The sequence below is a fragment of the Halarsenatibacter silvermanii genome, assembly GCF_900103135.1.
GTDB classification, from domain to species: domain Bacteria; phylum Bacillota; class Halanaerobiia; order Halanaerobiales; family Halarsenatibacteraceae; genus Halarsenatibacter; species Halarsenatibacter silvermanii.
In genome coordinates this window covers 1-57,671 of sequence record NZ_FNGO01000006.1, presented here as the reverse complement: position 1 = coordinate 57,671, position 57,671 = coordinate 1, and the positions used below count along the sequence as shown (strand labels likewise).

Here is a 57,671-nt window from a genome sequence, read left to right as displayed (position 1 = left end):
GCTTTCTTCCAGTTCAAAATCAGCAGTGGCCCGCTCGACATTGGCTGCATATTCGCATTCGGTGCAGAAGGCCAGATCATCCTCGCCGGAATCGGCCAGCACCATAAATTCATGTGAATCTTTGCCGCCCATGGCGCCGGTGTCAGCCTCTACAACCCGGGTATCGAGCCCGCAGCGTTCAAAAACGCGCGAGTAAGCTTCATACATATCCTGATAGCTTTCGTCCAGCCCTTCAAAATCGAGATCGAGACTGTAGGCATCCTTCATGATAAATTCACGGGCCCTCATGAGCCCAAATCGGGGCCTTATCTCGTCTCTGACCTTGGTCTGGATCTGATAGAGGTTATAGGGCAGCTTCTTATAGGATTTTATCTCATCTCTTATCAGGTCGGCAACCACCTCTTCGTGGGTGGGGCCCAGACAGTATTCTCTCTCCTGACGATCCTCAAATCTGATCATCAGGGGACCAAAATCCTCCCAGCGTTCGGATTCTTTCCAGATTTCAGACGTCTGCATGGCCGGCATCAAAAGCTCCTGACAGCCCTTGCGGTCCATTTCCTCTCTTACTATACTCTGAATTTTCTTGATAACCCTGTAACCCAGCGGCAGATAGCTATATACTCCGGCGGAAAGCTTGCGGATCATACCCGACCTGAGCATCAATCTGTGGCTGGGTATATGAGCATCAGCCGGTTCTTCCTTGAGCGTGGGAAGATAATATTCCGAAAGTTTCATCGATTTAATCACACTCCATTTGCTTTATTTCCTGGAGAAGAGCTTTGATCATCTCCTCCTCGGGAACTTTTTTGATTACCTCGCCTTCTTTAAAAATCAAACCTGTGCCGCGGCCGCCGGCCAGACCTATGTCAGCCTGAGAAGCTTCGCCGGGACCGTTGACCGAACAGCCCATGACAGCGACCTTCAGTTCGCTGGAAAAATTCTGCAGCGCTTTTTTTATCTCAGCGGCTATTTTTTCGATGTCTATCTCGGTCCTGCCGCAGGTAGGGCAGGATATAACCTCCGGCCCAAAACTGCGTTCACCCAGACTGGCAAGAATCTTGCGACCAACCTCGATCTCCCGCACCGGATCGCCGGTCAGGGAGATCCTCATCGTATCTCCAACACCGCGGCTTAAAAGACTGGCCATCCCCACCGCCGATTTGATCTCTCCGCTGCGGCCAAAACCGGCTTCGGTGATCCCTATATGGAGGGGGCAGTCGTATTTTTGGGCGAAAATAAGATTGGCAGCCGTGTTGGTGTTGACATCGGTGGATTTGAGGGAGACAAGATAGTCCTCAAATCCCAGCTCTTGCAAAAAATCCACCTGCCGGGCAGCGCTTTCAGCCATAGCTTCAGCCGTGGGGCCTCCGTGTTTTTCCCTGATCTCATCCTCCAGAGAACCGCTGTTGACGCCCACTCTGATCGGCGCCCCGCGATTTTGACAGGCCCTCACCACTTCCCTTACTTCCGATCTTCCCCCGATGTTGCCGGGGTTTATTCTGAGCCCGTCGATGCCGGCCTCAAGGGACTTTAAAGCCAGCCGATGGTTAAAATGAATATCGGCCATCAGCGGAACATCGACAGCCGAAGAGATAGAACTTAAAGCCCGGGCGGCCTCGCTGCTGGGAACGGCCAGTCTGATCAGTTCACAGCCCGCCTCATCCAGCTTTTTGATCTGGGCCAGAGTTTTTTCCACATCAGCGGTGCTGGTGGTGGTCATGGACTGGATAGAAACCGGATGATCACCACCAATTTTGAGATCACCTATTTCAACCGTTCTCACCCTGCGCTCTATTTTGAACTTTTCGGGTAATTTTTCGGATGAACTGAAGGGCATCCTTCCTCCTCCTATCGTTTATCGCAGTTCCAGCAGCGCTCATCACACCTATTTAGGTGTATATCGATGTTTTCATCCAGCTCCTCCATCCTGTCGATAGCCTCTTTTAGAGGAATCTCGGTGAGATGATGTCTGCCGCTTTCCTGTTCATCCAGGTCATCTGCTTCCATAACCAGCTTCTGCAGGGGGGTCAGCTCCAGGTTGGTATTTATGGGGCTGGAACCGCTGTGAAATAAAATAGCCAGAGCTATTTCTCTGGCCTTGCCGAGATGTTCTCCTTTGAGAGTGAGGAGCTCATGCGCCCTCTCAGCTCCCTTTATGGGATGTATATCGAAATAATCATAGGATTCAAAATCCCATTCCCCCTGCTTTTCCCAGTCAGTATGACCTATATCATGCAGCAGCGCTGCTTTGGTGGAGAGATCGGGACAGATATTGCGCTCCTTAGCCAGCTGAAAAGCATTTTCAGCCGCCACCACAGCATGATGAAAACCGGCCACACGCATATGCTTTAAAGTTACGCTGTCGGTTAGAAGAGATACCAGGGTGATGCGGGGCAGTTTCACTGATAAGTCCTCCCGACCATCAAGTATTTTTGGATCTTCTTGTTATCAGTTGCTGGATATCGTATAAGAAGGAGATCCATATTTTTCAACAATCCATCATTTAGAAAAAGGTTGTTATGATATCCTGATAGATGATGAAGATCATCAGCAGAATCAGCAGCACAAAACCAACCATGTGGACCCAGCCCTCTTTTTCCTGAGGAATTTTTTTGCCGCTGATCAACTCTGCCAGCACGAAGATGACTCTGCCGCCGTCGAGAGCCGGAAAGGGTATTAGATTAATGATAGCAAGGTTTATGCTTATGATTCCCAGCCAGTTGAGCACATTTTCCGGTCCGGTGCGGGCAGCCTGCCCCACTATCGAGGCTATCATTACCGGTCCGCCCAGCTCATCAGTGCTGGCCTGGCTTATTATATGAATGAAGCCGCGCACCGTCAGGACAACGACCTGGCCTGTCTGGGCCACCCCCCTGTGCACAGCGGTTATCGGGCCCACCCGCTCGCGGACAACCCGGGGCAGCACCCCGATCATTCCATATCCGGTTTCCTCGTCCAGCTCCGGGGTTACCTGTATCTCCTTGATTTCTTCATCCCGCTGCAGAGTAATATTTAATTCTTCGCCAGGGTTTTCTCGTATCATGTTGGTCATTTCCTGCCAGCTGCTCACCTCCTCGCCTTCGATGGCGAGGATCTCATCTCCGCCGCGGATACCGGACCTGGCCGCCGGTTCGCCGGGAAACATCTCACCCACCACGGCATCATGAGCATGTTCTACAGGAACTCCGTAAATTCCGAAGATGAGCACAAAGGCTAAAATGGCCAGGGCAACATTCATGAGCGGGCCGGCTACCAGCACCGCCAGCCTTTTAAGAGGAGATTTCTGAAAAAAGCAGCGCTCATTCTCTCTCGCTTCCTCATATATCTCCCGCTCTTCCTGATCGAGATCTTCCTTATCCACCGGCATCTCACCGGTCATACTGCAAAATCCGCCCAGAGGTATAATCCTGATAGAATAGCGGGTCTCTCCTTTTTTGCGGGATAAAAGCTTGGGTCCAAAACCGAGGGCGAATTCTTCGACCCGAATATCCATCCTGCGGGCCATTAAAAAATGGCCGAGCTCATGGACAAATATTAAAATTCCCAGAAATATAATAAAAGCGATGACAGTCGTTAACAATTTGCGATTACCTCCCTTGCTTCCTGACGAACCTGTCGGTCCAGCTCGAGAATTTCCCCGGCGGTTTTGAGATCAACCGGATCATGTTCTGCCAGCATAGTTTCTATCACTGCGGGTATCCTCATAAAATTGAGATTTTCATCCAAAAAGGCTGCTACCGCCATCTCGTTGGCAGCATTCAAAACGACGGGATATCCCTTCTCCCTGCGGCCGCTCTCATAGGCCAGATCAAGACAGGGAAAAGTGCTGCGGTCAGGCTTTTTAAAACTCAGTTCGCGGCCGAAAAGATCGAAATCAGATGAACTTTCACTTCTGTCAGGATAACTGATCACATATTCTATAGGTTTTTTCATATCCGGAGCGCCCAGCTCAGCCTGAAAAGTATTATCTGTCAGCTCGATCAAAGAGTGGACAATGCTTTCAGGATGAACCATTACGTCTATTTTATCATAGTTAAAATCAAATAACCAGCGGGCTTCAATGACCTCAAGCCCCTTGTTCATAAGGGTAGCTGAGTCAATGGTTATTTTGCTGCCCATATCCCAGTTGGGGTGATCTAAAGCTTCGGCAACATCGACGTCTGCCAGTTGAGATCGGGAATACCCGTGAAAGGGCCCGCCCGAGGCTGTGAGGACCAGCCGGCGCACCTCTCCGCTATTTTTTCCTTCCAGCAGCTGAAAAATAGCGTTGTGTTCGCTGTCTACCGGCAGAAGTTCAGCATCTTTTTTATCTGCAGCCTGAGAGATCAAGCTGCCGCCCGTGACCAGGCTCTCCTTATTTGCCAGGCCCAGCCTCTGTCCCGATCTCAAAGCTTTCAGAGTCGGTTTGAGCCCGGCAGCTCCCATGATAGCATTTATGACCAGATCGGCCTCAGCCAGCCCGGCCAGCCTGTTGTATCCCGGCTCGCCGGCCAGCACCTCGAGATTATCTATTTTTGCTCTCTTCTCCAGTGAGTGAGCTTTTTCTTCGCTGATTGCGGCAGCGTATTTCGGCTGAAAACGATTAATTATTTCCAGCAAACCCTCTATATCGCTGCAGCAGCTGGCAGCCAGAAGCGACCAATCATCTTTTTTAGCTAAAATTTCCAGAGTCTGTTCACCGATTGAACCGGTAGCACCCAGCAGAACGAGTTTTTTCAATATTCTTCTGCCTCCCAGAAAGGAATTAAGCCGGCACGGGCTGAAGTTTTTACCAGTACCAGCAGTACCGGACCGGCCAATAAACCTATAACCCCCAGCAGTCTAAAACCGGCAAAAAGCGACATCAGAGTGGCCAGCGGGTGAATCCCGATATTCCCTCCGATAATCTGTCCTTCAGCGGCTGAACGCACTCCGGTCAGTGTCAGATGAATGGCTATCAACCCGACGGCGGTGCCGATACTCCCGGTTAAAACACTGAAAACAGCCCAGGGGTAGAAGATTAGTGCCGGACCTATAATAGGGATCAGATCGAGCACAGCAGCCATAACCGCCAGCGACAGGGCATACTCGCTGTCCATGATAAATAAGCCTATGCCGGTAATAGTTCCCGAAATAGATATCAGGATCAGCTGAGCCTTGATATAACCGAGAGCTGACTCCGAGAGTTCCTGTTTAAATCTCGTCACTCTCTCCTCCCATTCATCGGGAAACAGCTTATAAACCATGCGGTCGATTCTATCTTTATCCTTGCTGAGATAAAAGGTTGCCACTATGCTCAAAAACAGAATTACAAGCACCATCGGCAGTCTGCTGATAGCATTCAGAGTATAATTGGCAATCTCCAGCACTCCAGAACGAACGGTGGAGAAAATTATCTGTATATTATCCTCTATAGCATCTAGGATGGTATCGGAGATCTCAAAACTTTCCAGCAGCTCCCTCCAGTCGCCCTCAAACTGCAGCTGTTCAACCAGTGTCTCATATTCGGGCAGAGTGACTATTATCTGATTGACCTCGACATAAAGCCGCGAAACTCCTAACACCAAAAGAAGCACCAGCACTCCCACCAAAACGGCCAGCACCAGCAGTGTGGCCGCCGTTCTGCCTCCGGGAATTTTCGCCTCCAGGCCGGTGACGGCGGGATCGATAAGTTTGGCCAGAATCAGAGCGATAATAAAGGGGGCAAAAAGCATAAAAAGAAAACGGATTACGAACAGTCCGGCCAGCAGTATGAGTACAGTTATGAGCATCTGACGAATCGTTCTATCCATAATAATTACCTCGCTTATTTCGTTCTAAAAACGTTCTATCCGGCACTTTTTTGGCCGGCAGAAACTCATAATAAAAATAAGAACAAAAAATAGGCGCTGGGTGCGGAAAAAAGCAGGCTGTCGAATCTATCCAGCACGCCCCCGTGGCCGGGGATTATTTCGCCGGTATCATCAGCCCCCGCATCTCTTTTCAGGCAGGAGGCAAAAAGATCTCCCAGAATAGACACCGCTGCCAGCAGAAAAGCCAGCGGAATCCAGAGCGGCCTGAAAATGCCTAAAATCAGGGTATAAATCGAAACCAGAAGCAGGGAGAGCATAAGTCCGCCCAGCGCTCCTGCGATCGTCTTGTTGGGTGAAATTTTCGGAGCCAGCTTTTTTCTGCCCAGAGCTCTTCCTACAAAATAAGCCCCGGTGTCACTGGCCCAGGTAGCTATCAGCACAAACCAGAGAGCTCGGGCCTGCGCCAGGGGGGCTGCAGAAAAGTCCCGCAGCAGGCTGAGAAAGAAAAATCCTCCCCCCAGATAAATCAGCCCGAAAAATCGGACGGGAAGTTTCAAAAGAATGCCCTCATAGCTAAAATTTATTATCTGCAGTATATAGAGCAGAAAAAAGGAGAGAAATAAGACCAGCGCTGCCAGAATCAACCCTGATGAGAGCCGTGCGGAAAAATAAAGGGCAAAGATGAAAGTAAGGCTCAAAGCCGGCAGCAGCAGCTGGTTATCATCCTCTTTTGAGGGCAGCAGACGATGATATTCAACTGCTCCCACCACCGTCAACAGGGCGGAAAGCAGAAAAAAAGGCAGCGATCCTGCATAAACTATCGCTATCAAAAAAGAAATCCCGGCGATTCCGCTTCCAACCCGCTTGATAAGCATCTCTGCATCAGCTCCCTTCGTCAGGAACCCGGCCAAAACGGCGGGAACGCTCGTTGAAATCGGCAACGGCTTTCTCAAGATCTTCACTATCGAAATCAGGCCAGAGTGTCGGGGTGAAATAAAGCTCGGCATAGATCAGCTGCCAGAGCAAAAAGTTGGAAATTCTTTTCTCGCCTCCGGTGCGGATAAGAAGGTCGACATCAGGCATCCCGGGATCGTAAAAACTTTCGGCAAAGGTATTTTCATCAAGGGCTGCGGCGGCTTTTTGGATATCATCGAAATTTTTCATATGGTTTTTGGCCGCATCTATTATCTCTTTTCTGCCGCCGTAATTGAAGGCCACTGTCAGGCGGAGGCCATCATTATCCTTCGATACTTCTTCAATCCTCTCGATAGCCTGTTTCAAATCCCGGGAAAGCTCTTCCCTGCGGCCGATAAATTTGATGATAAAATCCTCTTCTTCCTGCAGTTTATCGAGTTCCTCATTGACAGTCTCCTGGAGAAGTTCAAATAAAAACTCCACCTCGGAGCTGGGTCGAGCCCAGTTCTCCGTGGAAAAGGCAAAAACAGTTAAATATTCCACCCCCAGGTCTGCAGCAGCTCTGGCTGTCCTTTCCAGCGCCTTAACCCCCTGATCGTGTCCAAAGGTGCGGGGACGGCTGCGGCTTCGGGCCCAGCGGCCGTTTCCATCCATTATTATAGCAATATGTCCAGGCGGCTTCATAGCTTTCCTCCTAAAAATAATCATCCCCTCCGGAGAGGGGTGATCTGCAGAATTTAAGGATAATTTTCAATGCAGTAATAAATCTGTAAAACCTTGCTCTCCTGCTCCCGGGAATATTTTATATTGAGGACCCGGGCAGGTCCCTTTCCTGCATTTTTGTCGGGAGGTTTTACCTCTATCAGCCTGTAAAGTATGTCCTCTTCCAGCCGGGGAAGAAAATCGGCCAGCCTGCCGCCCTGATATTTATGTTTATATTCTCTCAGGGTTTTTTCATCTAAAGGCTGCATGCAGCAGTTAAACCTCCATTATTCTTTCTTTTTTCTCCTCCAGCATCTCATCTATCCTATCTATATATTGATCGTGAAGTTCCTGCATGTTCTCCTCGCCACGATAATAATTATCCTCGGATATCTCGCTTTCATCCTCTAAAAGTTCGAGTTCCTCGATACCTTCCCTGCGAATTTCCCTGATTGAGACGCGGGCTTCTTCAGCTTTTTCGCTGGCAAGTTTGGAAAGCTGATTTCTTCTCTCCTCGGTCAATTTGGGAATATTGATCCTGATGACATTGCCGTCATTGTTGGGGTTAAAACCTAAGTCTTCTTTCATAATGGCCTTCTCAATATTTTCAATCACGCTTTTATCCCAGGGCTCGATCACCAGAAGTCTGGCTTCAGGTGCGGAAATTTTGGCCATCTGGTTGAGCGGTGTTTTTTCTCCGTAATAATTAACCACGATATCCTCGACCAGCGAGGGTCGAGCTCTGCCGGTCTGAATATTTTTGAACTCATTTTCCAGATCCTCGATGACCTCCTGCATTTTTTCTTCCGCTTCGGCTTCAACCTGTCCAATCATTGAATTAAACCCCCTTTGAAGATATTCACCTGACGTATGTTCCTATCTCATCCCCTTTTACCGCTCTGACAATATTCCCATCTTCTTTTACTCCAAATACTATCAGAGGAATTTCATTATCCATGCAGAGCGAAATCGCGGTAGAATCCATAACTTCCAGAGATCGGTTAAGAACGTCTATATAGGCCAGCTCCTCAAATTTGATGGCATCAGGATTGACGACGGGATCGGAGTCATAGACGCCGTCAACATTTTTGGCCATCAATATTGCCTCAGCGGAAATCTCAGCTGCTCTCAAAGCCGCGGTGGTATCTGTAGAAAAATAGGGATTTCCGGTTCCGGCGGCAAAAATTACCACTCTGCCCTTCTCTAAGTGTCTTATTGCTCTTCTTCTGATGTAAGGTTCGGCCACCTGCCGCATCTCGATTGCCGATTGAACCCTTACTTCCAGACCCAGCGACTCGATAGCATCCTGCAGGGCTAAAGCATTGATAACTGTGGCCAGCATCCCCATATAATCAGCAGTTCCCCTGTCCATGCCGCGGGCGCTGCCGGCTACACCCCTAAAAATATTTCCGCCACCAACAACTATAGCCAGCTCTACGTTTGTCTTATCGACAACATTGTAGATTTCCCGGGCCAGTCTCTGAATCGTGTTCGGTTCGATTCCAAAACCGCTCTCAGCCACCAGAGCTTCTCCGCTGATTTTGAGCAGAACCCGGGAGTAAGCAGACGAACCTCCCCTGTCGCTGCTGGTCTCTTCCTCTTTTTGTTCCAGCTCGTTCTCTTCAGCCATCTGTAAACCTCCGTGAACTTAGATATTTTTATAAAAAACTGCAGTTATACAAAAGAGAACACAGGGAGCTGTGTTCTCTTTTGTATCACCGTTTATTTATCCTCAACCTGTGCTTTTACTTCTTCGGCAAAATCCTCATCATCTGTATCGAGCCCTTCGCCCACCTCGTAGCGGACAAAGTTTTCGACCTCCAGTCCTGCCTCTTCCAGATATTCGGCCACGTTCATATCGGGATCACGAACATACTCCTGCTCCAGAAGGCAAATCTGCGTATAGAATTTATCGATCTTTCCCTCTACTATATCATCGATGATATGTTCAGGCTTGCCCTCATTTATCATCTGTTCTCGATAAACCTTCTTTTCCCTTTCAATATCCTCCTCGGCGACTTCGTCTCTATCGATATATTTAGGAGCCGAGGCGGCTATATGCATGGCTATATTTTTGGCAGCCTGCAGATCTTCTTCGCCGGAGACCTCGACCAGCGTGCCGATCTGGCCTCCCTGGTGCAGATATCCTACCAAAAATCCATCTGTTTCAATGCGCTCAAAGCGTCTGAGCCTGATATTTTCACCCATGCTGGCTGCTACTTCCCGGATTTTTTCATCGACTGTAAGCTCTTCATCCCAGTCCTCTTCCAGAAAATCAGCGACTTCACAGGCCGAACTCTCGAAAAGCTGACCGGAAAGTTCTTCTACCAGCTCGACGAATTCGTCGTTGCGGGCGACAAAATCGGTCTCGCTGTTAACCTCACAAACAAGACCGGTCTTTTTATCTTCGGCAACTTCGACCTCGACCAGACCCTCTGCAGCTACCTTATCGCGGCTGGCTGCTTCGGCCATGCCTTTTTCTCGCAGGTAATCTATAGCTGCTTCTATCTCTCCATCTTTCTCCTGAAGAGCTTCCTTGCAGTCCATGACTCCTGCTCCGGTCCGTTCTCGCAGTTTTTTAATTTCATCCATGCCAAAATCTGCCATCTTGATTACCTCCCTGACTTTATTCACGTTTAAAAGCCCGGCTGCAGGAGCAGATGCAGCCGGAACTTTTTACGTTATTCTGATATTATTTATTCTGCTTCGGCCTTCTCTTTTTCAGCTTCATCGCTCTCTTCCCGGTCCTCAGCCTGCTCTTCCCGGGCTGATTCCGGCTGGGGCTCATCTGAATTGCGCCCCTGTTTACCGGCCAAAACTGCATCGGCAATCCGACTGGTCAAAAGTTTGACGGCTCTGATAGCGTCATCATTGCCGGGAATGACATAATCGACCAGATCGGGATCGGAATTGCTGTCGACTATGGCCACTAAGGGAATGTTGAGCTTATTGGCCTCATCAACTGCTATCGATTCCTTGCGGCAATCAGTTATAAAGACTACATCGGGAAGACCATCCATATGACGGATGCCACCCAGATTGCGCTCAAGTTTTTCGTGCTCGCGCTCGAGCTCTATAACCTCTTTGTTGGGAAGCACCTCAAAAAGACCGTCCTCTTCCATCTGTTCGATCTCTTCTAAACGGTCGATTCTTTTCTTGATGGTCTCGTAATTGGTGAGCATACCTCCCAGCCAGCGCTGATTCACATAGGGCATGCCGCACCTTTCAGCTTCGGTTCTGACAGTTTCCTGAGCCTGCCGCTTGGTGCCCACAAAGAGTATGGTTTTACCCTTACTGGCCTCTTTTCTGACGAACTCATAAGCCTCATCCATCAGGGATACCGTCTGCTGGAGATCGATGATGTATATCCCGTTCCGTTCGGTGAACAGATAGGATTCCATCTTGGGATTCCAGCGTCGGGTCTGATGGCCGAAGTGAACACCCGATTCAAGCAGCTCTTTCATGTTGACTACTGACATATAATTGCTGCACCTCCTTCCCTGGTTAAACCTCCGCCCGCTTCCTATCCTGAATTATCCCTCAATATCTTGAGGGCTGCAACCAGCTATAGGCTGGCACCCGCAGCAGGATCCACGAGCGTGTGTGCTGTAGATTTTTGCAACTTTTTTTTGCCTAATTCGAAGTATAACATAAAGATTTAGCTATATCAATAAAAAAAACGGAGGCAAAAAGATTGAGAAATGATCAAAAGGTTGCATAAAATCAGACGTATTATTAAACCGGGATTTTCTTGTATCCAGTTGGTTAATAGTTGTGTAAAACCTCATTATCTATCAACTGATAACAAGAAGATCCTTAAACCGTTTTAAAGCGAGAGTTCATCCCGCTGGTGTGAGGTGATGATGACCTCGCCGGTGCTGGTATAAAACTCCATGGTTCGGCCGAAATTTTCACCGACATCTTTTCCCAGAATATCGATATTCAAATCATCGAGAACCGACTCCACCTTTTTGATATTGCGCCGACCTACATCCAGAGAGGAATTCTCCGAAACAGAAAACATGGAAGCCCCCCCGGCTATTTTAGCCTCGAAACGCCGGCGGGAAGCGCCTTTTTTCTCCATCTCCTCGACCAGCAGGGGAAGCCCGGTATCGGCATATTTTGCCGGTTTTAAATTCTTCTTGTTCTCGGGCAGCATTATATGGACCATACCGCCCAGTTTTTTCCGGGGATCGAAAAGGGTAATCCCCAGACAGGATCCCAGGCCTATGGTCACGATTTTGTCCGGGCTGCTGCCTATTCCATATTCGGCCATTCTCACCTTTATGTTTTCTCCATCCATCAGAAATCAAATCCCAGTGAAGAAAGAATTTTCCTTAAAGAATCACCGTGAGGTATCAGCATAAGATAGCTATCTATCTCCTCTCCTCCCTCGACAAACTGAGTTTCTATAACCATGGTGTAATCGCTGGTCTTGCCCACGGGAACTAAAGTGGTGCTGATAATTGCTCCCGCCATATCCACGGCAAACTCAGGTACGGACTGCACGAGATTGAAACCGGTCATTTTGTTGAGAGAGTTGAGGTAAGAACCGCTTAAAATATTCACGAGCTCCTTGAGGGCAGAGGAGTCTATCTCATCGAGATCCTCGAAGTCGACATCCTTGTCAGCCACCATGGAGACAAGCCTTTCCACGCTTTCGCCTCCGGCCATAAACAAAATGGTGGCAGGAGCATCGCCCATGACCTTCAACCTGATCCCGGCAACCCTCTCAGCACTGTCACCGGTCAGTTCGTGTGCTTCAGAGAGGGGAATTATGTTGACAGAAGGAACGGTCATGTCAACTCTTCTATCGAGAAACTGGGCGAAGGCGGTAGCGGCATTGCCGGCCCCGATATTACCTATTTCTTTCAGCGCATCTAGTTCCTGTTCTTCCAGGTTTTTCAGCAGATCGTCAGCCAATGCTTATTCCTCCTATTCTGTGTCCAGCTCTTCGATCTGTTCTACTTCTTCAGCGGTCAGTACGTTGACCAGATCCAGTATTATCAAAAGTCTTTCTTCCAGTTTGCCGACTCCTTTTATAAAATTGCTCCTCACACTGGTGGTGATGTCCGGAGCCTGACCTATCTTCGAAGTATCAAGCCGGATGATCCCCTCCACCTGGTTTACCTGCATGCCCACCAGGTTTTCGTTGATGGATACGACGATAATTCGCCCTTCATCGGCGGAGAGCGAAGTGTCGTTTTTCATCAACCTTTTCTCCAGATCGACTATAGGCACTATCTCGCCGCGCAGATTTACAATTCCCTTGATAAAATCAGGTGAGTTCGGCATATCGGTGAGCTCGGACATATTGATGATCTCTCTGGTCTGCATGATCTCGACGCCAAAATCCTGATTGCCAGCGCTGAAAACTATATACTGTTTTTCCTCAAAATCAGTCGAGCTGTCCTCCATGCTGCCGCTGTTAGTTTTAACCATATTAAATCCCCCGCTTAAATAAATCCTTTTTGATACAGATTGGAAAGAAGCCGTCAAAAATTGGACCCGGCCGCTATAATTTATAGTTCTTCATAATAAAATTAATTCCTGCCGCTTATTCAAAGAAGAAAAACAAAACCTGCACGGCTTATAACAAACCATGCAGGAATGATTGGCAGATAAATACAGCTTGCAGCTTACAGATTTAGACATCTGGGAAATGTCGGCCAACTATTGAGATTTCCCGTCTTTTATATCATCATCTTGTCGAGCTCATCCAGCAGATACTCGTTGAGAATCTTGATATAGGTTCCCTTCATACCCAGAGAGCGCGATTCGATCACACCGGCGCTTTCGAACTTGCGCAGAGCATTGACTATGACCGAGCGGGTGATGCCCACGCGATCGGCAACTTTGCTGGCCACCAGCAGACCCTCTTCACCTTCCAGCTCTTCGAATATGTGTTCGATAGCTTCAAGCTCAGAATAAGAAAGGGTATCTATGGCTATCTGCACAGCAGCTTTCTTTCTGGCTTCCTCTTCGACTTTTTCGCTGCGGGAACGGAGTATCTCCATGCCCACCACGGCTGCCCCGTATTCACCCAGCACCAGGTCTTCATTGACGAATTCATCATCATAACGGGCTAAAACAAGAGTGCCCAGCCTTTCGCCGCCGCCGACAACGGGAACTATAGTGGTTAATTTATCCTCGAAAAGACAGTCTTCACCTTCTTTGAAGACGCAGTCATTGTCTTTTTGATCGATGTTGTCTCTGGTTTCATAGGTATTCAGCATGAAACTGTTGTAATCCTCGGGGAAATAACCGGAATCGATTACCTCTTCTTCCATAATGTCGCATTCGAAATCATCGAGCAGACTGTGACCCAAAATCTTGCCCTTTCGGCTTACCACATACACATTGCATCTTATGGCGCTTTTTAAAGCTTTGGCCATCTCATCGAAGTCAACCGGCTTTCCTCCTGTCTGCTGCAGCAGTCGATTGATTTTTCGGCTCTTATCTAACAGGTCAGTCATTTTTAACAACCTCCATTTAAATAATAAGCTTTTTTAATATAGGATCCTGCTTATCTCATTCCATCTGCTAAAAGAGTTAATATTTTGCAGAAGAAAAAATAAATTTTTCACTTAATCTGAATAACAAAAGTCCTATCTTACGCGTCGAACATTTGCGGATAAGATCCTGCTGTTTCAGACCGCTTTAAAGAATATATCTGCTCAGATCACGGTCTTCAACGATGGACTCAAGGCTCTCTCGAACGTACTCATCATCTATTTCTATCTTTCCTGCCTCCATCTCTGGAGCCTGAAAAGAGATCTCCTCGACAACTTTTTCCATAATAGTATGAAGTCTTCTGGCACCGATATTTTCGGTCTGATCATTGATCTCGGCCGCATAGCTGGCAATCTGCTCTATTGCGGATTTTTCAAAAATCAGCTCCTGATCTTCTACAGCCAGAAGCTCCCGGTACTGTTTGGTGAGAGCATTTTGCGGCTGTTCTAAAATCTCCACAAAATCTTCCTCGGTCAAACTATCCAGCTCCACCCTCAGGGGAAATCGGCCCTGAAGTTCTGGTATTAGATCGCTGGGATCGGCGACATGAAAGGCTCCGGCAGCCATGAATAAAATGTGGTCGGTGGCCACGCTTCCGTGTTTTGTGTTCACTGTAGACCCCTCGACGATGGGCAGTATATCGCGCTGGACACCCTCGCGAGAAACCTCCGGACCGCTGTCGCTTTCCCGGCCGGCAATTTTATCTATCTCATCAAGAAACAATATGCCTTCCTGCTCAACTCTATTTATCGCCTCTGTTGAGACTTCTTCGGTATCTATGAGCTTGCTGGCTTCCTGCTCGGTGAGAATTTTTAAAGCCTTTTCGACCGTAACCCGGCGGTTTTTGCTGCGTGAGGGCAGCATGCTGCCGAACATGTCCTCCATATTTATCCCCATCTCTTCCATACCGGCTCCGGAAAAGATCTCAAACATCTGCTTGCCGTCCTCTTTTACCTCGATTTCGATCATCTGATCATCAAAATAACCGCTGCGCAGATGTCTGCGGAAGCGATCTCTGCGGCGCTTTTTCCTCTCATCTACCTCCTTTTTCTTGATAGGACTGTCCTCATCATCCGAATCTTCAAAATAAAGCGATTCGAGATTGTCCTTTTTTTCGCCGGCCTCTGAGCCGGGCAGCAGTTTGTCGAGAATTCTTTCTTCGGCCAGCTCTCTGGCCTTATCTCTCACCTTTTTTCTTCTTTCTTCCTCCACCATTCTTATAGAAGTCTCGACCAGATCTCTTACCATCGATTCCACATCTCTGCCCATATAACCGACCTCGGTAAATTTGCTGACCTCCACCTTTAAAAAGGGTGAACCGGCCAGGTTGGCCAGTCGGCGAGCTATCTCGGTTTTGCCGACGCCGGTTGGACCTATCATAAGAATATTTTTAGGAATGATCTCATCTTTGAGCTCTGAATCTATCTGCTGTCTGCGATATCTGTTGCGCAGCGCTATCGCTACAGATCTTTTGGCATCATCCTGTCCGATAATATATTTATCGAGCTCCTCGACAATCTGCCGAGGTGTCAATTCCTCCATCCTATTCCTCCTCGTTCAGAGTATCAATTACTATCCTATCATTGGTATATACACATATATCAGCTGCAATGTTCATCGATTTTCGGGCTATCTCCTCAGCAGCTAGGTCGGTATCATTCTCCAGAAGCGCTCTCGCGGCGGCCCTGGCATAATCTCCGCCGGATCCGATAGCGAGCAGCCTGTCGTCCGGCTCGATTACATCTCCGGTTCCGGATATGAGCAGCATTTTCTCGCTGCTGGCCACGATCAAAAGCGCCTCCAGACGGCGAAGCATTTTATCAGTGCGCCATTCTTTGGCCAGCTCGACAGCAGATCTTTCCAGCTGACCATGAAATTCCTTCAATTTATTTTCAAATTTTTCAAACAATGTAAAGGCATCTGCGGAAGTGCCGGCGAATCCGGCGAGTATTTCCTCTTCATAAAGCCTTCTGATCTTACGGGCGCCTGACTTCATGATAGTCTCTCCCAGGCTCACCTGACCATCACCGGCGATAGCAGTCTGTCCCCGGTGTTTAACTGCTAGAATGGTTGTGCTGTCAAAACTATTATCAGCCACTTCATCACCTCGTAAGTTTTCAAATGATTCAAAATTGTATTTCTTTCACTTCATTTTAACATGATTATATCATTTTTGTCAAGAAAATTTTAAAATTTATTTTTTTTCAACCGGTATCGGACGGCCTCGACAAAAACTTTAAAAAACCTTTCAAATCCCCTTCTGCTCGATGAAGTCTTCCAGCTCTTTTAGAGCCTGTTCAGACCTCCGTCTTCTGCGCTTCTGCCTTTCATCTATATCCACTTTTAGAGGAGGCAGAAGGCCGAAATTTATGTTCATCGGCTGCAAATTTTCGTGAGAAGGGTCGGATATATAGGCCGCCAAAGCCCCTGTGGCTGTGGATTCAGGAAAAGCCAGATGATTTTCCCCGTCCAGAAGTCGGGCACAGTTTATCCCTGCCACCAGCCCGGAGGAGGTCGATTCCACATAACCTTCAACTCCGGTGAGCTGGCCGGCAAAAAAGATCGGCCTCTCCCCCCTGAGCCGATAAGAGGAAGTCAAAAGCCCGGGTGAGTCGATATAGGTGTTGCGATGCATCACCCCGTAGCGCACTATGCGGGCGGATTCCAGCCCGGGAATAAACTCCAGCATTCTGTCCTGTTCCGGCCATTTCAACCTGGTCTGGAAACCGACCAGGTTGAAAAGCGTTTCCTGCCTGTTATCGCGCCTGAGCTGGACCACCGCATGGGGAGTTTCGCCGGTCTCAGAATTTTCCAGACCAACGGGTTTTAGCGGACCGAATAGCAGCGATTTTCTGCCCCGGCGGGCAAGAACCTCTATGGGCAGGCAGGATTCGAAATAATTTTCGTCCTCAAAATCATGGGGTAGATTGCATTCAGCTCCCAGCAGAAACTCCCAAAAATCCATAAACTGCTCTCCATCCATGGGACAGTTGAGATAATCATCGCTCTCCCTATCATAGCGGGAGGCAAAGAAAGTCTTTTCGTAATCTATGCTCTCAGCCTCTATTATCGGAGCGGCTGCATCGTAAAAATAAAGATAATCCTCGCCGGTAAACTCTTTGATGGATTCGGCCAGAGGATCGGATGTCAGAGGTCCGGTAGCTATTATCAGCGGGTCGGTATCGGGAATATCCTTTATCTCCCTGCGGACCAGTCTGATCAAATCATGATTTTTCAGTCTTTCCAGCACTTTTTCAGGGAATTTTTCCCGGTCCACCGCCAGGGCATTACCGGCCGGCACCCTGGTCTTTTCCGCGGCCGAAATGATCAAAGAATCCAGACGTCTAAGCTCTTCTTTGAGCAGTCCGGCGGCATTGGTGAGACTGTCTGAGCGCAGTGAGTTGCTGCAGACAAGTTCGGCCGGCTTATCGGTATGATGAGCGGGTGTCAGCGATTCAGGCCGCATTTCATAAAGATCGACTGCGAACCCGCGCTGAGCCAGCTGCCAGGCAGCCTCGCTGCCGGCCAGGCCGGCTCCTATGACAGTTGCCCGATCGGACATAGTTATTCCTCCTTAGCTGGCCTCGCTGCTCTGCCCGGTTGTGACCTCCTCGGGTCTGTCGCCTTTGTATCCGCAGTCCACACATTTTACGTATTCACCGTATTTACGGCTGTATTTTTCGACCAGCTGACCATCACATTCAGGGCAGGGATGCGAAATCGGCTTATCCCAGAGCATATACTCACAATCAGGGTAGGTGCTGCAGCCGAAAAACTTCTTGCCCTTTTTTTTGCTCTTGCGCTTGACCAGCTCTCCCTCACCGCATTCGGGACATTCGACCCCGGTGCTGTCCAGGTAAGGTTTGGTATTTTTGCAGTCCGGATAATTGGAACAGGCCACAAACTTGCCGTAACGTCCGTACTTTACCACCATGTCTCCTCCGCATTTCTCGCAGGTCTCTCCGGTTTCTTCCACGTATTCGATCTTTTCCATATTTTTCTTGGCATTTTCCAGCTTCTCCTGGAAGGGAGAATAAAAGTCATCTAAAAGAGTTCGCCATTTTATCTCGCCTTCCTCGATCAGATCGAGTTTCTGTTCGATTCTGGCCGTAAATTCCACGTCAGTCACATCGGGAAAGTATTCGACAAGAAGATCGTTGACAGTAAACCCGAGATCGGTCGGCACCAGCTTGTTACCCTCTTTTTCCACATATTCTCTATCGACGATGGTGGAAATGGTGGGAGCATAGGTGCTCGGTCGGCCGATCCCCTCTTTTTCCAGGGTTTTGACCAAACTTGCCTCCGTGTAGCGGGCGGGAGGAGAGGTGAAATGCTGTTCTGGATCGAGCTCGCTCAACTCCAGTTTTTCTCCCTCCTCTACCTCCGGTATCTCGGTCAGATTGCTTTTGCTGAAAGTGTTAACACGCAAAAACCCCCGGAAGAGCATCTTCGATCCCGAGGCCCTAAAAGTGTATTTATTTCCGGCCCCGATATCAACCGTCATAGTTTCATAAACGGCCGGTGCCATCTGGCTGGCAACAAATCTTTCCCAGATCAATTTATAGAGGCGGTATTGATCTCTGTTCAGATCGCTTTTGATGCGCTCAGGAGTTCTTTTCACTCCTGTCGGCCTGACAGCTTCATGTGCATCCTGAACATTTTCATCGTCGTTTTTCTTTTTTGATTTGCCGGAATAATAGCGATCACTGAATTCACTTTTGATATGGGCAGCTGCCTGCTTTTTGGCCTCGGCTGAGACCCGGGTGCTGTCGGTACGCATATAACTTATCAGACCGACATTGCCCTCGCCCTCGATATCCATGCCCTCGTAAAGCTGCTGGGCGACGAACATCGTCTTCTTGGCCGAAAAGCCAAATATGCTGGCTGCGCGCTGCTGCAGGGTGCTGGTTGTGAAGGGCGGATTGGGAAATCTTCGCCGTTTGCGTTTTTTGACGGAATCGACGATAAAATCCTGCTCTTTTATCTCCTCGACCGCCTTCTGGGTCTCATCTTCGCTGCTGAGTTCGAATTTTTCACCATCTATCCTGTGCAGCGAAGCTTCAATATTTTCCTCCCCGTCCTCATCTTGATCCCTCTGCAAAAAGGCATCGATTGTCCAGTATTCATCCGGTTCAAAGGCCTCGATCTCTCTTTCGCGCTCGCAGATTATTTTAACAGCCACCGTCTGCACCCGCCCGGCCGAAAGTCCTCGGCGAACCTTCTCCCAGAGCAGCGGACTCAGCTTATAGCCCACCAGCCTGTCCAGCACGCGCCGGGCCTGCTGGGCATTGACCAGATTTTTATCGACCGAACGGGGCGCATCGAGCGCCCGGCTTATGGCTTCATCGGTTATCTCGTTGAAGACAATTCTGGGTTTTTCCTCCTCGAGCTCCAATGCCCGGGAGAGATGCCAGGATATTGCCTCTCCTTCGCGATCGGGGTCAGTGGCCAGAAGAACTCGATCATTTTTCTTGACCGCGCGTTTCAATTTATCGAGAATTTCCCCTTTTCCGCGAATGGTGATGTACTGAGGGGAATAATCATCCTCTATATCCACGCCCAGCTTGCTTTTGGGCAGATCGATTACGTGTCCCATAGAGGCTTCCACATTATAACCGCTGCCGAGAAATTTGCTTATAGTTTTAGCTTTGGCCGGTGATTCTACTATCACCAGCGTTTCTTCCTGATTATTCGACATGATCACACCTCCGCAGTAAACTAAACTGCTGCGATTTATTATTTATTTATTTTTGATAATTACTTCTAGTATATTATATTGGTTTTAACAGGCTTTGTAAACCCTGAAAGCAATATTTTTGTCCAGCTCTGCGGGTTATTATCCCTTTTACCTCAAATTTTACGAGCAGAGAACTCAGCTCACCCGCCTCTCTGCCGGTGATCGCGATGAGTTCTTCCAGAGTCAGCTCTCTCTCGCGATTAAAAATACCGATCATTCTTTTTTCCAGGGGAGAAAAGGCCGGCGGTATAATTACAGACTCCTCTTCCTCAGATTTGCTGTCGCCCGCAAATTCGCTGTACAGATGATTGATAATGTCCTCCGGACAGGTTACGGGCACGGCACCCTGGCGGAGCAGATCATTACAGCCCCTGCTCGATGCTCTGTCTATATTTCCCGGTACAGCCAGCACATCCCTGTTTTGATCCAGTCCCAGGCTGGCTGTTATCAAAGCTCCGCTTTTTTCGGCCGCCTCGACCACCACCACCCCCTGAGAAATTCCGCTGATTATGCGGTTTCGACGGGGAAAGTTGCCGGCTTTAGGGCTGACATCCGGCGGGAATTCCGATATCACCGCTCCCTGACCCGGGATGCGGTTGAATATATCGCGATTCTGGCGGGGATAACAGTGATCATGTCCCGATCCCAGTACAGCTATGGTCCGCCCGCCTTCGTTTAAAGCTCCCAGATGAGCCTCGCGGTCGATGCCGTGGGCCATGCCGCTGACGACGACAATATTGCGCAGAGCCAGCCCCCCGGCCAGCTCCCGGGCTGCTTTCTCGCCATAACCTGTGGATTTACGGGAGCCCACCACCGCCACCGCGGGAAAGCTGGCAGAAATATTCCCGCGCACAAAAAGCAGCGGGGGAGGATCGTGTATCTCCAGAAGAACTTCGGGATAATCGGCTTCATCGCGGGCTATTAGATCGACCTTTTTAGCCTTTATTTTTTTCAGTTTTTCTTCCAGATCCAGATTTTCTCTCAATTTTATGAGATTATCTACCGCTTCGGTACTGTCGATTAAATATTCGAGTTTTTTTCTGCTGGCCCGCCATATCCGGGTGGGATCTCCCTCTATTTTTAAAGCCCTGCTCAGCTGTACGGGACCCAGACCCGAAACCAGCGCCAGACCCAGCCAGTATTTTTTATTATTAGCCATTGATTTCTCCTTTCCCGCAAATATTAATTCTATTATATACAATTATTAACAGGAAATCAATAATCTGGCTGGAAAAATATTATTCATTTAACCATGAAAGCATTAATTACTGTCAATGGATGATAATGGAAGCAGAAAAGCCTAAAAAATCCCGGCCGGATTCCGGCCGGGAGAGATCGGTTCAGTATGGTTTGAAATTGCTGGCTCAATATTTTACCGTCGCCTCAATCTCTGTGGTCACCTCGATATCTCCCGGGGTTATATCAGGTGTCCCATCGGCCATGGTTTCGGCTCTGAGACCGGATTCAAAAGGAGAGAAGCTGCCGGCTTTTATGCCATCATCGATTTTAATACGGGAAAATCTATAATCGGCCCCGCCGAATTCGGCGGTGATCTCTTCAGCTTTAGCTTTGATCTCCTCGATAGCCTGACTGGTCGCCCGGCTTTGAACTTCAGCTCTCTCGACCAGGTCATAATCTATACTGTCGATGCGGTTTATTCCAGCCTCGACCGAGCTGTCTATTATCTCTCCCAGTTTATCGAGTTCGGTTATCTCTGTCTTTATCAGGTTTATTACTATATAATTATCATCCCGGTCCTGCCGGATGCGGAAGGCAAGCGTTTCAAATTCGAGATCATACTCATCGCTCAAAAGGGAGCGGGCTTCATTCAGCTGCGCGGCATTTTCGCTGTGAACCTCGGAAATATCCTCGCCCTGATTTTCCACGGCCATGGTTATTTCAGCCAGCTCCGGACTCACCTCCAGAGTCTCCCGGTGGGAGATCTCTATCTCTGTTTCTTTATCGCGCTCTTCGGCCGCCACCAGCTGCTTTTCGACTGCTTCCATCCTCTCCTCAAGCTCCCCGGTATCGAGCTCAAACTCCTCTTCTAACTCGTCTATATCGACCATATTTTCGGGAGCTATCGCCTCTTCTTCCGGGGAGTTTTCTATTTCAGCCACTTCGGCCGGGGCTTCGTCCCGGCGCAAAAGTGTCATCTCCTGGGGGAGAATTATAAGCATCACCGCAACCAATACCAGCCCTATCAAAATATAATAACCCTTCCTGCCCAATTTATCCACCTCCGTATGCATAAAAAAGAAATTAAGGACGTAAAAAACCATGCTGGAGAATATCGACGTTTTCTGCAGGTTCAATTATATCACAGGAGAGGAAACCGCTCAAATAAAATAGCTGAATCCGGATCTCCTTTTGAGCTAAGAAGACCCGGATCCGGGTATTCATTCAGCTAAAACAGCCGTGTTGATGAGCTTTCCGATTAATATTCGTCCAGATGATACCACTCGGGATCATCAAGCCAGGTCTGGGGCTTATTTACCATTTCGATAATATTCTCCAGAATTTCCTCGTGCTTTTTTTCTTCGGCAGCCAGCTTTTCAAATACCTCGCGAACATCCTCCTGGTCGGTCTCTTCGGCTTTTTCGGTATAAAAATTGCTGCTTTTTTGCTCCAGTTCCTGAGCTTCCCGATATATGTCGACCTGATCGACTGTCAGGTTTTCGCTGCCCTGCTGCTGAAAATCCTCGACTATCTTTTCAAAAGCTTCCCGGGCCCGGGGAACTATATCCGATTCGACCTCTTCTTCCCCGACTCTTTCTTCGGCCAGCTCTCTCACGATTTTCTCGTGTTTTTCTTCCTCCTGAGCAAGCTCAACGAAGACATTTTTGAGTCGTTCATTCTCGGCGTTATCGGCACATTCCCGATAAAATTCCTGGTTTTCCTGTTCAAAATCGATGGCAAATTGATAGATATCGTCCACGATAATTGCCCCTTTCCTGATTTTTTAATGATATCATATCCAGAGAGATATAAATTATTTGAATTCATCCAGCAGATGCTCAAGGTTTTCTGGAGCTTCCGGCTCCACCTGCATCTCTTCGGGCAGGTGAGAAAAATTATCCCTGAATGTCGGTTTTTCCTGCTGATAGATGACGCCTATGGGGATGTCATCTCCCCACTCTCTGGCCTTCACAAAGGCTCTGTCTCTGTCGGTCTCATCATAGTCCGATCCCAGCTCATAAACCCTTTCGCTGTACCACTGATAGGTGTTGACATCATTGAAGGTAACGCAGGGCTGGAGTATATCGACAAGAGCATAACCGCTATGCTGCAGGGCTTTTTGCATCAGATCGATCAGATGATCGCGGCTGCCCACAAAACCTCTGGCCACAAAGCTGGCATTCATGGCCACGGCAAACTCAATCGGATTAAAAGGACTGGCCGTTATGCCCTCCGGCTGAACTTTGGTCTTGATATCCTCGCCGGTTGTGGGAGAGGCCTGGCCCTTGGTCAGCCCGTAAATCTGGTTGTTGTGAACAAAATGAGCTATATCGGGGTTGCGGCGGATATTATGGAGAATATGGTTGCCGCCCTCTCCATAGGTATCACCGTCTCCTGATTCTACTATTATTTTAAGCTCCGGGTTGGCCAGCCTGAAACCGATAGCCGGAGGCAGGGCCCGTCCGTGCAGCCCGTTAAACCCGTTAACCCTGATATAATGCGGCATTTTGGCCGCCTGACCGATGCCGCTGAACATGGCGACTTCAGAGGGTTCGATTTCGAGACCGGTCAGAGCAGAAGCCAGAGCCTTGCGCAGAGGAAAATTACCGCAGCCGGGACACCAGGCGGTTTCGCGATCCGGCTGGAAATCTGCTTTTTCAACCATCAGACGATCACCTCTTTCTTTAAGCGGCGGTAAATCTCCTGGCCTGTAAAGGGCCTGCCATCATATTTTAAAACTCGATTGTCGACCGTAAGTCCTGTCTCGGAGTTGACCAGATCGGCAAACTGCCCGGTGGCATTGTTTTCAATCGAGACCAGTACAGTGTTATAACATCTATTCTTCTCCAGCTCAGCCTGAGGCAGGGGCCAGACATCGCTGAAGGAGAGCAGACCGATGCTTACATCTTCAGCTAGCAGCCGTTTTTGTGCTTCTTTGAGCGGACCGTGAGTCGAACCCCAGCCCATGAGCAGATATTCAGGCCGTTCCGGTCCATAGTAATCGGGCTCTTTTACATCGCTGCGCTTCAGCTGAGTGAGTTTTTCCATCCTTTTATCGACCATCTCTTTGCGCTTTTCGGCCGACTCGACTATAAAACCTCTTTCATCGTGCTCATCGCTGTCCTGCAGCACCACCTCGCCGGGAAGCTGACCGGGATAAGCCCGGGGAGAGATGCCATTTTCGGTGATCTCGTATCTTTTGTATTCCCTGTCTTCCGGCCATTTTGATCCGGAGACCAGATGCCGCTCTATCTCCACCTTTTCGGGATCGAATTCTTCGACGTCCCGCTGAGAATCGGCCAAAAATTGATCGGAAAGCAGCACCACCGGAATCTGATATTTTTCGGCCAGATTGAAGGCTCTGACCGTCTCGTAAAAAGCTTCCTCCGGATCCCTGGGGGCTATGACCATAAGGGGGAATTCGCCCTGATGGGCGTTGATTATAAAACTCAAATCCGCCTGTTCGGTGCGGGTGGGCAGGCCGGTGGCAGGACCCGGTCTCTGCACTTCGGCGATAACTATCGGCGTCTCCATTATGCCGGCCAGACCGTAGCCCTCGGCCATAAGTGAAAACCCGCCGCCTGAGGTGCCGGTCATCGCTCTCACCCCGGCATAGGAAGCGCCCAGAGCCATATTTATGGCAGCAATTTCGTCCTCAGCCTGTTCAACCGCAATTCCCAGCTCCTGCTGGCGGTAGGCCAGATAGTTTAAAATACCCGTCGAAGGGGTCATCGGGTAGGCCGAATAAAACTGAACTCCGGCCATGGCCGCTCCCAGCCCGATGCTCTGATTGCCGTTGATCATCATCTTATCAGAGCTGTCAGCCGGCGGTTTCTCGATCTGAAATTCGGGTTTTATCTCCTGACCGCCCCGCTCGAGCAGGTTGAGATTATCCTCCTGTACACCGGTGTCGGAAAAGCGCTCTTTGATTACCTCCTGCAAACAATCGGTATCAAGGTCCAGAAGCCGCCAGAGCGCACCCAGAAAAACCGTGTTGGCCGCCCGGGGGTTTACCTCGCTGGCGATTTCCCCGGCCGGAATATTTTTAATCTCAAAATCGGAGCGATCGACTTTATCTGCCTCTCCATCATAGAGAATCACGCCCCCTTCATTCACATCGCCGCTGTGAATATCCAGACTCTCCTCGTTGAGAGCTATCAGAACATCTATATCCTCTCTGGGGGAGCTGATCTCCTCATCAGCCATCCTGATCCTCATAAAATTGTGTCCGCCTCTGATCCGGGACATATAATCCTTGCTGCTGAATACGCTAAAACCCATCCTGAACAAAGCCTTGCTTATGATCTGATTGACAGTCTGAAGACCCTGACCTGCCTCTCCTGCTGCTACCACGTTTAAGTCCAAAAAAATCCTCCTCCCATTAATTTCTGCTGCTTTCAACTGATAAGATAAGAATCTTTTTTTTCAGTCTTCCAGAAAGTCGAGTATTTCCTGCATAAAGGCCGGCAGATCATCAGGCTGACGGGAGGTGATCAGGTTTTCATCGACCACGACCTCTTCATCGACCCAGTCAGCACCAGCATTTTCGATGTCGTCTCTGATGGCACTGACAGAAGTCACAGTGGTCTCAGAAAGAACATCGGCCGATATCAATACCCAGCCGGCATGACAGATAGCCGCCACCAGCCTGTCGTTTTCGTCCAGGTAACTCACCAGTTCGAGAACTGCTTCATCGCGGCGCAGCTTGTCAGGAGCGTATCCTCCGGGCACAACGACTCCGTCATAATTATCGGGATCGATAGAGCTGGCAGCATAATCGACCTCAAGCTCATAGCCGCACTTGCTGGGACAGACGCTGCAGCCTTCATCTCTGCCGATCACATCGACCAGATGACCGGCCTCTCTCAATCTCAGGATGGGATACCAGGCTTCCAGAGTCTGATATTTTTCACCGGCCAGCACCGCAATTCTCTTTTTGTCATCATCTATATTCTGTTCGCTCATAAAATTATACCTCCATTCGCAGTCAATCTCATATTTCTTATCGAATTATAATCGGGTAATATTTAGTGTGCATAATCTTTAGTATGCTTGTAATAATTATTCTTTACTCAATTTGAAAATCCTGCCTGATCGATTTTTTTCTGCTGAAAACAAAAAATAATAAAAGGATGAGAGTGCGGAAACCTGCTTTTTATTTAGCAGGCAGCTTCTCTCATCCCTGAATAAATGCGATTCCAGCCCAGAAGGGAAAAATGATTGAATTGTTTCAGCCGGTTTTTAAGCGGATTCGCTCTCCGGGGTCTGATAAGTTTCCCGGTCGGAGAATTCCTCTTTTTTGCCCCGATTCCACTGACTGACAGGGCTAAGATAACCGACAACGCGGGAATAAACCTCGCACTCCTGTTTCTTTTGCGCCATGCAAAAACCTCCTTTCCGGACAGTACTCATTATAAAACTTTTTGAGCTCAATAATTTTCCCTGAGCTCAACTGCTTCTCTATTAAGATTTATTCTTGCTTTCTCCAGAAATTCCTGCATTTTTTCTCTGGTAAAGGGCGTATATTCGCTGTATTGAGGATTTAGCACCTTTTTGCCGCGAAATTCCTGCAGAAAATAGCTGTCAGGGAACTCCTCTTCCCGGTTGTTAAACCGGGCCAGCTCCCGGGTGATCTTTGCGATATCTTCGCCGGACATAAGCTCGGGCACGACCGTCGTTCTTATCTCGACTTCTATGCTGCTTTCGGCCAGCAGCCCCGCGGTTTTTTCCAGCCGACTTTTTATATTCTCGACTTCTGTCAGTTCATCGTAGCGTCCGGCCGGCAGTTTATAATCCCAGGCCACATAATCGATGAGTTCCTCCTGGAGAAGTTTTGCCAGCACCTGCGGCCGGGAACCGTTGGTATCGAGCTTGATCAGATGATTTTCCTCCTTGAGCCTGCTTAAAAATTCGACCAGTTCATCCTGCAGCGTCGGCTCGCCTCCGGTGATAACGACCCCATCCAGATAATTTTTTCTATCCGCCAGCATAGATATTACATATTCCTCATCATAAAAATTGCCGTCTCCGCCGGAGACCAGCTCAGGATTATGACAGTAAGGACAGCTGAAATTGCAGCCGCTGGTGAAGACGACGGCGGCTATCTGGCCCGGATAATCCTGCAGACTGGTCGGCAAAAGTCCGGCTATCTTCATGACTATCACATCCTTTCACGATCGGCAGCCGAATATCTCAGCAAAAACTGTATCGGCTGACGGAGCTGATCGATCAGCTGCTGATCTTTTCTTTTTCCTTTTCAGCCTCTTCGGCATCTTCAGCATCAGCTTCTTCTGCTTTCTCGCGGGCACAAATAGGACAATATTGATGTTCCCCTGAGATATAACCGTGAACCGGGCAGATGCTGAAGGTGGGAGTGATAGTGTAATAGGGCAGCTCGAAATTATGTGCTATCCTGCGCACGAGCTTCTTGGTCGCCTCAATATCAGGCATCTTCTCGCCCAAAAAGCCGTGAAATACGGTGCCGCCGGTGTATACCGACTGCAGCTGATCCTGCTTTTCCAGGGCGGAGAATATATCTTTGGTTTCATCGACGGGCAGATGGGTCGAATTGGTGTAATAAGGATCGGCATCCTCTTTTAAGACCCTCTCCTGGTTGGCGCAGATAATTTCATCGCCGAACTGTTCTCTATCCAGCCGGGCCAGACGGTAGGCGGTACCCTCAGCGGGAGTGGCCTCTAAATTATAAAGATTGCCGGTCTCCTCCTGGTAATCGGCCAGCCTTTCTTTCATCATCTTCATGATATCCAGGGCAAACTCTCTGCCCTCTTTATCAGCTATGCTGGCTCCCATAAAGTTTTTCAGCGACTCGTTCATGCCGTTTATGCCGATGGTGTTGAAGTGATTTTTCCAGTACTGATCGTAACGCTTTTTGACGCTGCGCAGATAAAATTTCGAATAGGGATAAAGACCGTTCTCGGCCAGATTTTCCAGCACCCGGCGTTTGGTCTCCAGGCTCTTTTGAGCTTTATCCATAAGATCTAAAACCCTGCTGCGATAATCATCTTCATCGCCGGCCAGATATCCTATCCTGGGCATGTTAAGCGTTACCACTCCGATCGATCCGGTCATGGGATTGGCACCGAAAAGACCGCCGCCGCGCTTGCGCAGCTCGCGATTGTCGAGCCTAAGCCGGCAGCACATCGAGCGGGCATCCTCGGGATCCATATCAGAACTCACGAAGTTGGAGAAATAAGGGATGCCGTATTTTGCGGTCATCTCCCAGATCGGATCGAGCACGGGATTATCCCATTCAAAATCCTCGGTGATATTATAGGTGGGGATGGGAAAGGAGAACATGCGGCCTTTGGCATCGCCGGCGAGCATCAGCTCGGCGAAGGCCCGGTTGAACATATCCATCTCTTCCTGGAATTCTCCGTAAGTTTTATCCTGGGGCTCGCCACCGATTATGACCGGCTCGTCGGCCAGAAATTCGGGCACTTTGAGATCCATCGTCACGTTGGTGAAGGGCGTTTGAAATCCCACCCTGGTCGGTACATTTATGTTATAGAGAAACTCCTGCATGGCCTGTTTTACCTCTTCGTAGCTTAAATCATCATAATAAATGAAGGGAGCTAAATAGGTATCGAAATTGGAAAAGGCCTGCGCTCCGGCGGCTTCACCCTGCAGTGTATAAAAGAAGTTTATGACCTGACCTAAAGCCACCTTGAAGTGTTTGGGTGGGGCGCTTTCAATTTTGCTCTCGACCCCTCTAAAGCCGGTCAGCAGCAGATCCTGCAGGTCCCAGCCGCAGCAGTAAACGCTCAAATTGCCCAGATCGTGAATGTGAAAATCGCCGGAGGCGTGATGTTTTCTTACCCCCTCGCTGTAAATCTCCTTGAGCCAGTACTGGGCTGTGATCTCCGAGGAGATAAAATTGTTAAGCCCCTGCAGCGAATAACCCATATTGCTGTTCTCATTGACCTTCCAGTCCTCTTTATCGAGATAATTGTTCATCGATTCTATGGCATCATCAAAAAGCTGCTGGGTATCTCTGAGCTTTTTTTGCTGTTCTCTGTAAAGAATATAGGCCTTGGCCACTTCAGAATAGCCCTTCTCGATCAGAACTTTCTCGACCAGGTCCTGAATTTTCTCCACGTCAGGCATGCTGTTGCTGTCCTCATAAAAAATCTTCAGATAGGAAACCACCTCTCTGGTGATCTCCTCGCCTATGTCTTCATCTCCGTTCACGGCCTCGCTGGCTGCGTTGACGGCAGCCTTGATCTTGCTGGCATCGAAAGGCACTTCGGTTCCATCTCGCTTGCGAATGTACTCGAGTGTCATTAACTGACCTCCTCTAAATAAAAAATAATATCAAAAGCTGACATCAGGATGACTTTAGCTCATAGAAAAATCGCCGAATCAGGGATAACTTTTGCAATGGTGGAACTTGCTTGACTCAGATTTACCTATGAACAGAAGCCCAATTTATAATATCACAGATCAGGCCGCCTGAATGTAAATTAACTATCATTTTATCCATTCTCATTGCTTCCCAGCAGGAGAAAAGTTCTCTCTTTTCAGCAGGCTGGCAAAGAGAATAGCGGTGAGCTTCAGACCGGGATTTTTTCTCAGCCGCGATGCCAAAAAATCGCTTTTGCGGATGATCTCCGGAAGTTTCCTGCGGCTTCCGGCCAGTCCTGGCTCATAATTTTCCGCGATCAACTCCCAGAACTCAAAAATGCTGTAAACTTCAAATCTCTCGATCTTCAGCTCCCGGGCCAGCTCCTCCAGGGAGAGAATCGCTATCCTGCGATAATCGGCCTTTTCTTCTATCTCGAGCTCGTCGGTCAAAAGCGGAATCAACTCCTCAAATAGCGTGCGCCGCCAGTGCTTTTCCTCACACCCGGCAAATTCGGCGGCTTCTCTCACATCCTCTTCGGGAATCTTCATAAAAAGCTCCAAAAACGAGTCATCTGTTAATTCTTCGCCCGCATTATTACTTTCCGCCTCCAGATAATATTTCCTTCCCTCGAGATCATTAAATTCTCTCAGAGCATCGAAATATCCGAGTTTTTTGTTGTATGATATGCGCTCGGGAGTGAATTCTAACACCCGGCCGAGATCTTCATCCGGCTCTATATAGGTGATCTCCACCCCTTCAGCTTTGACCGGTCTGATTCTGCCCCGGCTTAAGGTCCTGACGGCGATGATTTTATCATATCCCCGCTCGATCAGCATATTGATCGGCAGATTATCGTAAAAGCCACCGTCCAGAAAATATTCCTCTCCCAGTTTTTCCAGGCGGAAGGCCGGCAGATAGGAACTGGCCAGCAGGTACTCCGCCAGCTTGCCTTCGGGAATATTCTCCAAAAACAGCTCTCTGGGCTCCATATCGCTCAGGGAGATGGTGATAAGTCCAAAATCGATATCTCTGCTCCTGAGCTTATCCTCCTCGATATTCTTCTCGATGAGATCTTTGATAGGTTCGGTTTCCAGGCCGCGGTTTTTAATGATCTCCTTCATTCTGCCCAGCAGATAGGCGACGTTATCGCGGTCAAATTCCATCCCGTAGATCTCCTCCAGCTTTTCTCCCTCGATGTTGAGAAGCTCACCGGGATCCAGTTCATCCCAGAGATTTAAAGCCCGATCAAAATCGTCCTGGGCTATCATGGCGCCATTTAAAGCCCCGATCGAGGTGCCGACCACGCCATCGAATTCGAATCCCTGCTCCTGCAGAGCCTGATAAACCCCGATATGATAAGAACCCTTGGCTCCTCCTCCTTCTAAAGCAAGCCCCAGCAAATCGATCACTTCCTTTTCCCTATCTCTCTATTTTTCAAATGCGATTTTTAAAAGCTCATAATTATTTCTTCTTTATGTTTAACTTTATTCCTGCTGCCGGCGCTGAAGAAGTTTCCGTCTTTGTTATCATTTTTTTCTGTCAAAGCTATTTAACAGCTGAACGCAAGATGGTCCGCTTTTTCTATCTTTTACAATTATATATAGATTATATAAAATTCCCTAAATTTTTTACTATCTGCTCGAGAGGTGACAGCTGATTTTAAAAAACAATCAGCGAAAACAGCAAAAAAAAAGCAAAACCCATGTTTTCAAAATTCATTCCGTTACAGCTTCCAGCTTTATACTCTGATGAATATCTCTTATTCTTAAATCCCATTCAGACTGATTCCCCTCAACATTAATGGTGTTAGCCGTATCTATTTCTCCCGGCAGAGTAACAATTACATTTAGAAACAGATCATCTGATTCATCCAGTTCAGAATATATAGGTGGTAGTTCCATTTCAAATTCATATCTCCCATTTTTCTTCTCAAAAGTAATATGGTCTATTTTTTCATGTGAGATTGATTTCAATCTTTCAAATTTCAAATCTCTGTCTTCTTTATAGCTGTGATAATTAATATCTATTTCTGGAAAAGCAGTTAACAGCTGCCAGTAAACCATATTTACATCATCGCTTGCTATATCCTCATCTCCTTCAACATTGATTTTTAAATCCATTTCACCATCTGAATCAAAATCCATCTTTACTCCCGTTTCATAACAGGAAGTCAGAGTCAAAGCCGTAATTAACAACAAAATGATTAAGCTGCTCTTTTTCACGATACAAGCCCCCTCGAACCATAAAATTTAAAGAACCTATATAATTTTATTCCGGTTAAAACTTATAAGAAATTCCCGCGCTGAATTCGATAGCGTCCATATCGTATTCATGTTCGTTAAACATACTTCTATCTTCGCCATCTATTTCTTCTTCAACCTCGTCGATATCCAGGTCCAGAAATCGATATCTCACATTGCTATGAAAAGTCATTTTTTCGCTCAATTCCTGCTCAAGAGCAAAACCAAGATTGTAGCCAAAATCACTGTTCAGGTCAACCTCTGAATCTACTCCATCTAAATCATCTTCATCAGAAGAAATATCTACTTCCAGATCACCGAAGTGATAGGAAACTCCGGCCAAAAACTTGAATCTGGTAGCTTCATCACCTACCAGGTCGATCTCAGCATCAGCTCCTATGGTATTGAATGTCATATCAATCTCTTTATTACCATCATCATTATTATCAAGTTCAAAATCCACATCGTCGGAAAAAGTAAAGCGACTGTATTCGGCTGATAAAGTCAACTGCGGTGAGACTCTATTCCTGGCCCCTACGAAAAATCCCGGGCTGGAATCATAGTAAAGATCGTCTTCATATTCAAAGTCATTATTTGACCCTTCAGATAATATATTAACATCACTATCGAAATATAAATATTTTAAACCGCCATAAATGTCGTTTTCATAGAAACGAGAATTTCCTCTATTACTGGTTTGCTGAAAGGAAAGCCCGACAAACTCTTCATCGGCCACTTCATCAGCCTGCAATGCTGTAGTGGAAAAAATTAGACTTACAGAGAGCAACAAAACTGTCAGAGAAGTTATCATTATAAAATGCCTGGCTTTGAAAAAAACTCGATAGGAAGTTCCATCTTTCATTTTTTTTGACCCCCTAAATGATATTTGGCCTGCCTTTGAATCGATGCGCAATGATATTTATTAACAAAGTTCATTAATCTTGTTTATTAAATTACCATACAAGATAAAAATTTCAAGTTTGATTTTATTTTTTATATTATGTTTCTTATTAGATTCTCTAATTATTTATAGAAGCGCCAGCTTTAAATGGTCCTGCTGCCGGCGCTGAAGAAGTTTCGTCCTTTATTCTCAATTTTTTGGGCAAATTTTTAACTGGCTCTGCTGATCAATTTTGCTGTCTCTACTGATTGCGCGGTGAGATTATAGCCTTCACCGCTGCCGCTTCATTATCGACCTCTTTTGTCAGCTCAATTTCGTAACTGTATCTGCCATTATTATCATTATCTTTATATTCCATTTTAAAGCCGGTGATGTCATAAAAAGTTATAGTTTCATTATTTTGATCATAAAAAGTTAGTTCGAGTTTAGAAGGCTGTCCAAAGTTTTCTTCAGAATAATCTTCATTATCACTGCCGATTGTAACTTCTCCGTCATATACATTATCCACCGCCACCGAAATTGAGATTTTATCATTTACTCTTGCATTCCTGATATAGCGAGATATCTCGGTAATATGCATTTCCGCCAGCTGTCCCGCGCTCATCCTGCGCGACCCCACAGGGGCCAAATTAAAAGCCTGTATAATCATCGTAGAAGCCAGGGCTATTACAACCCCCATTATGGCAATGGATATGATGAGCTCTATCAGGGTTAAACCGCTTTGATTTTTTGAGAAATACTTTAATTTGTCCATATTGTTCACCTGCTTCCAAAGATTAATACTCTATTTTGCCCTCAACTTCTCCCTTAATTACCCGCCGCCACCAGGGCTTCTGTGCTGTAGTTTTCAATTTCAATTTTGATATAGTATAAATTATTATCTACTTCTGTTACGTTTAATGTTTCTTGATCAATATTATAATCATCTACCAATTTACTTTTTAGCGAAGCAGCATCTATCACACCACTCAGATCCTCATTTCTTAATTCTTCAATGACATTATCAATAACACGCCTGGTCTCCAATCTATCATCCATTCTCGCTTCAGTTTGGAAGCCGACTGAAAAAGCACCGGAAAAGGCCATGACCAGCAACGCTCCCAGAGTGAGGGCGACCAATATTTCTATAAGAGAAAAGCCTTCTTGATTATGCAAATATCTCATCTAAATGGCCTCCTTTAATTTATAATTGCTTCCAGGAACTAAGATATGGTTCCGGGCTCCCACTTCCTTTTCCTACGCTAATAATATCTTTAAAATCAGGAATATCACCATATACGCTGCCATCATAACCATCCCAATTGATTCCGCCATCAAATGAAACATTAATTGTACCTACACCTTCATAATAAGGATCCTGAGAAGAGGCGATAACAAAATCTCCATCTCCAGTTACATTTGTCAATTTTCTAGTATATGGCACGGTAACTCTTTCAGATTCATCCCAGACTTTTCCATCGGTAGAAGTAGCTATATGACCTGAATGACCTACAGCTACAAATCTTTTTCCTGTCCAGGTAACTGCTTCAATTTCCCAACCCCATCCCGTATCAGTAGCTAGATGCCAATCTTCACCATTATCTGAGTAATATATTTCGCCCGTTTTCCCTTCATATCCAACAGCGACAAACCTGTCTATTTTATCATCTTTACCATAGGCAACATCATTTGCATCTTCAAAATAAGAAGGATTAAATTCATGAAATTCATCATTATTTATATCATAAGTGTATACAGTATTTGTACCCCCGCCACCTCGTTCAACAAATACTAACTTATCCTGACCAAGTGTTGATCTAACATTACCAAGATTTAATCCCGGTTCATTGTGCAAAACATTATTCTGCCATTCTGTACCATCAAAATATGCTTCATGAATGCGACCATTGTGATTTATATTATAAAATCTTTCGCTGTCTTCACAATAAATTATATCTTTTATATGATTTGCACCGTCGCTTTTGAAATGCTCTGCTTCCCAGGCATCTTTTGTCAAGGCATCATTAAAAAATATATTATTACCCCCGGCCACATCACCAGCTAATAACAAATTATTACCATCCCAGGCTCCTCCATATATATTTCCTTGAAATTTTCCTTCTTCTAGTATAGGAGTCTCATCACCAAAATTTTTCCAATCAGTATCTGGACCTATCAGATAAACTTCATCATTTCCTGTAATCCCTAAAAACCCTCCGCTTCCAGCGCCGGCAGCGTAAGCCAATTCAAATTCTATCTCTTCTTTATAATAATTATTATTGTCACCTGTAAAATATCTGCCTGTAGAAAGTAATTTAATATCCCCATCATTGTCTAAAACTTCTATTTTAAAGTCAATATCAAAGTCGTCAATATCATTAATATCTTCTAACAGAGCAAATATATCGCTTCTCCGCCACTTATCTTCCTCATCACTAACATGACCTTCTCCACTATTAATATAATCAAAAACAATTTCGTCACCGTCAAATGCCAGGTAATAATCTCCGTCGTTAACATCATTTATTTCATTAGCAGCAACCACAACATCAGATATATTAGCCTTCACAAACTCCACGCCAGCCTCAGCCGAATGAAAAGCTTTCGACATGTTCTCCTCGTGCATTGCTATATTTGAATGAGTTCTGGCACTGCTTAAAAGCATGGCAGCCAGAACACCCACCACCGCCAGCATTATCAAAACCATTATCAAGGCTATACCCTTTTCATTATTCCGAAACATGTTAAGTCCCCTCCTGTACGACCTAATGAAAACCTTTTCTAACACTCCTTTTTAGGGGAGTAATTTAATTATATTATACTGTCCCGGTTATCTTAGAAAAAAATAGTGCCCCGGATCAAAATCTTTATTTTATCAGCCAATTACAAATTGTCAGGGGCACCTTTTTAGACCAATTACTTCAGTTTGGGCCAGGGAATAACTACCAGATCTCCGCCGCTTACCTCATCAGCTGTCATACCCGAGGCTGCCAGAATGGTCTCTGCGGAAATCCCGCTTCTGTCGGCCAGTTCTCCCAGCGTCTCATTATCTCCCAGCCGGTAAACCATCTCACCCGGCAGGGTAACGGTGTAAAGCAGATCGCCGCGCTGGCTTTCACGGGTATACTCCAGATCGCTTTCCATTCCGAACATTTCCTGCAGATCATTCTGTCTTATAAATTCATCAGAGAGGAAGGTATACTCCACCTCTTCAGGCCAGTCCGTCCTTCGATTTAAACGGGAACGGAAAATTATTTTCTGCAGTCTTTCCCTGGTAATATCATCTTCTTTTAATTCTTTTCTGTCGCGATCTTCATCCATCAGATTTTCTGTTATAATTTCCATCTCTTCCTCATCAAGGTCCATTTCTTCTTCAGTTTTGGCATCCATAATTTCATCTACAATCTCATCCTGATCTTCTTTTTCTTCATCTTTCATGTCAGCTTCATCATCTTCATCCGGAGTACGATATTTTTCGAGCTGTTCTTCCAGTACCCGATCTATTCTTTCACTCAAGGGCTTTCTTTTCTCATCCCGTTCGGCTTTAGGTTCTTCTTTTATTTCCTCATCAGCTTTAATTTCCTCGGCGGGTATAATTTCTTCTAGAGCTTCCTCCGACTTTCTTTCTTCAATCTCCTCTCGAAACATACTGTCCTCTTCTATTCTATAGCCTCTTTCATCATAATCCCTCAACTTCGGTGCTCCCAATTCACTCAAATGATCGGGTAGACCTTCATCCAGATCGATAATTCTGGGTGTTATGAATATTATGATCTCTGTTTTGACGTCTCTTTCCCGTTCATAGGAAAAGATTGTGCCCAGCACCGGCAGATCTCCCAGCACAGGAAACTTCCTGCTCAATTCCTGTATTTCCTCGTGGATCAAACCTCCCACAGCAAAGGTCTGGCCATCTCTGAGGTTTACTATATTGTGAAACTCCCGGGATCTAACCTGAGGTGGGGTCAGCTCAGGACCTTCCTGTATAAGGGTGCTGACTTCCGGCCTGATATCCAGGGTAATCGTGTCATCACGGGTTATGGTGGGTACAAATTCCATGGTGATACCTACTTCTTTTTCTTCAAAATCGATGCTGCTTATTTCTCTATCTCCATCGTATTCTATCACTTCATAGGGGATTAAATCCGCTATGACCAGGCTGGCCTCTTCACCGTCAAGCGTCATCAAGCGGGGATGGGCCAGAGTTTGCGAGGAATCTGTTTCATCCAGAAGCTTATAAAAATCGGCCGGTATTTCCATATCGAATCTTCGCGGCAGATAATCATCGTCGTAATCGACGCCGAATGTTGTAAAATTGCCGACTTCATCTGGATCTATGCCTCTTTCTTTGAGCAGGGTGTGAGATACCTCTTCGATGCGCACCTCAAGCATTACCTGCCTGCGGGGTACATCCAGAGAATTAATCAGCTCCTCTGCCAGCTGTACCGAATTTTCTTCACCTCTCAATACAATCCTGCGTCCGCCCTGGCTGCTGGATACTCTGAGATCGGGATCGAGCTCTGCGAAAATTTCCACCAGATCTTCTACATCGATATAATCGGCCTGAAAGGCCAGGCTGCTCTCGATAAATTCTGCCTCGTCCAGTTTTTCCAGCATCTCCAGCGCACCATTTACGACAGCGGGGCTGCCGTGTAAAAAGATTACATTTTCACGCATATTTATTTCCAGTGCTTCTTCGGGATAGAGACCGGTTATATGGCTGTAAAGCTGATCGGCTTTGACTCTTTTTGGACGGTAAATTTCTTCGATATCCCTATCGGGAACATCCAAAAACTCGACCAGATTAACTGCCTGAAGGACTGTATCGGGCCGGCCGTGGATAATTACATCCCCGGTTCCCGGTCTGGGACGGACGGTTAAGCCGGGAAAAAGCTCGCGCAGTTCTTCGGCAACATTTTCCGGGCTCTGACGATGAACCTCTACAACTTCCTGTTCGCGCTCTTCGGGCTGATCGATATCAGCCAGCAAATCAGCAGTTTCCTTCATCTGATGGGCAAAACCTCTCAGGATCAGCCGATTCTGTCCGGTCAAAACCTGAACATCTATCCCCGGCTGGAGCTCTCTAATTATTTCTGCTGCTTTATCAGCTCCCAGATAATCCAGAGACACCAGACCTCTTTCCAGTTCGCGATAAAGTTCATCTATTCGTTCGCTGGTTGCGACTATCAAAACGTCATCTTCTCTGTGTTTTTCCAGGTTTTTAATTCTCAATAGATGATCCAACGCTCTTTCAAATGTCATCCCTGTCAGCTGAACGGTGACCTCTCCCTGAACTGAATCGTCAACAACGATATTTTCGCCCGCTACAAAGGCCAGCGATCTGATCACATCCTGAATTTCAGTGCTGCGATATTCTAAATCTATATTGCCGGGTGAAGCAGCTGCCGGCATCACTGTTGTCAGGATGAAAGCGGCGATCAAAAGACCGGTTAAAATTTTATTCAGCCTGCTTTCTCTGATAAAATGTCTCATGGTGTCAGCCCCCCCTTTTCTATAATAAGCATATTAATTCCTCCTATTCTGGTTTATCTTTATTGCGGCGACAGATTAAAACGCTGACCCTGTTTTTCAAAAATAGCTTCCCTGTCCTGCCAGCCGACCAGTCTATAGCCGTCTATCGCCTCCCCCGATCTGATCATTTCCACTGACGATCCTTTTCTTACCAGAGCCACCATCATTCCCTCACGCTGCAATACTCCGGTGATGGTAAATGAAGGCTTTGAGACAGCTGCGGCCGGCTGAAAAACTTCGGCCTCCTCCTCTTCTTCTTCAATTATATCCTCTGCCTCTATTCTGCCATAATAGGCGAAAGGATCACGCAAAAGCTCCAATTCTCCATTCAATTCGAACTCTTCTCCATCAAATTCTTCTTCAGCCTCCGCCTCTTTAAGCGTTTCTTCTATAATAACTTCATACTCCTCATTTTCATACGAAGAAGCAGATACTGCCAGCTGGAAAGCAAAGATTAAAATTAATATCAGCAAAATTGAAGTAAATCCCGTTATTCTCATCTTCCTCCCTCCTCCCTCTGGTCTATCAAAATTAATCCAGATACTTTCTAATATCTTCATGCTGATGAAAGAAAAAATCGAAGTCGGCCAGCAATTCTCCGTTCTCGCCCTCTGCAGTCAGGGTGAAATCTTCCATCTCAAGCCGATAATCCCAGTCATCTATCAACCAAATAAATTTCAGTACAGGAATATAATTTCCTCTTCCGCTCAAATTAAAGGGATAACCATCACTGGCACTGCCCAGCTGATAACCGTCAAGTGTCATCTCTGACTGACTCGAAAAAGAATTCAATCGGGCCAAAACCTCTTCGGAATCGCGATAACCCATCTCCAGGACAGTTTCTCTTTCCCGGTGCAGATCTGCCAGTTTTTCCTCCAGCTCGGGTATTTGTACTATTCTATCCAGAGAACTGGCAATACTGCTGTTGAGTATGGTAATTTCCTGAGCCAGCATCTCTTTTTCTTCTTCCATCGGCTGATAGACAAGATAGTAATAACCGGCTGTCACCGCCAGAAAAACAATAACTATTAATAAAATTTTCTCTCTTCTATTTAAGTTCCTCATCGGGAAAGCTCCTCTCTGGTATCAAAATGGAGAGCCATTGTAAATTCAACGTAATCCCCTCTGCGAAAATGACTCAGCGATTCCAGTCCCAGAATTTCAGATTTGTGAATATTTTCGGCCAGTTCTAAAATCATCTCTATCTCGCTGGCAAATCCTTCCAGCATCATGTCCCCATCGCTGTAATCCATGCGGGTAAGTGTCAGCTCTTCGGGCATTATTTCGCCGAATTCCTGCATGGGACCGCGCAGCCTGTACCGGGAAATGATTATTTCTTCAGGCATTTCAAATTCACTTATTTCTTCGCGAAGCTCAAAATAGGTTTCCTCTTCTACCCGCAGTGTATCGAGCTGAACTGCCAGGCTCTGACTTCTATTTCTAAGACTTGCAAGCTCCTGATGATTGGAATAAAAATGCGCTGCGGGTGTGATTACAAATGCTATAACCAGCACCGCGGTTAAGATCCTGGACCATCTAATTTTGCGCCGGACCTTCTTTTCATCGAATAGATTAACCCTCATTATGCATCACCTCACTAACCAAAAGTCCTGCTGCTGCTGCCATGCTGCTGCCCGAGCCAGCTTCAGAGGGCGGATTACCTTTAAACCTGGCAAAGGATGGCAGAGCCTGAACAGGTGGTTTTACATTATCGTTCAGATAATCGCCCAGGCCTTTGAGAGCAAAACCGCCGCCGGTATAAAATATTTTTTCCAGCGATTCACCCGCATGTCGGCTGCTGTAAAAATCGAGCGATCTGCTCACTTCCGCCACCAGCTCGTCAGCCAGCGGGATCAACTCTCTGCCTTTGTCATCCACTTCTGTAAAGCTAAGATCTATATCAATTTCCTCGGGCTCTACTTCGTCCACATTCATAATAAGCTCTCTGGTTCTTTTTTCCCGTTCAGCCTCTTCGCCGCTCAGCCCGGTTTTTTTCAGTACTTCGGTAAAATCCTGGCCGCCCAGCTCCACTGTCCTGCTCAAAAAGAAATTGTCACTGCGGGCAATTACTATTCTTGTTTTCTGCGAACCCATATTCAATATCATGAAGTCATTTTCACATTCTCCCTGATAGGCCACCAGAGAAGCCAGGGCCAGATCCTGAATATTGGCAGTCTGAGGAGGATAGGAAATTTTCTGGAAAACCTGCTCGTATTTTTTCAGCTCACTGCGATCGAGTACAACCAGCAGCAGTACCTGTCCGCTGCCATTTTTGCTCAATTTTATATAGTCATAGGCGGTGGTCTCGGGGGGTTGATCCAGATATTTCTCTATCTCCCAGCCGACTGCATCCTTCAGCTCATCTTCCGGCATATCCGGCAGATCAATCCGGCGGATATATTCTCTGCCGCAGACCGGAGAGAATATTATTTTGCCCGGCGAGGAAGGAAGCTCCCGGAAGAGCTCCTCAAGAGTTTCGGCCACCTGAGATACATCTTCAATCCTGCCCTGATTTATAGCAGCCTCCGGCAGCCTTTTTTCCACTCCGCCCAGTATTTTAACCTCACCTCCGCGGCTTCGTCCCTGGACAGATTTGATGCTGTGATGGCCGAAATCGATGGCGGTAAGTTTTTCACCTCTTATTTTTTTAAACGGATTTAATCCCATTATTACCAGCTCCCGGCTGCCGCTTTATGAACTTGCGGCCAATTTATTTTAGGTCAGATTTATTTTTTTATTTTTCAAAAATATTTTATCTTCTGTCTTTTTAAAACTGAGTGTAAATATCGAAGAGGGGCAGAATGATCGAAGCCACAATGCCGCCAACTACAATTCCCATCATCACTATTATGATCGGTTCTATCAGAGAAATACCACCTTCGATCGCTTTTTCCACTTCCAGTTCGTAGTATTCAGCCAGTCTATCCAGCATCTCCTCCATGCTTCCGGTCTGTTCTCCTACCTGCAGCATCTGGATTACAATCGGTGGAAATTCACCGCTTTTTTTCAGAGGACGGGAAAGGTCAGATCCCTCTCTGACCCGCGAACGGGCCTCTTCCAGTACATCTTTGAGAACCTGATTTTCTATGACGTTTTCCATGGCCGGCAGAGCATTGAGCAAATTAACTCCGCTGGAAAGCATCAGCGATAAAGTGCTGGCAAAACGGGAAATTTGAACTTTTCTGATCAAACTTCCGGCCACCGGCAGTTTTAACAAAACTTTATCGCGCCTTAACCTGCCCGAAACGGTATTAAAATAATACCTGGAGATCAAAAACAAAGCCGCCAGTCCTCCCAGGATAAGCCACCAGAATGAGCTCAAAAAACTGCTGGTACCTATCATTATGCGGGTGGTAATGGGCAGATCTCCACCCAGACTCACCAGCATATCTGTTATGGTGGGGACTACAAAGGTCAGCATGATAACTACAACAGCTGTGGCTACCAGCAGTATCGAAGCCGGATAATAAAGAGCTCCTCTTACCTCTTTGGCTATAACATCCCGGCGCTGATAATAGGCTGAAAGTTCTTTTAAAACTTCATCTAAAACTCCGCCGGTTTCTCCCACCCGCACCAGCTGGACGAAAAGGTTGGGGAAATAATTCGGATGTTCGGCCAGTGCCTCGGAGAAGGAAGTACCTGCTTCCACCGACTGGCGCACCTCGGTGAGCAATTCTCTGACATTTTCCTTTTCGGTCTGCTGACGCATAATTTCCAGCGATTGAACCAGAGGTATTCCGGCCGCCACCAGCACAGAAAACTGCCGGGAAAAATGAGCCAGGTCAGATGTTTTAAAACCTTTGCCGAAGGGGGATATGCTGCTTAGATCCATATTGAGGCTGAATCCGCCTTCTTTAGTATCCTGTTTTTGATCGAGAGAGGTTATAAATAGTTCCTGTTCGTGCAAAATATGAGCTGCTTCTTTTTGACTGTCCGCATTTACGACTCCGTCTACAATATCACCGCTGCTGCTTCTAGCTCTGTAGGTGTATTCAGGGGACATATGATTCCACCTCCTACTTTTTCAGCCTGTAAGTTTTTAATATAATCCGGATGGGGCTGCAATCTCCCATTTTATTTTCCAGCCCCCTCCGTTTTATATTAATCACCGGTCTCAGTGAGGGAAAAAACAAAGCCAGCTCCAGCAGCTTCTCAAAATCTTTTCGAAACTGCTGGCTCCAGCCAGACCAGAGGTCTGAATAAGATCTGCCTTTACAACAGCGCTGCTCTGCAGCTTTTATGCCTTAACTGCCGGCATATTTATGGGTTTAATAACTATGCTGGATCCTCATCAAAAATTCCATCCTCTGTCAGCCAAATGGAGTCTTCTGTTTCAGTACCATATTGCAATCTAAAAGTAAATTCACCATCATCAAGTTCACTCCAATCAGCAAAGAACTCTTCATATCCTTTATCTCCTATGGTATCAAATGCATCTACTTCTTCATTTTCTTCTACTGCACTCCAGCTTCCCAGTTCAGCTCGCAAAGCATATATTTCAGCCCGCAGGGCATTCATATCTGCCCGGGCAGCGCTTTCATCAGCTCGTGCAAAAAGATCACCGAAGTTGGGAAGAATAATCGCTACCAGAATTCCAATTATGCCTATAACTATCAATAGTTCAATCAGTGTAAAACCGCCCTGGTTTCTAAATACTTTTGTAAGTCTATTCATTTTTCATCCTCCTCAAATATTTTTGATTTACGCTTCTCTTTACTCGCCTGCTCACTTTTCTGGTCTTGCTCTCCCCTCCTTTTTTGGGATATTTTTAAACTTAAATCGATTTTTGACCTGCCCCTGCCTGTCCTCACCAATCATCTTTCGGATTCATAGTTTAAAAAATAATGCGCTTGAGCTCGTCTACATCGGTCAGTCCCTCCCTGAGTTTACCAACCCCATCCTCTTTAAGCGTTGTCATCCCCTGAGAAAGAGCCTTTCTCTTCAGCTTCTCCTCATCAGCCTGGCCGGAAATTAATTCCTTGATCTCTGAGTCCATTATCAGTATCTCCTGCAGAGCCAGTCTGCCGCTGTAACCGGTATCGCCGCACTTTTTACAGCCATCTGAGGTGAAAGCCTGTTCAACCGTTTCTGGAGCCAGAAAAGCCTTATCTTCGCCGGTAAGTTCAGCTTCGCGCCGGCAGTCAGGACACAATCTTCTCACCAGCCGCTGGGCCACCACCCCGATCACCGAGGAAGAAACTAAATATGAGGGTAGACCCATATCGACCAATCTAGTCACCGAACTTATCGCGTCATTGGTGTGAAGTGTGCTGAATACCAGGTGCCCGGTTAACGCAGCTCTCACCGCTATCTCCGCCGTCTCCGAATCTCTCATCTCTCCTATCATTATAATGTCCGGATCCTGTCTTAGAATTGATCTCAGGGTGCGGGCGAAGGTAAGTCCTGCTTTAGGCCGGGCCTGGACCTGATAGACACCTTCCAGCTGATATTCCACCGGATCCTCGATGGTTACTACGTTCAGCGAGTCCTCATTGATCTCGTTAATCGAGGCAAAAAGTGTGGTACTTTTACCGCTGCCGGTGGGTCCGGTCAACAGTAGAATTCCATGGGGTTTTTTTATCAGCTTTTTTAATACCTCCAGATTATCTTTGGAAAACCCCAGATTTTCCAGGTCCAAAAGCTCGGAATCCCTGGTCAAAATCCTAATCACCACCTTTTCTCCGTGAACAGTGGGCAGAGTCGAAACCCTCATATCGATCTTATAGCCCTTGACAGACATTTGAATCTTGCCATCCTGGGGGACCCGGTGTTCGGTGATGTCCAGATCGGCTATTATTTTAAAGCGGGAAACCAATGCCCGCTGGGATGATTTGGGAGCTTTCATCTCCTCCCGCAGTACACCGTCGATACGATAACGAATCCTTATATACTCCTCTTCCGGCTCGACATGGATATCGCTGGCTCCCCGCTGATAGGCTCTGCTGATGATGGTGTTGGCCAGCCTTACGATGGGAGCCTCTTCGACCATCTCTCTCAGTTCATCCTCGGCGTAATCCTCTTCTTCCTGCTGTTCAAAATCCTCCAGAAATTTACCTATATCGATGCTGTCCTCGGTGTATATCCAGTCCAGCGCCCTGCGCAGCTCGCCCGGTGAGCTGATATGCGGTTTGACATTAAGACCTGAGACCCGCTCTATATCGTCTATGGCGATTAGATCGGTCGGATCGCTCATGGCCACCAGCAAAAGCTCACCATCCCTCTGCAGGGGTACGGCCAGATGACGCCGGGCAATATTTTCGGGTAAATAATCTGCCAGCCCCGGATCGAGATAGTAATCGCTCAGCTCGGCGATGGGAATTCCCATCTGCATTTCCAGCACCTGGAGAAGTTCTTTTTCCGAAATATATCCCAGATCAACCATGACCTCACCTATTTTTTTATCTTCCGATGAATTATTTTTTAACCTGACCGCTTCTTTTAACTCTTCTTTGGAAATATAATCAAAATCTATCAACATCTCTCCTATTTTTTTGATACTCCGCGGTGCCAAGTCATCACCCCTATTCAGAGTAAATTTCATAATATTATTAATAATAATTTAAAAAAATAAAAAGATCGAGTAAAGCATCTTCATACTAAATTAATTATACCATTGAATAAAGAAAAATAAAAGAAATATAATAAATTTTTTACTGTATAAATATATATTCACTGTTTTATATATTTAACCATCATAGTTCAATACTATCACATTTATACTGTAATTGCAGTCACATCTGACTTTGATTTGGGTCACATCCGGGTCACATAAAAAATTCCTGGACGAAAAATTATATTTTTTTCATAAGGAAGACAAAAGGAGGGGGTCGGTAGGTTGAACTTTCAACCTACCGACCCCCTCCTATTATCCTCCCATAGTCTGAATGCAATTTAAATTATTTATTCGACCAGATGGCCAGGTTTATCTCAAATTCTCCCATATCGGTCTTGAGCGGGATCACCAGCACACTGTCGGTGGCCATCGACAGCGATTGATTTTCCCCTATTATGACCCGGGGCGGTACTATATCACAGTCATAATCCTGCTGGTTTAAAAAAGTGGCGGCATTGCCGCTGATAATATTGGCCACCTCTCCCAGGGCCGAGGTGACAAACTTATCGAGTTCATTTACCTCCATGCCGGCCATCGATTCGACCATGGAAAGAGCCATATCCCGGCTGAAACTGAAAAGTATCGAGCCGGAAAGATCACCGGTGACACCGATAGCAACATTGGCTTCATTGCCCGATATCAATTCCTCGCTGGTTTTCAGCTCTCCCCGCTTTACATCCAGCTCGAGCATGCTCTGCAGCACATCCGTGGTAGCTTCGTATATTGGGTTGACAAAATCAGCTTTCATCGGACTCATCCTTCCCTCTTTGATCGAGATAATCACTTATCTTCTGATCGTCGCCGGTGACATGGTTTATCAGCCAGGCCATTAACTTGCCGCTGAACTCCTGAGCCAGCTCTTCTTCAAACCCTTCTTCCTCAAATTGTTCGGCAAAGTCAGCTACTTCCTGTTTAAATCTTTCATGGATCTTTTTGTGCTCTTCAAAACCCGGGTAATCAATCTCCTGCTGAAATTCCTCCTCGGAATCAAAATGGACAACAACATATTCCTTCATAAACTCCAGCGTTTCCTTCACTTCCGGGATTTTTTCTTCCCACTCCATATCGTCATCTCTGACAGTTTGAATAAAGGAGGAAAGCCTGTCGAAAAGCTCGCGGTGCTGCTGGTCTACCTTCTCCATCCCCAGCCGGTACTGCTCTTTCCACATCATAATACGATATTCTCCTTTCAGATTTCGTATTTAATACCGATGATATTAACTGAAATGAGTTACTCCTGAATTTCCGGACGATGCAATAAAACTTCATCAACCAGCTTTTCCAGTTCCTGGACCAGTTCTTCAGCTTCCTCGCGGTTTTGACCGCCCTTTACCTGTACGGTGTAGGGCTCACTGCTATATAAAAATGCCGAATATCCCCTCTTTAAAAGATTACCGGCCTGGATCTCTGCTCCCCGTTTTTCGCTGAAGGCTCCTGTCTGAATCAGGTATCTGGATTCCAGCTCATCAGCCTGTAAATGCTCGGGCTCCGGCATTTCTTCAGTAGTTTTAAAATCAACTTCCCCGTCCATACTTTGGTTCTCATCTTTGCCGTTATCTACATCATTATCATAATTATTTTCATCATTTTCATATCGAGACATAAAATCATCTATGACTTCATCCATCCTATCTGTCAGCGATTCATCTTTATCTTCTTCCGGCAAAATTTCGCCGGTTTCAGGATCATCGAGCTCTGCTTCAGGTTCGATAAGATCCTCCTGGGTTTGCTCATCTTTCATCCCTCCATAGGGATCAGAATGAACTTCAAAATCTTCCCCTCTGTCCTCAAAGACTTCATGATCGATCTCCTCCATATCCAGATCGTCCTCCATAATGTCAACAATATGAGCTTCTATGAAGATAAAAATCTCTGTCTGATCTTCCTGCAGCTCTTCGTAGCTGAATAATCTGCCCAGCAGGGGAAGATCTCCCAGATAGGGTATCTGCCGCATGTCATGTCTTTCTTCTTCCTGAATCAAGCCTCCCACGGCAAAAGTCTGGCCGTCATGAAGTTTGACCGTGTTTTCAAATCTTCTGGCTCTGGTTTCAGGAGGCGCCCCCTCAAATTCTCTATCTACGATTGTGCTGACTTCGGGTTCCATATGCAGATTGATGGTATCTTCCTCGGTCACCGAAGGATTGAAATTCAAAGTTACACCCACTTCTTCGTATTCCCAGCTGACATCAGTTCCATTGTCCACGTCGGTTTCTTCTCTGTAAGGGACTTCTTCAACAATTTCCAGCTCCGCCTCTTCCCCATCCAGCGTCAGCAGACTGGGAGTGGCCAGTGTTTCGGTTGCATCTTCCTTTTCAAATAAATCATAAACTTCGGGCATATCGACATCGAATCCGGAGATCAGATAATCGTCATCATAATCGAGTCCTATAGCTGAAACGTCCTCCCTCAGTTCGTCCACATTAATGCCTTTTTCCTCCAGAACATCAAGGGAAATTTCTTCTACATTCACTTCAAGCAGCACCTGCCGACGGGGATGATCAAGCTCTCTGACTGCATCTTCAGCCCGACGGACCCTGCTTTCCCCTCCCTGCAAAAAAAGTGTGTCGCGCTCGGTGCTGGCCTGCAGGCTGATACCTTCCTCCATGCCGGTGATTATTTCCTGCATTTCTTCGACATCTATGTAGTTGAGCCTCACTGAAGTCTCCACCAGCTCTTCTTCCACTTCTTCCAGTTCAGACATGACACCTATCGCCTCTTCCACTGCTGCAGGACGCCCTTCGAGTGTTATAATGCCCTCGCTGATCTGCACATTTAGTTCCTCTTCGCTATAAATTTCCATCAATCGCCTCTGTAAATCTTCGGGATCGAGATCTGCAGGTAAATATGTTTCTCTGATTTTATCGCGAGGGATATCGATATCCTCGATTAATTTTGCGGCTTCATTCAGCTCATCTGTATGACCCCGGACAATGATATCACCGTAAGCCTGGCGGGCACTGACAAAAATATCGGGAAAAAGGCTTTCGATCTCAGCAGCTGCTTCTTCCGGGGAGATATTTTCCAGAGAAAAAACCTGCGATTCATGAGGTATGGGCTGGTCTATCTCCTGCAATAATTCTTCAGCTTCCTGCAAATTTTCAGGAAGACCGCTTAAAATGAGTCTCTTTTGATCCGGCAGCATATCGACATCGACCTGAGGCAGCATTTCACCTATCAGCTCGGAGGCTTCCTGAGTTCCTGTATGCTCGAGAGTATATAATCTGCGCTCTATCTCGCGGTAAAGTTCGTCGATCCTTTCCGGACTGGCCACCACCATGATCTCGTCCTCTATGTAATAATCAAGATCTTTTACCGAGAGAATTTTATCCATCGCCGTGCGCAGATCCACGCCTTCAAGCTCGAGCGTGATCTCGCCTTCAACAGTTTCATCAAAAACGATATTCTCGCCGCTCAGCCTGGCCAGCGAACGTAAAACCTCCCGCACCGGCGTATCCACGTACTCCATATCTATTTTTTGGTCATCAAGCTCGACCGCCTGGAGGCTCTCAAGCCCCCCGCCAATCGAAAACATCAACAGCAAAATCATCATTAGGAATGATAACACCAACGATTTTAAAATCTTGCTGGTATGATTTGAGTTTCTTTCCATAGATTCTCACTCCCCGGTGCTGAGATAAAATGTTTCTCCCTCTTTTTCAAAAACTGCTCTGTCATCCCGCCACTCCCGAAAAGCAAAGCCTGCCAGCGAATCGCCGGAAGCCAGGAGTTCTGCCTCGCCCTGATGCCAGACGGCAAGCAAATATCTGCCGGCAAGATGAGTATAGCCCAGCAGGGTAAATTCCGGCGGAACTATCTCGTCTTCCTCTATCTGCGGTTCTTCCGGCGGCTCCTCCTCTATCTCCTCCTCAGAGGCGTCAGGATCAGAAAAAGGATCTCTAATCTGCATAAGTTCTTCAGGAGAGATCGATCCATTTTCCAGCGAGTCCAGATCCAGCTCTTCCGAATCGAGATCTTCCAGCTCTTCTAAATTCTCGGGATCGATCTGCATCTGTTCGATCATTTCCTCTATTTCCTCGGTCTGTGAATCCGCTTCTTCGTTCTCTGCCTGCAGCTGATAGCCAGAAAACAGGATAATTATTAAAATTACAACCATCGCCAGAAGAACAGCCGGCAGCGTAGATATATATTTTTTGCCAGAACAGCTGAAAATTTTTCTCATTTTGAACTTACACTCCTCAGATTTTACTGCCTGAAGATAATTAATATCCTGTTGCTCTAATCCTCCAGAAATAATAATATTTCGATCTCGAGAACATTTTCCTCCATATTTATATACATCTCTTCAGCTTTAAGCCGGGGATAATGTTCATAGCTGCGACCGATGAAATCCAGCAGCCCGTGGTAGCTGCCGGCTAACTGGAGATGAACAAAGTCCCCATCTTCAGCGGATTCAGGGCTGTAGCTGCGGAGGTTTAGATCATGACGGGCCAGGCCTTCATCCAAAAAATCCAGCACATTTTCCTTTCGATCAGGACCTTCTGCTTCATCTGCGATTCCCACCTCTTCTTCCAGCTCCTCCAGTTCTTCTTCCAGGCGGGGTATATCTTCGATCTGGCTCAGATAATCTTCATACTCCCGCTCCAGATTTTCCAGCTGCTGGCGGGAATTTGCTGTCTCTTCACGCAGGGGAGAAAAAAGAAGTAAATAATAAAGGGTCAGCCCGACTATCAGAAATCCTGCCAGCAGGAAAAGCTTTTCCCGCTTTGAAAATCTATCCAGCAATTTTCACTCCCCCTCCCGCTTTACTTCCAGATGCATATCAAAATCGACGGTATCGTTGCTGTCCAAATTTTCCACTTCAGCCGAGCTGAAAGGTGCAGCCCTTTCTAAGCTTGAGGCATAACCCAGCACTTCCCCCGTCGAACTGCCGACTCCTCCGATAAAAATTTCCCCTTCATAAAATTCCAGATATTCCAGATGAATGTCTGCCGAAATCTCTTCACCCAGGCTGCGCAGGGCTTCGGGCAGCAGATGTCGCATCTGGCGATCCTCGATAATCTCCTGATATTCCTCAACCTGCTCCTCCAGTCTTTGGTGCTCTTCCACATCGGCCTGGATTAGACCTATCTGGCGGTTGACCCTGTCGATCTCATTTTCTATCTGACGGGCACCATAAAGATGGTAGGAAAAATGCAGGGCCGGCGCGGCCAGCAGCAAAATGATCGCCAGCACTATAAATATCTGGTCCCACCTTATCTCCCGGGAAATCTTTTCTTCGTCGAGAAAATTAACCCTCACCTTCGATCACCTCGCTGGCCATCAGGCCGACACTCACACCGTGGAAATCATCAGCATCGGAGTTTTCCGGGGAAAATCCCAGTTTTTCGGTGAAATCAAGCCCGGTCATCTCGATATTGAGCTGCTCCTCGATTCTCTCCACCAGGCCCGCAAGCTTAAAACCTCCGCCTGTAAAATAAATATTTTCGACGGTCTCTCCCCTATTTTGACTGCTGTAATAGTTGAGCGAGCGCTCGATTTCCCTGATTAAATTATCGATTTGAATGGAAGGACTGCTCTCAAGCTCCAGAAAATCCTTGCTTTCAGCCGGAATTCCCCGCTCGCGTTTAAGGTCCTCAGCTTCCTGCCAGCTCTCCGCTTCGGCCTGATAAAACTCGGTGAAATCCGAACCACCCACATCAGAACCGCGGCATAAAAATATATTGTGATCTGCCCCGATGACCACCTGGGTTCTCCGGCCGCCCATATCTATAATGGCGCTCGGTTCGGAGAATTCATCCAGATATAGAAGCAGTGATACTAAGGCCAGTTCCTGCAAATTGGCCACTTTCGGCTTCAGATTTAGCTGGCTGAAAACCTCCTGATAGTCAACCAGCACCTCGCCGGGAATAACCGAGATCAGAACCCGATACTCTTCTTCCAGCTCCTCCAGAATTATATATTCCAGCTCAGCCCGATCGATAGGTATCGGCAGATAGTCATCAGCTTCCCAGCGGATAGCTTCTTCCAGCTCATCTTCCGGCATCTGCGGAAGTTCTATTATCCTGACAACAATCTGTCCGGAGGCGGGAGCATAAAGAATTTCGCCTTTTCTGCGCAGCCCCCGCTGTAAAAGCTTTTCCATCGATTCTACCACCAGAGAAATATCATCTATCTCTCCCTCTTTTACAGCGCCCGGTTCCAGATCTTCCCGGTCGAGCCCGGTCAACTCAAAAGAATTATTTCTGGCCTTTCCCTGAGCCAGCTTGATGCTGCTGTGGCCAAAATCAACCGCAGTAAATCGGGTTCCGGACAGGATCTTTTTTATTCTATTAAACATTATTAACTCCCCATTCATTGGCGACCAATTGCGAATATAGACTGTCAAATGTAGACTGTATCATAATTATAACATTATTATAGCGACTGTAAAAAGCCCGGTAAAAAGTTTTTAAAAAAGCTGCAGATAAAACGAAAGAAGTTCAGCGCCGAAATACCATAAAATTAGAGCTGAGAGCGCCAGAAAAGGGCCGAAGGGCAGTTTGCTTTTAAGTCCCATCTGTCCGCGAAATAACGAGGGCAGCGAGGCTATAAGCCCCAGAATTGCGGCCAGAAATATGCTGATCAGCACCAGCGGAGCTCCCAAAAAAGAACCTGTAAAAAGCATAAGCTTTATATCTCCGCCCCCTATACCTCCGCGGGAAATGATCGCCAGGGCAAAAAGGAAACCTCCGCCGGCCAGAATGCCGGAAATCGAGGTCAGAGGAGTGAAATCGACCCGAAAAAAACTTAAAGTCAGGCCGGCCGCCATGCCGGCCAGGTTCAATTTATCGGGAAGTATCTGCTCGCGCAGATCGATCACGCTCAAAGGCAGCAGCAGGGTTATGAATACCATCCCCGAAATTAGTTCCACCGGTTCAGCCGCCAAATAAAAGTTGGCCAAAAACAAAAATCCTGTCATGAGTTCTACCAGCGGATATCGCAGCGGTATAGTAACCCCGCACTCGCGGCATTTTCCCCGCAGCAGGATAAAACTCAAGACCGGTATCAGCTCAAAAGCTTTCAGCTCATGGCCGCAATCGGGACAATGGGAGCGGGGATTGATTATAGATTGGCCCCGGGGAACTCTTACTATCAGGACGTTTATAAAGCTGCCGACGATAAGACCCAGCAGCAGAAAGATAAATGACTGCATGGCAATACCTCATTTTTTGATCCAGATTATTTTCCGGCAGAGCCAGCGCAAATTGAAGACAGTTTTAGATCGGAAATTATAATGCTGCATAGAGATCGAATAGAGGCAGAACGACGGATAGAGCTATAAAACCTACTACAACAGCCAGAAAAACTATTAAAGCCGGTTCTATCAGCGAGATCGATCCCTGGATGGTTTTCTGCACCTCCATCTCATAATAGCCGGAAACTTTGTTGAGCATATCGGCCAGGCTGCCTGTTTCTTCCCCCACCTCGATCATCTGCACCACCATAGGCGGGAAAAGCCCGCTTTCCCTCATGGGCTGAGAGATATTAACTCCCCCTCTGAGACGTCCCCGGGCCTCAATCAGAGATTTTTCTATTACTCGGTTGGCAACTATCTCCTCTACCACCGGCAGGGCTGAGAGGAGGTTGACTCCGCTGTCCAGCAAAAGGGCCAGCGTGCGGGAAAAGCGAGCTATCGATATTTTCAAAACCAGCGATCCCACCAGAGGAATTTTCAAAATTATGGTATCAAAGATTAATTTGCCCCGCCTGGTTCTATAAAAAGATAAACCGGCCATAAATAAGATTACAATCGCCAGCAGCAGAAGCCACCAGAATGCCTGCATGAAATTGCTCATACCTATGAGGATTAAAGTCGGAAGCGGCAGGACAACATCCAGCGCATCAAAAATTTCCATGATTTCAGGCACCACAAAAGTCAGTAGAAATATAATGGCGGCAACAGCTATCGCAATAATAGCCACGGGATAATACAGGGCCGATTTTATATCCTCTTTTATCTCATGCTGGCGGCGGTAATGTTGAGCCAGTTCCACCAGCACCTCATCCAGAATACCGCCGGTCTCACCTGCTCTGATTAGCTGACAGAAAAAAGAGGGAAAATAGTCCGGATGCTGCTGCAGGGCGCTGGAAAAACCCTCGCCTCCTTCGATATCGCTTATAATCTCTTCCAGTACCTGCTCAAAATGGTCGGCTTCCGTCTGTTCTCTCACGATATCAAGAGCATCGACGATGGGTATACCGGCCGAAATCAAAACAGAAAACTGCTCGGAAAACTTGGCCAGACCCTCGGTATCGAGCCCTCCCCGCCAAAAGGCCAGAAATGAGAGATCTATCTCCCGGTCCAGAAATCCTCCTCCTTCTCCTTCATCTTCCTGTTCCATCTCTTCCAGGGAGGCGACAAAATAACCATCTTCCCGCAGGGTTCTGGCTGCTTCACTGCGGCTGGAAGCTCTGACGGTACCCTCTTCGGTATTACCACTTCGATCGCGAACCCTGTAATTAAACTCCGGTGACATAACTATTCCTCCGTTGGCTTCTCACTGGCTCGATTGTTTTTTTTTAACCGGTTTTTATCTGTTGATCCGCTTGCGCAGATAATCGGTGTTGCGGGCCCGATCGACGGCCGTCTCCCGGGAAATTTTACCCTGATTATAAAGATCGAGCAGATAATTTTCCATCATGATCATTCCGTGTTTGCCGCCGGTCTGTATGGCCGATTCCAGCTGGCTTGATTTGCCCTCGCGGATGATATTTTTGACAGCCGAGGTACCGACCATTATCTCAAAAGCAGCTATCCTTCCATCATCATCTTTTTTCGGCAGAAGCTGCTGGGCTATTACACCTTTTATTATCGAAGCCAGCTGGGTCCTGACCTGCTCCTGCTGGCCGGAGGGAAATGCATCGATTATACGGTCAACCGTCTGAGCGGCGCTGTTGGTGTGAAGTGTCGACATCACAACATGGCCGGTCTCGGCCGCCTCCAAAGCTATCGATATAGTATCCAGATCGCGCATCTCACCGACCAGAATGACATCCGGATCCTGACGCAGGGCGGCCCGCAGTGCCTTGGAGAAGCTGGTGGTATCGCTGCCGACCTCGCGCTGATGAACAATGCTCTGGCGGTGATTATGAAGATATTCGATCGGATCCTCCAGAGTTATGATATGGGCTTTTCTGTTTTTGTTAATCTCCTGAATCATAGCCGCCAGACTTGTAGATTTACCGCTGCCGGTGGGACCGGTGCAGAGAATCAGCCCCCGCCGCTGGCGGGCCAGCTTTTTGAGCACCTGGGGCAGTCCCAGTTCATCTATGCTGGGCACACCCTGAGGAATTATCCTCAGGGCCAGCGATACAGATCCCCGCTGCTGGTAAACGTTGATACGAAAGCGGGAAACTCCGGGCAGGCTGTAGGAAAAATCCAGCTCTCCCTCCTCCTGAAATCTTGACCATTGATCTTCATCCATTATGCTGCGGGCAATCTTTCTCAGTTCATCGCCTCCCAGCTTACCCACATCGCCGGAATAGTATTCCAGCCGGCCGGTCTCGCGCACTATTGGCCGGGAATTAACCGTCAGATGAAGATCGGAGATGTTGTCATTCTCGACTATTTCTTCCAGAACTTTTTTTAGATTCATCTATTGCTGATCACCTCAAATCTAAAACCCGCTCTAATTTTAGAACTCTAATTTCAGAACATCATCCTCTTCAGTTCTTCGACATCGGTAAGCCCCTGTTCAAGCTTGTAAAGCCCATCTTCTTTGAGCGTCATCATACCTTCTTCCCGGGCTTTATCCTTTATCTCGTCCTGATTAGCCCCCGAAGCTATAAGACGAGATATATCTTCCGATACCGGCATCACCTCCTGAATAGCTATTCTGTCATGATAACCGGTGCCGTCACATTCAGAACAGCCCCGGGAGCTGTAAATTTCGTCAACATCAGCTTCACCTATAAAGTTCCTGTCAACCTCATCAATCTCCTTCTTTTTACTGCGACAGTTAGGACAGAGCCTGCGAACTAGTCTTTGAGCCACAACCCCAATGACCGAAGCTCCCACCAGATAAGAGGCCAGACCCATGTCGACCAGCCGGGTCACAGTGCTGGCAGCATCGTTGGTGTGCAGAGTGCTCAATACCAGATGACCGGTCAGGGCAGCCCTGACGGCTATCTCGGCGGTATCCTCGTCTCTAATCTCTCCCACCATGATTATATCGGGGTCCTGGCGGAGAACCGAACGCAGTGAGGTGGCAAAATCCCTGCCTATATCTTCATTGGCCTGGACCTGATTGATGCCCGAAAGCTGATACTCAACCGGATCCTCGATGGTGACTATATTGCGGTCAGGCCGATTCATCTCGTTGATAGCGGCAAATAGCGTGGTCGATTTACCGCTGCCGGTGGGTCCGGTAGCCAGCAAAATTCCGTGAGGTTTTTTAATCAGCCTCCTGAACTTATCCAGATTGGATTCCTTAAAACCGAGATTATCCAGATGCAGCAGAGAAGAATCGCGCGAAAGAAGACGAATTACCACCTTTTCGCCGTTGATGAGCGGCAGGGTGGAAACTCTCATATCGAGCTCTTCGCCTTTAACTCCCATCTTGACCTTGCCGTCCTGAGGCAGTCGGTGTTCGGTAATATCGAGATCAGCCATTATCTTAAAACGGGAGATGAGAGCAGCCTGCATCGATTTAGGCACGGTAAATTGACTGTGCAAAACCCCATCTATCCTGTTTCTGACATTAACCTTATCCTCGCCCGGCTCTATATGGATATCGCTGGCTCCCTGTTCATAGGCTTCGGATATAATTTTATTGGCCAGACGGATAACAGGAGCTTCCTCGACCATCTCCTGCAGTTCATCCTCTTCGAGCTCTTCATCGTCTGCTTGCTGTATCTCCTGAAAATCGGTTATTTCTTCCAGTTCGACAGCTTCCCCGCGGTAAATTTTATCCTGAGCTGCTTCTATTTCCTCATGCGTTCCGATCATTGGCTGAATTTCCAGCCCGGATGACATCTCAGCATCATCGATGGCAACAACATCATTGGGATCCGTCATGGCCACCATGAGCGTGTCATCATTCTTTTTTAGAGGAACCATGTTATGGCGTCGGGCAATATTTTCCGGCAGATATTCAGCCAGACTGGAATCAAAATAATACTTTTCTGGATCAGCATAAGGGACCTGCAGTTGAAATTCGAGCACCTGAATCAAATCTTTTTCGGAGATATAACCCAGATCGACGAGCATTTGCCCCAGTCTTTTATCCGATTCCTGCTGGCGGGCTAAAGCCTCCTCGAACTCTTCCTCATCGATATAATCATATTCCAGCAGCAGATCTCCCAGACGCTTTTTTTCTTCCGACACTATTTAACCCCCCGTTTTATCTTCGCGCAGCCGCTATAACCTCGGGCGGATCCGAAGGTTGATTTATAAAATGGTAATGCAGCACATTAAAATCTTCGCTTTCCAGTTTCTCAGCCCAGTTCAATACCTCCTGCAGCTCCTCATCCCCACCCTCATGACCCGGATAGGCGACCACCACTAAAACTCCGCCGCAGATAATTCTGGCAGACACTTTTTTAAGGGCAGCCAGGGTAGTTTTGGGCCTGGTAATTATCGATTTATCACCGCCGGGCAGATAACCCAGATTGAAGACGGCAGCTTTATAATCGCTTTCGGAAAAATGCTCCTCCAGCCGGGAGTGATCACCGCAGACCAGCTCAGTTCTGGAAAGCATTTCATTATCTTTTAACCTTTCTTCAGTATTCTCCACAGCTTCCTGCTGAATGTCGATCGCATTAACCTTTCCTTCCCGACCGACCAGATCGGCCAAAAAAACCGTATCGTGACCATTGCCGCAGGTGGCATCGAGCACTACATCTCTTTTTTCGACAAAACGTTCCAGCAAATAATGGCTGAATTTAACTGCCTGGGGTAGTTTCACGGTTTTAGCCTCCACTTAATTTGAATCTACATGTAAAATTTAATCGAATTTATTATGAAAATCATCTTCATCATAACAATTTTTCTTTTCATCCTCATGGCCACCAAAATCTTCTGTTTCGCCCTCATATTCCACTGTGGTTTTCTGCTCAAAGCATAATTCACCTTTAATATCAACTTCATCTTCAAAAATAACATCTCCACCTGCATTTATATCTAGTTCACCTTTAATATCAACTTCATCTTCAAAAATTATATCTTTATCAGAAGTAAGCGTTAGCTCTCCATCGTTTCTAACTTCAAGTTTTACTTCAAAAATGAATCCTTTTACTGCTTCCAAACTAGTTTTTTCCTTTGCAGCAACCCAATGATGCAAATTTTCTTCAGAAAATATAACTATTCCTGAATGATAATTTGGGTCTTCTTCTTGGGGCGCATCTTTAAATTCTTCAATCCATCTGGGGTCCGCCTGCCCTTCCCCTGGGGGATTTACCCATCCCAATTCATCCGCTGGTAATTCACCGACAGGAATTTCAAAATATAGCTTATCATCTTCACTAACTAAGTTTATGTCCTCGTCAATATAATTTTCATAAACAGATATTTTATATTCCCTTTCATTGTTATCACTATTATTACTTTCATTGCTATCCTCATACATGTTGTATTTCACTGTTATATTAAGCATACTGTTGTCCTTTTTCATTTCTATTTCTTCTATTCGATCTTCTTGAAATCTCAAACTAAAATCATTATTGCTGTTGTTTAAATCTTTTCTCACCAATTCGTCTTCGGCATTATTCCATTCAAAAGAATAATCTCCACTATCAGTATTTACCTCCATCCCTACTAACTCATCTCTAAAAAGCTGATGCATTGTTTGCAGATTTATATGAAAAGACGTGTTATCTGCCTCTGTATAAAAAATTTCATAAATATCTGTCTGAATACCAGCTGCCATTAATCCAATTATACCGACTAAAGAAAGGGCCAAAATTACTTCAACTAATGTTATACCCTTGTTATTCAGCATAATATCACTTCCTAAAATAATCTTGCCCATCTTCATCAATTTCAATCCTACTCAATTTCAATATCCCCTTCAATATCCCCATCAATATTTTCAAACGTCCAATCATCGGCAAAATTAGCTTCTGCTCCCTCTGCTTCAATATCAATAATATCTCCATAAATATCTTTAAACGTCCAATCATCGGTAAATTCAACATCGCCTTCAATCTCAATATCAATATCTCCATAAATATCTTCAAATGTCCAATCATCAGTAAATTCAACTTCATTGCTTTCAATCTCAATATCAATAT

59 protein-coding genes (1 of these 59 running past the window's edge) are annotated in these 57,671 nt (G+C 46.8%); all 59 read right to left on the bottom strand.

The genetic code is table 11. The features are described 5' to 3' along the window. Positions 1-735, bottom strand: the beginning of a protein-coding gene (locus BLT15_RS04575; protein WP_089759130.1) for a proline--tRNA ligase. 975 nt of this gene lie to the left of the window's left edge; the window shows 735 of its 1,710 coding nt (coding positions 1-735); its start codon is at positions 733-735; its stop codon lies beyond the left edge, outside the window. A gap of 4 nt (positions 736-739) precedes the next feature. After that, positions 740-1,837 (bottom strand): flavodoxin-dependent (E)-4-hydroxy-3-methylbut-2-enyl-diphosphate synthase, encoded by a 1,098-nt coding sequence (gene ispG / locus BLT15_RS04570; RefSeq protein ID WP_089759128.1) that lies wholly within the window; start codon positions 1,835-1,837, stop codon positions 740-742. A gap of 11 nt (positions 1,838-1,848) precedes the next feature. Continuing rightward, positions 1,849-2,403, bottom strand: coding sequence for an HD domain-containing protein (locus BLT15_RS04565; RefSeq protein WP_234985509.1), 555 nt, complete (start codon positions 2,401-2,403; stop codon positions 1,849-1,851). 100 nt (positions 2,404-2,503) lie between these two features. After that, positions 2,504-3,580 (bottom strand): RIP metalloprotease RseP, encoded by a 1,077-nt coding sequence (gene rseP, locus BLT15_RS04560; protein ID WP_089759125.1) that lies wholly within the window; start codon positions 3,578-3,580, stop codon positions 2,504-2,506. Then, on the bottom strand, positions 3,574-4,719 hold the full coding sequence (gene dxr, locus BLT15_RS04555) for a 1-deoxy-D-xylulose-5-phosphate reductoisomerase (protein ID WP_234985508.1): 1,146 nt from the start codon (positions 4,717-4,719) through the stop codon (positions 3,574-3,576). Before dxr ends, rseP begins: the two co-directional genes overlap by 7 nt. Beyond that, the gene (ytvI, locus tag BLT15_RS04550; protein WP_089759121.1) at positions 4,716-5,771 is read right to left on the bottom strand and encodes a sporulation integral membrane protein YtvI; all 1,056 of its coding nucleotides are present in this window, start codon (positions 5,769-5,771) and stop codon (positions 4,716-4,718) included. The genes dxr and ytvI overlap by 4 nt, the downstream gene beginning before the upstream one ends. Before the next feature lie 65 nt (positions 5,772-5,836). Further along, positions 5,837-6,646: a phosphatidate cytidylyltransferase gene (locus BLT15_RS04545; protein ID WP_089759120.1), complete on the bottom strand. Its 810-nt coding sequence runs from the start codon at positions 6,644-6,646 to the stop codon at positions 5,837-5,839. Positions 6,647-6,653: 7 nt separating this feature from the next. After that, positions 6,654-7,370 carry a polyprenyl diphosphate synthase gene (gene uppS / locus BLT15_RS04540; RefSeq protein ID WP_089759118.1) on the bottom strand — a complete coding sequence of 239 codons (717 nt, stop codon included), beginning with the start codon at positions 7,368-7,370 and terminating at the stop codon, positions 6,654-6,656. 53 nt (positions 7,371-7,423) lie between these two features. After that, a complete protein-coding gene (locus BLT15_RS04535) occupies positions 7,424-7,657 on the bottom strand; it encodes a hypothetical protein (RefSeq protein ID WP_089759116.1) in 234 nt (77 codons plus the stop codon). A 7-nt stretch (positions 7,658-7,664) separates the two neighbouring features. After that, positions 7,665-8,222 (bottom strand): ribosome recycling factor, encoded by a 558-nt coding sequence (gene frr / locus BLT15_RS04530; protein ID WP_089759114.1) that lies wholly within the window; start codon positions 8,220-8,222, stop codon positions 7,665-7,667. Positions 8,223-8,247: 25 nt separating this feature from the next. After that, entirely contained in the window at positions 8,248-9,018 is a 771-nt protein-coding gene (gene pyrH, locus BLT15_RS04525; protein WP_089759112.1) for a UMP kinase, read from the bottom strand. 92 nt (positions 9,019-9,110) lie between these two features. Continuing rightward, positions 9,111-9,995: a translation elongation factor Ts gene (tsf, locus tag BLT15_RS04520; protein ID WP_234985507.1), complete on the bottom strand. Its 885-nt coding sequence runs from the start codon at positions 9,993-9,995 to the stop codon at positions 9,111-9,113. An 89-nt stretch (positions 9,996-10,084) separates the two neighbouring features. Then, positions 10,085-10,867, bottom strand: coding sequence for a 30S ribosomal protein S2 (gene rpsB, locus BLT15_RS04515; protein WP_089759110.1), 783 nt, complete (start codon positions 10,865-10,867; stop codon positions 10,085-10,087). 347 nt (positions 10,868-11,214) lie between these two features. Next, positions 11,215-11,691, bottom strand: a complete 477-nt coding sequence (locus BLT15_RS04510; RefSeq protein ID WP_089759108.1) for a chemotaxis protein CheD — start codon at positions 11,689-11,691, stop codon at positions 11,215-11,217. Beyond that, the gene (locus BLT15_RS04505) at positions 11,691-12,311 is read right to left on the bottom strand and encodes a chemotaxis protein CheC (RefSeq protein ID WP_089759106.1); all 621 of its coding nucleotides are present in this window, start codon (positions 12,309-12,311) and stop codon (positions 11,691-11,693) included. Before BLT15_RS04505 ends, BLT15_RS04510 begins: the two co-directional genes overlap by 1 nt. A 12-nt stretch (positions 12,312-12,323) precedes the next feature. After that, a complete protein-coding gene (locus BLT15_RS04500; RefSeq protein WP_234985506.1) occupies positions 12,324-12,830 on the bottom strand; it encodes a chemotaxis protein CheW in 507 nt (168 codons plus the stop codon). Positions 12,831-13,081: 251 nt separating this feature from the next. Beyond that, the gene (codY, locus tag BLT15_RS04495; protein WP_089759104.1) at positions 13,082-13,864 is read right to left on the bottom strand and encodes a GTP-sensing pleiotropic transcriptional regulator CodY; all 783 of its coding nucleotides are present in this window, start codon (positions 13,862-13,864) and stop codon (positions 13,082-13,084) included. A gap of 184 nt (positions 13,865-14,048) precedes the next feature. Further along, the gene (hslU, locus tag BLT15_RS04490) at positions 14,049-15,443 is read right to left on the bottom strand and encodes an ATP-dependent protease ATPase subunit HslU (RefSeq protein WP_089759102.1); all 1,395 of its coding nucleotides are present in this window, start codon (positions 15,441-15,443) and stop codon (positions 14,049-14,051) included. A gap of 1 nt (position 15,444) precedes the next feature. Further along, the gene (hslV, locus tag BLT15_RS04485; protein ID WP_089759100.1) at positions 15,445-15,999 is read right to left on the bottom strand and encodes an ATP-dependent protease subunit HslV; all 555 of its coding nucleotides are present in this window, start codon (positions 15,997-15,999) and stop codon (positions 15,445-15,447) included. A gap of 150 nt (positions 16,000-16,149) precedes the next feature. Next, complete coding sequence (trmFO, locus tag BLT15_RS04480) at positions 16,150-17,463, bottom strand: methylenetetrahydrofolate--tRNA-(uracil(54)-C(5))-methyltransferase (FADH(2)-oxidizing) TrmFO (protein WP_089759098.1); 1,314 nt, start codon at positions 17,461-17,463, stop codon at positions 16,150-16,152. A gap of 12 nt (positions 17,464-17,475) precedes the next feature. Then, positions 17,476-19,599, bottom strand: a complete 2,124-nt coding sequence (gene topA / locus BLT15_RS04475) for a type I DNA topoisomerase (protein WP_089759096.1) — start codon at positions 19,597-19,599, stop codon at positions 17,476-17,478. A gap of 73 nt (positions 19,600-19,672) precedes the next feature. Continuing rightward, on the bottom strand, positions 19,673-20,797 hold the full coding sequence (dprA, locus tag BLT15_RS04470) for a DNA-processing protein DprA (protein ID WP_089759094.1): 1,125 nt from the start codon (positions 20,795-20,797) through the stop codon (positions 19,673-19,675). 205 nt (positions 20,798-21,002) lie between these two features. Beyond that, the gene (locus tag BLT15_RS04465) at positions 21,003-21,869 is read right to left on the bottom strand and encodes an SIMPL domain-containing protein (RefSeq protein WP_159429816.1); all 867 of its coding nucleotides are present in this window, start codon (positions 21,867-21,869) and stop codon (positions 21,003-21,005) included. A 206-nt stretch (positions 21,870-22,075) separates the two neighbouring features. Continuing rightward, positions 22,076-22,576 (bottom strand): ferritin-like domain-containing protein, encoded by a 501-nt coding sequence (locus BLT15_RS04460; protein ID WP_089759091.1) that lies wholly within the window; start codon positions 22,574-22,576, stop codon positions 22,076-22,078. A gap of 54 nt (positions 22,577-22,630) precedes the next feature. Beyond that, a complete protein-coding gene (locus BLT15_RS04455) occupies positions 22,631-23,482 on the bottom strand; it encodes a 2-oxoacid:ferredoxin oxidoreductase subunit beta (RefSeq protein WP_089759089.1) in 852 nt (283 codons plus the stop codon). After that, entirely contained in the window at positions 23,482-25,182 is a 1,701-nt protein-coding gene (locus BLT15_RS04450) for a 2-oxoacid:acceptor oxidoreductase subunit alpha (RefSeq protein WP_089759087.1), read from the bottom strand. The genes BLT15_RS04455 and BLT15_RS04450 overlap by 1 nt, the downstream gene beginning before the upstream one ends. Positions 25,183-25,242: 60 nt before the next feature. After that, positions 25,243-25,782, bottom strand: coding sequence for a type 1 glutamine amidotransferase domain-containing protein (locus tag BLT15_RS04445; protein WP_089759085.1), 540 nt, complete (start codon positions 25,780-25,782; stop codon positions 25,243-25,245). A 276-nt stretch (positions 25,783-26,058) separates the two neighbouring features. Beyond that, the gene (gene nrdD / locus BLT15_RS13070; RefSeq protein ID WP_143423013.1) at positions 26,059-26,199 is read right to left on the bottom strand and encodes an anaerobic ribonucleoside-triphosphate reductase; all 141 of its coding nucleotides are present in this window, start codon (positions 26,197-26,199) and stop codon (positions 26,059-26,061) included. 47 nt (positions 26,200-26,246) lie between these two features. Continuing rightward, positions 26,247-26,972, bottom strand: a complete 726-nt coding sequence (locus BLT15_RS04440) for an anaerobic ribonucleoside-triphosphate reductase activating protein (protein ID WP_089759083.1) — start codon at positions 26,970-26,972, stop codon at positions 26,247-26,249. A gap of 73 nt (positions 26,973-27,045) precedes the next feature. Then, on the bottom strand, positions 27,046-29,118 hold the full coding sequence (locus BLT15_RS04435) for a ribonucleoside triphosphate reductase (protein WP_089759081.1): 2,073 nt from the start codon (positions 29,116-29,118) through the stop codon (positions 27,046-27,048). Positions 29,119-29,319: 201 nt separating this feature from the next. Further along, positions 29,320-30,588, bottom strand: a complete 1,269-nt coding sequence (locus tag BLT15_RS04430; RefSeq protein ID WP_089759079.1) for a patatin-like phospholipase family protein — start codon at positions 30,586-30,588, stop codon at positions 29,320-29,322. A gap of 306 nt (positions 30,589-30,894) precedes the next feature. Further along, positions 30,895-31,401 (bottom strand): hypothetical protein, encoded by a 507-nt coding sequence (locus BLT15_RS04425; RefSeq protein WP_089759077.1) that lies wholly within the window; start codon positions 31,399-31,401, stop codon positions 30,895-30,897. A 55-nt stretch (positions 31,402-31,456) separates the two neighbouring features. Next, positions 31,457-32,281 carry an outer membrane beta-barrel protein gene (locus BLT15_RS04420; RefSeq protein WP_089759075.1) on the bottom strand — a complete coding sequence of 275 codons (825 nt, stop codon included), beginning with the start codon at positions 32,279-32,281 and terminating at the stop codon, positions 31,457-31,459. 280 nt (positions 32,282-32,561) lie between these two features. Next, entirely contained in the window at positions 32,562-33,074 is a 513-nt protein-coding gene (locus BLT15_RS04415) for a type II secretion system protein (RefSeq protein WP_089759073.1), read from the bottom strand. Between the two features lie 53 nt (positions 33,075-33,127). Further along, positions 33,128-33,484 (bottom strand): PulJ/GspJ family protein, encoded by a 357-nt coding sequence (locus BLT15_RS04410; RefSeq protein ID WP_089759070.1) that lies wholly within the window; start codon positions 33,482-33,484, stop codon positions 33,128-33,130. Between the two features lie 19 nt (positions 33,485-33,503). Beyond that, positions 33,504-35,042, bottom strand: a complete 1,539-nt coding sequence (locus BLT15_RS04405; RefSeq protein WP_089759068.1) for a pilus assembly PilX N-terminal domain-containing protein — start codon at positions 35,040-35,042, stop codon at positions 33,504-33,506. Between the two features lie 173 nt (positions 35,043-35,215). After that, complete coding sequence (locus BLT15_RS04400; protein ID WP_089759066.1) at positions 35,216-37,789, bottom strand: secretin N-terminal domain-containing protein; 2,574 nt, start codon at positions 37,787-37,789, stop codon at positions 35,216-35,218. 59 nt (positions 37,790-37,848) lie between these two features. Further along, positions 37,849-38,328: a hypothetical protein gene (locus BLT15_RS04395; RefSeq protein WP_089759065.1), complete on the bottom strand. Its 480-nt coding sequence runs from the start codon at positions 38,326-38,328 to the stop codon at positions 37,849-37,851. A 31-nt stretch (positions 38,329-38,359) separates the two neighbouring features. Then, positions 38,360-38,893 (bottom strand): hypothetical protein, encoded by a 534-nt coding sequence (locus BLT15_RS04390; protein ID WP_089759064.1) that lies wholly within the window; start codon positions 38,891-38,893, stop codon positions 38,360-38,362. Next, the gene (locus tag BLT15_RS04385) at positions 38,890-39,411 is read right to left on the bottom strand and encodes a PilN domain-containing protein (RefSeq protein ID WP_089759062.1); all 522 of its coding nucleotides are present in this window, start codon (positions 39,409-39,411) and stop codon (positions 38,890-38,892) included. Before BLT15_RS04385 ends, BLT15_RS04390 begins: the two co-directional genes overlap by 4 nt. Continuing rightward, complete coding sequence (gene pilM, locus BLT15_RS04380; protein ID WP_089759060.1) at positions 39,401-40,495, bottom strand: pilus assembly protein PilM; 1,095 nt, start codon at positions 40,493-40,495, stop codon at positions 39,401-39,403. Before pilM (BLT15_RS04380) ends, BLT15_RS04385 begins: the two co-directional genes overlap by 11 nt. A gap of 100 nt (positions 40,496-40,595) precedes the next feature. Continuing rightward, a complete protein-coding gene (locus tag BLT15_RS04375) occupies positions 40,596-41,831 on the bottom strand; it encodes a type II secretion system F family protein (RefSeq protein ID WP_089759058.1) in 1,236 nt (411 codons plus the stop codon). 272 nt (positions 41,832-42,103) lie between these two features. Then, a complete protein-coding gene (locus tag BLT15_RS13720) occupies positions 42,104-42,502 on the bottom strand; it encodes a prepilin-type N-terminal cleavage/methylation domain-containing protein (RefSeq protein ID WP_089759056.1) in 399 nt (132 codons plus the stop codon). Beyond that, positions 42,499-42,642 (bottom strand): hypothetical protein, encoded by a 144-nt coding sequence (locus BLT15_RS13530; RefSeq protein WP_234985505.1) that lies wholly within the window; start codon positions 42,640-42,642, stop codon positions 42,499-42,501. The genes BLT15_RS13720 and BLT15_RS13530 overlap by 4 nt, the downstream gene beginning before the upstream one ends. A gap of 20 nt (positions 42,643-42,662) precedes the next feature. Next, positions 42,663-44,339 carry a GspE/PulE family protein gene (locus BLT15_RS04365; RefSeq protein WP_089759054.1) on the bottom strand — a complete coding sequence of 559 codons (1,677 nt, stop codon included), beginning with the start codon at positions 44,337-44,339 and terminating at the stop codon, positions 42,663-42,665. 385 nt (positions 44,340-44,724) lie between these two features. Continuing rightward, on the bottom strand, positions 44,725-45,189 hold the full coding sequence (locus BLT15_RS04360; RefSeq protein WP_089759053.1) for a chemotaxis protein CheX: 465 nt from the start codon (positions 45,187-45,189) through the stop codon (positions 44,725-44,727). Further along, positions 45,179-45,613 carry a bacteriohemerythrin gene (locus BLT15_RS04355; protein ID WP_089759051.1) on the bottom strand — a complete coding sequence of 145 codons (435 nt, stop codon included), beginning with the start codon at positions 45,611-45,613 and terminating at the stop codon, positions 45,179-45,181. Before BLT15_RS04355 ends, BLT15_RS04360 begins: the two co-directional genes overlap by 11 nt. Positions 45,614-45,672: 59 nt before the next feature. After that, positions 45,673-47,991, bottom strand: coding sequence for a secretin N-terminal domain-containing protein (locus BLT15_RS04350; protein ID WP_159429815.1), 2,319 nt, complete (start codon positions 47,989-47,991; stop codon positions 45,673-45,675). A gap of 66 nt (positions 47,992-48,057) precedes the next feature. Beyond that, entirely contained in the window at positions 48,058-48,621 is a 564-nt protein-coding gene (locus BLT15_RS04345; protein WP_089759046.1) for a hypothetical protein, read from the bottom strand. A gap of 56 nt (positions 48,622-48,677) precedes the next feature. After that, positions 48,678-49,184 (bottom strand): type II secretion system protein GspM, encoded by a 507-nt coding sequence (gspM, locus tag BLT15_RS04340; protein WP_089759043.1) that lies wholly within the window; start codon positions 49,182-49,184, stop codon positions 48,678-48,680. Between the two features lie 3 nt (positions 49,185-49,187). Next, positions 49,188-49,700 (bottom strand): PilN domain-containing protein, encoded by a 513-nt coding sequence (locus BLT15_RS04335; RefSeq protein ID WP_089759040.1) that lies wholly within the window; start codon positions 49,698-49,700, stop codon positions 49,188-49,190. Next, positions 49,690-50,739, bottom strand: coding sequence for a pilus assembly protein PilM (gene pilM / locus BLT15_RS04330; RefSeq protein WP_159429814.1), 1,050 nt, complete (start codon positions 50,737-50,739; stop codon positions 49,690-49,692). The genes BLT15_RS04335 and pilM (BLT15_RS04330) overlap by 11 nt, the downstream gene beginning before the upstream one ends. A 111-nt stretch (positions 50,740-50,850) precedes the next feature. Then, positions 50,851-51,594, bottom strand: a complete 744-nt coding sequence (locus tag BLT15_RS04325; protein ID WP_089759036.1) for a prepilin peptidase — start codon at positions 51,592-51,594, stop codon at positions 50,851-50,853. A gap of 76 nt (positions 51,595-51,670) precedes the next feature. Further along, complete coding sequence (locus BLT15_RS04320; protein WP_089759034.1) at positions 51,671-52,918, bottom strand: type II secretion system F family protein; 1,248 nt, start codon at positions 52,916-52,918, stop codon at positions 51,671-51,673. Between the two features lie 54 nt (positions 52,919-52,972). Further along, positions 52,973-54,037 carry a type IV pilus twitching motility protein PilT gene (locus BLT15_RS04315; protein ID WP_089759032.1) on the bottom strand — a complete coding sequence of 355 codons (1,065 nt, stop codon included), beginning with the start codon at positions 54,035-54,037 and terminating at the stop codon, positions 52,973-52,975. Between the two features lie 53 nt (positions 54,038-54,090). Then, complete coding sequence (locus BLT15_RS04310) at positions 54,091-55,767, bottom strand: GspE/PulE family protein (protein ID WP_234985504.1); 1,677 nt, start codon at positions 55,765-55,767, stop codon at positions 54,091-54,093. Between the two features lie 16 nt (positions 55,768-55,783). Then, positions 55,784-56,347 carry a tRNA 5-(aminomethyl)-2-thiouridylate-methyltransferase MnmM gene (gene mnmM, locus BLT15_RS04305; protein ID WP_159429813.1) on the bottom strand — a complete coding sequence of 188 codons (564 nt, stop codon included), beginning with the start codon at positions 56,345-56,347 and terminating at the stop codon, positions 55,784-55,786. A gap of 39 nt (positions 56,348-56,386) precedes the next feature. Continuing rightward, on the bottom strand, positions 56,387-57,415 hold the full coding sequence (locus BLT15_RS04300) for a prepilin-type N-terminal cleavage/methylation domain-containing protein (protein WP_143423012.1): 1,029 nt from the start codon (positions 57,413-57,415) through the stop codon (positions 56,387-56,389). An 11-nt stretch (positions 57,416-57,426) separates the two neighbouring features. After that, positions 57,427-57,671, bottom strand: a 245-nt coding sequence (locus BLT15_RS13200) for a hypothetical protein (RefSeq protein ID WP_159429812.1), incomplete at its 5' end; no start/stop codon positions are given.

Bases quoted from the DNA above. Each gene is read 5' to 3' on its own strand.
- ispG (WP_089759128.1), bottom strand. From the start codon at position 1,837: ATGCCCTTCAGTTCATCCGAAAAATTACCCGAAAAGTTCAAAATAGAG.
- ytvI (WP_089759121.1), bottom strand. From the start codon at position 5,771: ATGGATAGAACGATTCGTCAGATGCTCATAACTGTACTCATACTGCTG.
- BLT15_RS04545 (WP_089759120.1), bottom strand. From the start codon at position 6,646: ATGCTTATCAAGCGGGTTGGAAGCGGAATCGCCGGGATTTCTTTTTTG.
- uppS (WP_089759118.1), bottom strand. From the start codon at position 7,370: ATGAAGCCGCCTGGACATATTGCTATAATAATGGATGGAAACGGCCGC.
- BLT15_RS04535 (WP_089759116.1), bottom strand. From the start codon at position 7,657: ATGCAGCCTTTAGATGAAAAAACCCTGAGAGAATATAAACATAAATAT.
- frr (WP_089759114.1), bottom strand. From the start codon at position 8,222: ATGATTGGACAGGTTGAAGCCGAAGCGGAAGAAAAAATGCAGGAGGTC.
- pyrH (WP_089759112.1), bottom strand. From the start codon at position 9,018: ATGGCTGAAGAGAACGAGCTGGAACAAAAAGAGGAAGAGACCAGCAGC.
- tsf (WP_234985507.1), bottom strand. From the start codon at position 9,995: ATGGCAGATTTTGGCATGGATGAAATTAAAAAACTGCGAGAACGGACC.
- rpsB (WP_089759110.1), bottom strand. From the start codon at position 10,867: ATGTCAGTAGTCAACATGAAAGAGCTGCTTGAATCGGGTGTTCACTTC.
- BLT15_RS04510 (WP_089759108.1), bottom strand. From the start codon at position 11,691: ATGGATGGAGAAAACATAAAGGTGAGAATGGCCGAATATGGAATAGGC.
- BLT15_RS04500 (WP_234985506.1), bottom strand. From the start codon at position 12,830: ATGGTTAAAACTAACAGCGGCAGCATGGAGGACAGCTCGACTGATTTT.
- codY (WP_089759104.1), bottom strand. From the start codon at position 13,864: ATGACTGACCTGTTAGATAAGAGCCGAAAAATCAATCGACTGCTGCAG.
- hslU (WP_089759102.1), bottom strand. From the start codon at position 15,443: ATGGAGGAATTGACACCTCGGCAGATTGTCGAGGAGCTCGATAAATAT.
- trmFO (WP_089759098.1), bottom strand. From the start codon at position 17,463: ATGTCCGATCGGGCAACTGTCATAGGAGCCGGCCTGGCCGGCAGCGAG.
- topA (WP_089759096.1), bottom strand. From the start codon at position 19,599: ATGTCGAATAATCAGGAAGAAACGCTGGTGATAGTAGAATCACCGGCC.
- dprA (WP_089759094.1), bottom strand. From the start codon at position 20,797: ATGGCTAATAATAAAAAATACTGGCTGGGTCTGGCGCTGGTTTCGGGT.
- BLT15_RS04455 (WP_089759089.1), bottom strand. From the start codon at position 23,482: ATGGTTGAAAAAGCAGATTTCCAGCCGGATCGCGAAACCGCCTGGTGT.
- BLT15_RS04445 (WP_089759085.1), bottom strand. From the start codon at position 25,782: ATGAGCGAACAGAATATAGATGATGACAAAAAGAGAATTGCGGTGCTG.
- nrdD (WP_143423013.1), bottom strand. From the start codon at position 26,199: ATGGCGCAAAAGAAACAGGAGTGCGAGGTTTATTCCCGCGTTGTCGGT.
- BLT15_RS04440 (WP_089759083.1), bottom strand. From the start codon at position 26,972: ATGAAGATAGCCGGACTTTTGCCGACCAGTCTGCAGGATTATCCGGGC.
- BLT15_RS04435 (WP_089759081.1), bottom strand. From the start codon at position 29,118: ATGACACTCGAGTACATTCGCAAGCGAGATGGAACCGAAGTGCCTTTC.
- BLT15_RS04420 (WP_089759075.1), bottom strand. From the start codon at position 32,281: ATGAAAGATGGAACTTCCTATCGAGTTTTTTTCAAAGCCAGGCATTTT.
- BLT15_RS04415 (WP_089759073.1), bottom strand. From the start codon at position 33,074: ATGGACAAATTAAAGTATTTCTCAAAAAATCAAAGCGGTTTAACCCTG.
- BLT15_RS04410 (WP_089759070.1), bottom strand. From the start codon at position 33,484: ATGAGATATTTGCATAATCAAGAAGGCTTTTCTCTTATAGAAATATTG.
- BLT15_RS04405 (WP_089759068.1), bottom strand. From the start codon at position 35,042: ATGTTTCGGAATAATGAAAAGGGTATAGCCTTGATAATGGTTTTGATA.
- BLT15_RS04400 (WP_089759066.1), bottom strand. From the start codon at position 37,789: ATGAGACATTTTATCAGAGAAAGCAGGCTGAATAAAATTTTAACCGGT.
- BLT15_RS04395 (WP_089759065.1), bottom strand. From the start codon at position 38,328: ATGAGAATAACGGGATTTACTTCAATTTTGCTGATATTAATTTTAATC.
- BLT15_RS04390 (WP_089759064.1), bottom strand. From the start codon at position 38,893: ATGAGGAACTTAAATAGAAGAGAGAAAATTTTATTAATAGTTATTGTT.
- BLT15_RS04385 (WP_089759062.1), bottom strand. From the start codon at position 39,411: ATGAGGGTTAATCTATTCGATGAAAAGAAGGTCCGGCGCAAAATTAGA.
- pilM (WP_089759060.1), bottom strand. From the start codon at position 40,495: ATGGGATTAAATCCGTTTAAAAAAATAAGAGGTGAAAAACTTACCGCC.
- BLT15_RS04375 (WP_089759058.1), bottom strand. From the start codon at position 41,831: ATGTCCCCTGAATACACCTACAGAGCTAGAAGCAGCAGCGGTGATATT.
- BLT15_RS13720 (WP_089759056.1), bottom strand. From the start codon at position 42,502: ATGAATAGACTTACAAAAGTATTTAGAAACCAGGGCGGTTTTACACTG.
- BLT15_RS04360 (WP_089759053.1), bottom strand. From the start codon at position 45,189: ATGAAAGCTGATTTTGTCAACCCAATATACGAAGCTACCACGGATGTG.
- BLT15_RS04355 (WP_089759051.1), bottom strand. From the start codon at position 45,613: ATGATGTGGAAAGAGCAGTACCGGCTGGGGATGGAGAAGGTAGACCAG.
- BLT15_RS04350 (WP_159429815.1), bottom strand. From the start codon at position 47,991: ATGATGATTTTGCTGTTGATGTTTTCGATTGGCGGGGGGCTTGAGAGC.
- BLT15_RS04345 (WP_089759046.1), bottom strand. From the start codon at position 48,621: ATGAGAAAAATTTTCAGCTGTTCTGGCAAAAAATATATATCTACGCTG.
- pilM (WP_159429814.1), bottom strand. From the start codon at position 50,739: ATGTTTAATAGAATAAAAAAGATCCTGTCCGGAACCCGATTTACTGCG.
- BLT15_RS04325 (WP_089759036.1), bottom strand. From the start codon at position 51,594: ATGCAGTCATTTATCTTTCTGCTGCTGGGTCTTATCGTCGGCAGCTTT.
- BLT15_RS04320 (WP_089759034.1), bottom strand. From the start codon at position 52,918: ATGTCACCGGAGTTTAATTACAGGGTTCGCGATCGAAGTGGTAATACC.
- BLT15_RS04315 (WP_089759032.1), bottom strand. From the start codon at position 54,037: ATGAATCTAAAAAAAGTTCTGGAAGAAATAGTCGAGAATGACAACATC.
- BLT15_RS04300 (WP_143423012.1), bottom strand. From the start codon at position 57,415: ATGAAGATGGGCAAGATTATTTTAGGAAGTGATATTATGCTGAATAAC.